This window comes from Streptomyces sp. NPDC051051 (assembly GCF_040682975.1).
Lineage (GTDB): Bacteria > Actinomycetota > Actinomycetes > Streptomycetales > Streptomycetaceae > Streptomyces.
Genome location: NZ_JBFBCB010000027.1, coordinates 55161 through 108609, shown reverse-complemented (window position 1 = coordinate 108609; position 53449 = coordinate 55161). Strand labels below are relative to the sequence as shown.

Sequence of the window (53449 nt, the reverse complement as noted above, 5' to 3'; positions counted from 1 at the left end):
AAACGCCCGGTCACATTCCGAACCCGGAAGCTAAGCCTCACAGCGCCGATGGTACTGCAGGGGGGACCCTGTGGGAGAGTAGGACGCCGCCGAACTCCTTTTACAGCTCCGGCTCCTGGGCATACCGCCCAGGAGCCGGAGCTTTTTTGCGTTGAGGTAGGGTCAGGGGGCATCGTTGGCTCGTTTTCTACTGGAGGCCCCCGGGTGGAGGTCCAGGAGACCCGTGTGCAGACCGACCGGGTCCTCACCATCCCCAACATCCTCAGCATGGCGCGTCTCCTCGGCGTACCGCTGTTCTTGTGGCTGATTCTCAGGCCCGAGTTCGGAGGGCCGCAGAGCGACGGCTGGGCCCTGCTCGTGCTGGCTCTGAGCGGAATCAGCGACTATCTGGACGGCAAGCTCGCCAGGCGCTGGAACCAGATCAGCAGCCTCGGCCGGCTGCTCGACCCGGCCGCGGACCGGCTCTACATTCTCTCGACCCTGATCGGCCTCACCTGGCGGGAGATTCTCCCCCTCTGGTTGACCGCTGCACTTCTGGCGCGAGAACTGATGCTGCTGGTGATGGTGGGCATCCTCAGGAGGCACGGCTATCCGCCGCCCCAGGTGAACTTCCTCGGGAAGGCGGCCACCTTCAACCTGATGTACGCCTTCCCGCTTCTCCTGCTCAGTGACGGAAGTGGATGGCCGGCGTCACTCGCTGCTATTTTCGGATGGGCGTTCGCAGGATGGGGTACAACGCTGTATTGGTGGGCAGGAGTCCTCTACGTGGTACAAGTCCGCCGCCTGGTCCGTGCGGACCCCATGGCCGACTGATCTCGCCGAAGCGATCGGCACTCAGCGCTGGCTCGATGGCCCGCTACGGAAAAGTGCGGGACAATCTGGACGGGTGAAGTCGGCTAGACCGTCGTCTCTTCAAGGAGGACGCTTCCGACATGAAGGCCGTCGTGATGGCCGGAGGCGAAGGCACACGCCTTCGTCCCATGACCTCGAGCATGCCCAAGCCGCTCCTGCCGGTGGCCAACCGGCCGATCATGGAGCACGTTCTGAGGCTGCTCAAAAGGCATGGGCTCAATGAGACCGTCGTCACCGTCCAGTTCCTGGCCTCACTGGTCAAGAACTACTTCGGTGACGGTGAAGAGCTCGGTATGGAGCTCAGTTATGCCAACGAGGAGAAGCCACTCGGTACCGCGGGAAGCGTGAAGAACGCGGAGGAGGCGCTGAAGGACGACGCCTTCCTCGTCATTTCCGGCGACGCGCTCACCGACTTCGACCTCACCGAGCTGATCAACTTCCACAAGGAAAAGGGCGCGCTAGTCACCGTCTGTCTGACGCGTGTGCCCAATCCTCTGGAATTCGGCATCACCATCGTCGACGAGGAGGGCAAGGTCGAGCGCTTCCTCGAGAAGCCGACCTGGGGCCAGGTCTTCTCCGACACGGTGAACACCGGCATCTACGTGATGGAACCCGAGGTCTTCGACTACGTCGAGGCCGACGTGCCCGTCGACTGGTCCGGCGACGTCTTCCCACAGCTGATGAAGGAAGGCAAGCCGATCTACGGCTACGTCGCCGAGGGCTACTGGGAGGACGTCGGCACGCACGAGAGCTACGTGAAGGCCCAGGCCGACGTGCTGGAGGGCAAGGTCGACGTCGAACTCGACGGTTTCGAGATCTCGCCGGGCGTATGGGTCGCCGAAGGCGCCGAAGTGCATCCGGACGCCGTGCTCCGCGGCCCCCTCTACATCGGGGACTACGCCAAGGTGGAGGCCGGCGCGGAAATCCGCGAGCACACGGTCATCGGATCCAACGTCGTCGTCAAGAGCGGGGCCTTCCTGCACAAGGCCGTCGTCCACGACAACGTCTACGTCGGACAGCACAGCAATCTGCGCGGCTGCGTCGTCGGCAAGAACACCGACATCATGCGGGCGGCCCGAATCGAGGACGGCGCCGTCATCGGCGACGAATGCCTGATCGGTGAAGAATCGATCGTGCAGGGCAACGTGCGGGTCTACCCGTTCAAGACCATCGAGGCCGGCGCCTTCGTCAACACCTCGGTGATCTGGGAGTCGCGGGGCCAGGCGCACCTCTTCGGCGCGCGGGGCGTCTCCGGCATCCTGAACGTCGAGATCACGCCGGAGCTGGCCGTACGCCTCGCAGGGGCCTACGCGACCACGCTCAAGAAGGGCTCCACCGTCACCACGGCCCGCGACCACTCCCGTGGTGCCCGTGCTCTGAAGCGAGCGGTGATCTCCGCGTTGCAGGCCAGCGCCATCGACGTACGGGATCTGGAGAACGTGCCGCTGCCCGTGGCGCGGCAGCAGACCGCGCGCGGCAGTGCCGGCGGGATCATGATCCGGACGTCGCCCGGAGTGCCCGATTCCGTGGACATCATGTTCTTCGACGGGCAGGGCGCCGACCTTTCGCAGGGCAGCCAGCGGAAGCTGGACCGGGTGTTCGCGCGGCAGGAGTACCGGCGGGCGTTCCCCGGAGAGATCGGGGACCTGCATTTCCCCGCCAGTGTCTTCGACTCGTACACCGGGTCGCTGCTGCGGAACGTGGACACGACCGGGATCGCCGAATCCGGGTTGAAGGTCGTGGTGGACGCCTCGAACGGCAGTGCCGGTCTCGTCCTGCCCAGCCTGCTCGGGAAGCTCGGGGTCGACTCGCTGACCGTCAATCCCGGTCTGAACGAGGCCCGGCCGACGGAGAGCAGTGACCAGAGGCGTTCCGGGCTCGTGCGGCTCGGGGAGATCGTGGCGTCGTCGCGGGCCGCGTTCGGCGTGCGGTTCGACCCGGTGGGCGAGCGGCTCTCTCTCGTCGACGAGAAGGGCCGGATCATCGAGGACGACCGTGCGCTGCTCGTGCTGCTCGACCTGGTCGCCGCCGAGCGGCGCAGCGGACGGGTGGCCCTGCCGGTGACCACGACGCGGATCGCCGAGCAGGTGGCGGCCTATCACGGCACCCAGGTGGAATGGACGACGACGTCGCCCGACGACCTGACCCGGGTGGGCCGCGACGAGTCGACCATCTTCGGCGGGGACGGCAAGGGCGGCTTCATCGTTCCCGAGTTCAGCAGCGTCTTCGACGGTACGGCGGCCTTCGTGCGGCTGATCGGGCTCGTGGCCCGGACGCAGCTCACGCTGAGCCAGATCGACGCGCGGATCCCGCGGGCGCACGTCCTGAAGCGGGATCTGGCCACCCCGTGGGCCGTCAAGGGTCTGGTGATGCGACGGGTCGTCGAGGCCGCCGGAGACCGCTCCGTGGACACCACGGACGGTGTCCGGGTGGTGGAGGCCGACGGACGCTGGGTGATGGTGCTGCCGGACCCGGCCGAGGCGGTCACGCACCTGTGGGCGGAAGGCCCCGACGACGCCTCCGCGCAGGCCCTGCTGGACGAGTGGTCGTCCGTCGTGGACAGCGCCGGGCGCTGACGCCTGCCACGCGCGCGTGCCGGACAAGTGTCCCCAAGGGGGCCTGTCCGGCACGTCGGTGGGGCCATTCGGAGGTAGTGGGCGCGGCGTGCGACGATGTGCGGCATGCCGCAGCAGCCCCCCGTTCGGAGTACGCCCGCGCGAGCGTCGCGCCCGGACGCGTCCATGTCGCTGCTCACCAACGTCATGGACCACAGTCTCGACGACGGATACGCCGAGGCGGCCGCCCGGAAGCGGGCCGAGGGCGTCGGCGGGCTGCCCAGGACGCTGCGCTCGAAGCTGGGCCTGGCCGCGGGCCTGGTGCTCGCGGCTCTCGTCGTGACCGTGGGAGCCGCCCAGGCGCGGATCGCCGCTCCGGTCGTGGCCAAGGAGCGCGAGGAACTGATCGACCGCATCGACAGCCAGACCGAGGCGGCGGACGAGCTCGAGGACACCGTCGACGAACTGCGCGACGACGTGAGCGCGCGGCAGCGGGAGGCGCTCCGGGAGAGCGGCGGTGGCGACCAGGCGGAACTGGTGGGCATCCTCGCGGGCGCCGTCGAGGTGCACGGACCCGGTGTGAAGCTGGTCGTGGACGACGCCGAGGAGGCCTCCGCCGGAGGCGACGGTGATCCGCGCGAGACCTCCGGATTTTCCGACACCGGGCGGGTCCGCGACCGTGACATGCAGCGTGTCGTCAACGGGCTGTGGGCGTCGGGTGCCGAGGCCGTCTCCGTCAACGGTCAGCGGCTGACGGCGCTCTCGGCGATCAGGGCCGCGGGCGAGGCCATACTGGTCGACAACAAGCCGCTGGTGCCGCCGTACACGGTGCTCGCGGTGGGGGACGGGAAGAACCTGAGCACCCGGTTCCAGGACAGCCCCGACGGGCTGTATCTGCACGCCCTCCAGGAGAACTTCGGCGTCCGGACCGCCATCTCGGTGGAGAAGGACGTCCGGGTGCCCGCGGCACCGAGTGTGATCGTACGTACAGCAGAGCCGAGAACTGAGAAGGGCACATCGTGATCGCCGTACTGGGCCTCGTCGTGGGAGTCGTGGCCGGCCTCTTGGTCCGGCCCGAGGTTCCGGCGGTCGTCGAGCCTTATCTGCCGATCGCCGTCGTGGCGGCGCTGGACGCCGTCTTCGGGGGTCTGCGGGCCATGCTCGACGGCATCTTCGACGACAAGGTGTTCGTCGTGTCGTTCCTGTCGAACGTGGTCGTGGCCGCCCTGATCGTGTTCCTCGGTGACAAGTTGGGCGTCGGCGCCCAGCTGTCCACGGGAGTGGTGGTCGTGCTCGGCATCCGGATCTTCTCCAACGCCGCGGCGATCCGCCGGCACGTCTTCCGGGCGTGAGGGCGATGAACGACCACGACGCGATCCAGCCCGACGGGACCCCCCGTGACGAGTCACCCCGCGACGAGTCGCCGCGGGTCGAGACGCCTCGGGACGAGACGCCCACGACCAGGCTGCGCAAGGAACTGCCCCAGGAGGTTCCCGCGGCCGTTGCGCGCGCGGAACGGCCCGAGGAGAGCGGGAAGCCCACGCTGACCGGCCGGCAGCGGCTGGTGCAGGGGCTGTGGCCGCCGCGGGTGAGCCGGGCCCAACTCATCGTCGCCCTGCTGCTGTTCGGCCTCGGTTTCGGACTGGCCGTGCAGGTGGCCTCCAACAGCGAGAGCGGCAACGCCCTGCGCGGGGCGCGCCAGGAAGATCTCGTGCGCATCCTCGATGAACTCGATGACCGCAGTCAGCGTCTTGAGGACGAGAAGCAGGGTCTCGAGAAGCAGCGGCAGGAGCTGGAGAACAGTTCCGACCAGGCCGAGGAGGCACGCAAGCAGACGGTCGAGAAGGAGAAGCAACTCGGCATCCTGGCGGGCACGGTGGCCGCTCAGGGGCCCGGCATCACCATGGTCATCGAGGACACGAAGGGGACGGTCGAGGCCGACATGCTGCTCGACGCGATCCAGGAGCTGCGCGCGGCGGGCGCCGAGGCGATCCAGGTGAACGGCGTGCGGGTCGTCGCCGGCACGTATCTGACGGAATCCGGCAAGAGCGTGAGCGTCGACGGGAACAAGATCAACGCTCCCTATCGTTTCAAGGTCATCGGCAAGCCGCAGGACCTCGAACCGGCGCTCAACATCCCTGGGGGCGTGGTGCAGACTCTCGAGAAGGAGCAGGCCACGGTGTCCGTGGAGCGATCCACCAAGATCGTCGTGGACGCCTTGCGAGCAGCGGAGCAGCCTGACTACGCTCGGTCGTCCTCGCAGTGAACCGGGGGTGCATGGGGGCCGTCCGGCAAGGGCATGAGGTTGCGGGGGGTCGGCGCACCGAACGGGTGGTGCGTGGTGGAAACTGTCTGGTGGATACGGACGTTGTGAAGATGTCCGGGTCGGCCGGTCTAATCATTCAGGGTTCGTCCTGCCCCACGGGCGGGTCTGTTTCGGTCAAGGGGAATCGCCCGTGAAGTTGTTTGCGAAGTTGTTCGGCAAGAGCGCGCGAGAGGGCAGCGGTGACAACGCGACCGCCCGTCACCGCGCACAGCCTGACGCGGAGGGCCAGCGGCCGCTGTTCCGGGACCAGGTGGCTGGTCCGGGCGGTGACATTTCCGGAGGCCAGGGCGGGGCGTCGGTTGACCCTGCGCAGTCCGGCGGCATAGGTTTCGGGCAACCGTCAACCTCAAGTACGGGTGGAGGGTTTTCCCCTATGTCGGCCCTGGTGTGTACGAGGTGCGGTAACCGCAACGCGGAGAACAGCCGCTTCTGCTCGAACTGTGGCGCGCCCCTGAGGCCGGGGCTGACGCCCGAGCGCCCGTCGGAGACGACGTCCACCATTTCCATCTCCGGTCTCGAGGCCTACGACTCCGAGGCCACCGGACAGACGCAGTTGCCGGCGCTCTCGCCCGAGGCCCAGGCCGCGGTCGACGCGCTGCCGCTGGGGTCCGCCCTGCTGGTCGTGCGGCGTGGCCCCAACTCGGGCAGTCGTTTCCTGCTGGACGGCGACCTGACGACGGCCGGGCGGCACCCGCAGAGCGACATCTTCCTGGACGACGTGACGGTCTCGCGCCGCCATGTGGAGTTCCGGCGCAGCCAGGACGGTTCGTTCACGGTGGCCGACGTCGGCAGCCTGAACGGCACGTACGTCAACCGGGAGCGGATCGACGAGATCCCGCTGTCGAACGGCGACGAGGTGCAGATCGGCAAGTACCGGCTGGTCTTCTACGCGAGCCAGCGAGGCTACTGACCCGCCCCCGGACCCGGTCCGGGGGAACCCCCAGGGAAGGCCCATGCTGCGAACACCGAGGGGCGGTACCGAACCCGGCGCCGCCGCAGTGGACGGTGGTGCGATGAGCATCGGCACGGTGCTGAACGTGCTGCGCGACGAGTTCCCCGAAGTCACCATCTCCAAGATCCGCTTCCTGGAGTCGGAGGGGCTCGTCGAGCCGCAACGGACCCCGTCGGGGTACCGCAAGTTCAGCGTGGAGGACGTCGAGCGCCTCGGTCACGTCCTGAGGATGCAGCGGGACCACTATCTGCCGCTCAAGGTGATCCGGGAGCATCTGGACGCGATGGAGCGCGGTGAGGCGGCACCGCTGCCGACCGTGGGCTGGCAGCGGGACGGGGAGGCGGTACCGGAGCGGCCCGACGCGCCCACCGCCGCCAGGATCGGGCGGTCCGGGCTGCTGGCGGCCGCCGGGATCGACGAGCGCGAACTCCAGGAGTGGGAGGCCTACGGGCTCGTCGCGCCCCTGGAGGACGGGGTCTACGACGCAGAGGTGGTCACGGTGGCCGCGCTCGTCTCCGAGCTGGGGCGGTTCGGGATCGAGCCCCGGCACCTGCGGGTGATGAAGGCCGCGGCCGACCGCGAGGCGGGGCTGGTGGACCAGGTGGTCGCACCGCTGCGGCGCCACCGCAATCCGCAGACGAGGTCGCATGCCGAGGCCCGCACGAAGGAACTGGCGGGGCTCACGGTCAGGCTGCACGCGGCGTTGGTGCAGACCGCGCTCGGAGTGCGCCTGCCCTGAGGCGGACGCTCCGGACCGCCCGGATCGGTCACCCGTTCCCGGCCCGACTACCCAAACGTCCCGAGCACGGCCTAGGGTTGCTGTGTGAACGAGCTCGATGTCGTAGGTGTCCGGGTCGAGATGCCCTCCAACCAACCGATCGTCCTGCTGCGTGAAGTGGGAGGCGACCGTTACCTCCCCATCTGGATCGGGCCGGGTGAGGCGACGGCGATCGCCTTCGCCCAGCAGGGCATGGCTCCGGCGCGGCCGCTGACCCACGACCTGTTCAAGGACGTGCTGGAGGCCGTGGGCCAGGAGCTCAGCGAAGTACGCATCACGGACCTGCGTGAAGGCGTCTTCTACGCCGAGCTGGTCTTCGCCAGCGGGGTGGAGGTGAGTGCGCGGCCGTCCGACGCCATAGCGCTGGCCCTGCGCACCGGGACGCCGATCTACGGCAGCGACACGGTGCTCGACGACGCGGGGATCGCCATCCCGGACGAGCAGGAGGACGAGGTGGAGAAGTTCCGCGAGTTCCTCGACCAGATCTCGCCCGAGGACTTCGGCAGCAGCAATCAGTAGCCGTCGGCGGACGCGGGTGGTCCGATGGGCGCAGCGGCTTCGGCCGCGGCAATTGCCGCCGGACCGTGAGAGCGTCTACGGCTTCCGCTCAGCACATTCGGCTAGCCTTTCCCCGCGGTGGAGCGGGGGAAACCACTCCTAGGGTGATTATCACTCGGCGTGCCGAGTGTGGCGATCGTTGACGCACCCCTGGTGACTGCCTACCGTCGAGAAGGCAGGTCAAGGACGGAGGTCGGCGTGAGAAGCAGCGGCGACGGTACGGTGGGGGGTGCCCCCGGACTCGGTGTCGGGGGGAGCGGTCCGTACCCTCCCTCAAGCTCTCGGCTCCGCGCGAGCGGGGGGTACCCCCATCACGGAGGCGTGGCCGACCATGCTCCGCAGCGACCGTCGGCCGTGCCGAGCAGCGGAGGGGCGACGTCCATGGCGTCCGAGGAGATCGGCTACCGGGGCCCGACGGCCTGTGCGGCCGCCGGCATCACCTATCGGCAACTGGACTACTGGGCGCGCACGGGACTGGTCGAGCCGAGCGTACGGCCCGCCCACGGGTCCGGTACGCAGCGCCTGTACAGCTTCCGGGACGTGGTGGTCCTGAAGATCGTCAAGCGTTTCCTCGACACCGGGGTCTCGCTCCAGAACATCCGCACCGCCGTCCAGCACCTGCGTGAGCGCGGTTTCAGCGACCTCGAGCGGATGACGCTGATGAGTGACGGCGCCACGGTCTACGAGTGCACCTCGCCGGACGAGGTCCACGCGCTGCTCCAGGGCGGTCAGGGCATCTTCGGGATCGCTGTCGGCGTGGTGTGGCGGGACGTCGAGAGCGCGCTGTCCCAGCTGCACGGGGAACGTGTCGACACCGGTGAGACACTCGTCGGGCCCAACCCGGCGGACGAGCTGGCCCGTCGGCGCAACCGGGCGGTCTGACGGCCCGGTGCCCTCGCGGGCGGCTGCACGGTCTCATTGTCAGTGGCGTGGTGCAGCATCGGAGACGTGAGAAACGCGCCCACCATCCTGCATCTCGACATGGATGCCTTCTTCGCCCAGGCGGAGCAGGCGTCCAAGCCGAGTCTGCGCGGGAAGGCTGTGGTCGTGGGGGGTCTCGGGCCGCGAGGGGTGGTGGCGACCGCCTCGTACGAGGCACGGGTCTTCGGGGTGCACTCGGCGATGCCGATGGCGCAGGCCCGCCGGCTCGCTCCGAACGCCGCCTACCTGGTGCCGCGGGGCGCGTTCTACCGCCAGATCAGCGACCAGGTCATGGCGCTGCTGCGGGCCCTGTCGCCGCTGGTGGAGCCGCTCAGCCTGGACGAGGCGTTCGTGGATCTGGAGGCCGGTGAGGCGGCCTGGGACAGCGAGTCGGCGCGGCTGGCCGGGGTGCGGCTGCGCGCCGACATCCGGGCGGTCACCGGGCTCACCGGTTCGGTGGGGCTGGCCGCCTCGAAGATGCTCGCCAAGATCGCCTCCGAGCAGGCGAAACCGGACGGCCTGGTGCTGATCGAGCCGGGCACCGAGCGGTCCCTGCTCGCGCCGATGCCGGTGCGGACGCTGCCGGGGGTCGGTCCGGCGACCGGCGACCACCTGAGGCGGGCCGGGATCACCACGGTCGGGGAGATGGTCGAGGCGGGGGAGGACGAGCTGGTGAGGCTGCTGGGCAAGGCGCACGGACACGCGCTGTACGCCATGGCGCTGGCCCGGGACGACCGGCCCGTGGTGGCCGAGCGGGAGACCAAGTCCGTGTCGGTGGAGGACACCTACGACGTGGACATCCACGACCGGGTGCGGGTGGAGCTGGAGGTGCAGCGACTCGCCGACCGGTGCGTGCGGCGGCTGCGGGGGGCCGGTCTGTCGGGGCGGACCATCGTGCTGAAGGTGCGGCGGTACGACTTCTCCACGCTCACCCGGTCGGAGACCCTGCGGGGGCCCACGGACGATCCGGCGGTCGTGCGGGAGGCGGCGGCGCGGCTGCTGGACGCGGTGGACACGACGGGCGGTGTGCGGCTGCTCGGGGTGGGGGTCAGCGGGCTGGCCGACTTCACGCAGGAGGACCTGTTCGCACAGGCGGCCGAGGTGCGGGCGGCCGAGGTGCGGGCCGAGGGGCCCGAGCACGAGACATCGGAGGAGCCCGCCGTGGCCGAGGTGGTGCCCGCGGAGCACCGGTGGCGGCCGGGCCTCGACGTGCGGCACGCCGAGTTCGGCCACGGGTGGGTGCAGGGCAGCGGGCTGGGGCGGGTGACCGTGCGGTTCGAGACACCCGAGTCGGAGGTGGGCCGGGTGCGGACGTTCCGGACCGACGACCCCGATCTGGAACCGGCGCAGCCGCTGCCGCTGGTGCGGCGAAGACCGGACGGGGCATCGGCCGTGGACACGGCCGGTCGGGTGCCGACGGTGGGGCCGCGGCCGGGGAACGGCCGGTGACGGGATCGAGCGAGGCGGTGTGCGGTGGCGGACGAGAGGGGACGGACGGGCCCTGCGGGGGTGTCGGCGGAGCGGCGTGAGGAGGTGCGTTCGGTGGTCCGGCGGGTCACCGAATGGGCCGCGGAGCGCGAGGACGTCGTCGGGGTGCTGCTCGTCGGGTCCTGGGCGCGGGGCGCCGGGCGAGCGGACTCGGATGTCGATCTCGTCGTGCTGACCGCCGAGCCGGGCCGGTACGCCGCCGAGGACGCCTGGGGGCGCGAGCCGGCCCTGGGAGAGCTGATCCGCAACCGGGCCTGGGGGTCCGTCACCGAATGGCGGTATGCCACCGCCTCCGGTCTGGAGGTCGAGGTCGGCATCGGCCCCGCCGACTGGGCGCGCACCGATCCCGTCGACGCGGGCACGCGACGCGTCGTCACCGACGGGGCGCGGCCGCTCCACGATCCGCAGGGGCTCCTCGGGGCGCTGGTCCGGGCGTGCGGCCGGTCCGCTCAGGTCTCCTCCGAGCCCGCCAGCCTGCCGAAGTCACGGTCCGGGAGGGGCGGAGGGCCGGCCACGTCGAGCCCGTAGTGGTGATAGAGCTGGAGTTCCTGGTCGGGAGAGAGGTGACGGCCCACGCCGAAGTCGGGGGCGTCCTTGATCAGGGCGCGGTCGAAGGGGACGTGCAGGGTGCCCTCGACCAGTTCGCTGGGCTCCAGGGGGACGAAGGCGTCCCTGCTGAACAGGCCGGTGCGTATGGCCGCCCACTCCGGCACGCCGGTCGCGTCGTCGAGATAGATCTCGTCGATGGTGCCGATCTTGGTGCCGTTGCGGTCGAACGCCTTGCGGCCGATCAGGTTGCGCGGGTCGATGTCGGTCTGCACGGGGCCCCTCCACTTCGTCGCAAACTCATCCCTCAGCACTACAAAAGAGCACATCGGGAGTCGCGGCCACTCGAAAGGAGGCCTCGTTGACCTCGCTGGTAGTCTGGCAATGGCCGCTGACCCCGTGCGGGAGAGTCCTCCGGAGATCACCGGAGGCGCCGAAGGAGCAAATCCTCCCCGGAATCTCTCAGGCTCACGTACCGCACGGACGAGGTCACTCTGGAAAGCAGGGCGGGTGCCGACGGCGTCGACGGCTTCCGCCCTCACCGACGGTGAAAGCCGGGTGCCCTCGGGCGGCCGGTGAAGCTCTCAGGTTGAGATGACAGAGGGGGAGGCCGTCCGGGTACCCGCCAGTGGTGCCCCTCGAAGGTCGTGTCTGACCAGGAGGCCTCCGCAATGACCGCCCATCGCATTCCGCTCTCCGACCTCGAACAGGGAATCCCCTTCGAGCAGCGCCACATCGGGCCCGACCAGGAGGCGCGAGCCAAGATGCTCGCGCAGGTCGGTTACGGCTCTCTGGACGAGCTGACCGCCGCCGCCGTCCCCGACGTGATCAAGAACGCCGACACGCTGGACCTGCCGGGGGCGCGCACCGAGGCCGAGGTGCTGGCCGAGCTGCGGTCGCTGGCCGACCGCAACCAGGTCATGGACTCCATGATCGGGCTCGGCTACTACGGCACCTTCACCCCGCCGGTCATCCTGCGCAACGTCATGGAGAACCCGGCCTGGTACACGGCCTACACGCCGTACCAGCCGGAGATCTCGCAGGGCCGGCTCGAGGCGCTGCTGAACTTCCAGACCATGGTTGCCGATCTGACCGGACTGCCGACCTCCGGCGCCTCGCTGCTCGACGAGGGCACGGCCGCGGCCGAGGCGATGGCGCTGTCCCGGCGCATGGGGAAGAACAAGAAGGGCCTCTTCCTGATCGACGCGGACGCGCTGCCGCAGACCATCGCGGTGATCGAGACGCGTGCCGAGCCGACCGGTGTCGAGGTCGTCGTCGCCGACCTCAGCGGGGGCATTCCGGCCGACATCGCCGCGCGGGAGATCAACGGCGTGCTGATCCAGTACCCGGGGGCCTCCGGCGCCGTACGCGACCTCAAGCCGGTCATCGACCAGGCGCACGAGCTGGGGGCGCTCGTCACCGTCGCCGCCGATCTGCTCGCACTGACGCTGCTGACCTCGCCCGGTGAGCTGGGCGCGGACATCGCCGTCGGGACGACGCAGCGGTTCGGGGTGCCGATGGGCTTCGGCGGGCCGCACGCCGGTTACATGGCCGTCCACGAGAAGTTCGCGCGCAGCCTGCCCGGCCGGCTCGTGGGCGTGTCCGTCGACGTGGACGGCAACCGGGCGTACCGGCTGGCGTTGCAGACCCGTGAGCAGCACATCCGCCGGGAGAAGGCGACCAGCAACATCTGTACGGCGCAGGTCCTGCTCGCCGTCATGGCCGGCATGTACGCCGTCTACCACGGCCCCGAGGGCCTCCGGGCGATCGCGTGGCGCACCCACCGCTACGCCTCGGTCCTGGCCGCCGGGCTCACCGCGGGCGGCGTCGAGGTGGTGCACGGTTCCTACTTCGACACGCTGACCGTGCGGGTGCCGGCGAAGGCCGCCGAAACCGTCGCCGCCGCGCGGGACAACGGCGTCAACCTGCACCTCGTCGACGCCGACCACGTGGCGATCTCCTGTGACGAGACCACCGGGCGGGCGCAGATCAGCGCCGTCTGGCGGGCCTTCGGGGTCGAGGGCGACATCGAGGCCCTCGACGCGGTCACGGAGGACACCCTCCCCGCCGGGCTGCTGCGCCGCGACGAGATCCTCACCCACCCCGTCTTCCACCAGCACCGCTCCGAGACCGCGATGCTGCGCTACCTGCGCAGGCTGGCCGACCGCGACTACGCGCTGGACCGGGGCATGATCCCGCTGGGCTCCTGCACGATGAAGCTGAACGCGACCACCGAGATGGAGCCGGTCACCTGGCCCGAGTTCGGGCAGCTGCACCCCTTCGCGCCCGCCGAGCAGGCGCGGGGCTACCTCACGCTCATCCACGAGCTGGAGGAGCGGCTCGCCGAGGTCACCGGGTACGACAAGGTGTCCCTCCAGCCGAACGCCGGGTCGCAGGGCGAGTTCGCCGGACTGCTCGCCGTACGCGGATACCACCGGGCCAACGGGGACGAGCAGCGGACCGTGTGCCTGATCCCCTCGTCGGCGCACGGCACGAACGCCGCGAGCGCCGTGATGGCCGGGATGAAGGTCGTCGTCGTGAACACCGCCGGGGACGGTGAGATCGACGTCGAGGACCTGCGAGCGAAGATCGAGAAGCACCGCGACGAGCTGGCGGTCCTGATGATCACCTACCCGTCGACGCACGGGGTGTTCGAGGAGCACGTCGCCGACATCTGCGCGCAGGTGCACGAGGCCGGCGGCCAGGTGTACGTGGACGGCGCCAACCTCAACGCGCTCGTCGGGCTCGCCAAGCCCGGGCACTTCGGCGGCGACGTCTCGCACCTCAACCTGCACAAGACGTTCTGCATCCCGCACGGCGGCGGCGGTCCGGGCGTCGGCCCCGTGGCCGTACGGTCGCACCTGGCGCCGTACCTGCCCAACCACCCGCTCCAGCCCGAGGCCGGGCCCGCGACGGGGGTGGGGCCGATCTCGGCCGCGCCGTGGGGTTCCGCGGGGATCCTGCCGATCTCGTGGGCCTACGTGCGGCTCATGGGCGGGGAAGGGCTGAAGCGGGCCACGCAGGTGGCCGTGCTGTCCGCCAACTACGTCGCCAAGCGGCTCGAACCGCACTACCCCGTGCTCTACACCGGCCCCGGCGGGCTGGTCGCGCACGAGTGCATCATCGACCTGCGTCCGCTGACGAAGGCGACCGGTGTCAGCGTGGACGACGTGGCCAAGCGGCTCATCGACTACGGCTTCCACGCGCCGACGATGTCGTTCCCCGTGGCCGGCACGCTGATGATCGAGCCGACCGAGTCGGAGGACCTGGCGGAGCTGGACCGGTTCTGCGAGGCGATGATCGCGATCCGCGGGGAGATCGAGAAGGTCGGGGCCGGTGAGTGGCCCGCCGAGGACAACCCGTTGCGGGGCGCTCCGCACACGGCGGCCGCGCTGGGCAGCGAGTGGGACCACGCCTACACGCGCGAGGAGGCCGTCTTCCCGGCCGGGGTGTCCGCCGCCGACAAGTACTGGCCGCCGGTGCGCCGGATCGACCAGGCGTTCGGCGACCGCAACCTGGTCTGCTCGTGCCCGCCGCTGGACGCGTACCAGGACTGATCCGACAGCCGTACGGCATGCCGGTCCCCGTCCGCGCAGGGCGGGGGCCGGCGGTGTGTCAGGGGGCGGTTCAGGCCGGATAGGCGTGCGTCTGGGTCGCCTTGACCGTGGCCCACACGGTGGCGCCGGGATGCAGGTCGAGTTCCGCGGCGGCGACCGTGGTGAGGTCGGCCGCCAGGGGGAGCTCACCGGTGAGGTCGGCGCGGATCTGGTCTCCGTGGGTCTCCAGGCCCGCGACCTCGCAGCGCCAGAGGTTGCGGGCGCTGGAGCCGGTGGGGCGGTCGCGGTGGAGGGTGACCGCGCCGGGCGGGAACGCGACGAAGACCGGTCCGGTGAGAACCTCCGTGGTGGTGAGCGCGGGGCCCGTGTCGAGGCGCACCGTGTGGCCGTCGGCCCGGCCGCGGTAGAGGTTCAGGCCGACGAGCTGGGCGATGTAGTCCGTGCGCGGGTGGCGGGCGATGTCGGAGGGGGCGCCTTCCTGGACGACCGTGCCGTCTTCGACGACGACCAGGCGGTCCGCGAGGACCATGGCGTCGAGCGGGTCGTGCGTGACGAGGACGGCGACCGCATCGAAGTCGGCCAGGTGACGGCGCAGTTGGGCGCGCACCTCCAGGCGGGTGCGGGCGTCCAGGGCGGCGAGGGGCTCGTCGAGCAGCAGCAGCCGGGGGCGGGTGGCGAGGGCGCGCGCCAGGGCGACCCGCTGGGCCTGGCCGCCGGAGAGACGGCGGGGTTTGGCGCCGGCGTGCTCGGCGAGGCCCATCCGCTCCAGCCACTTCGCCGCCAGGGCGCGTGCCTCGGCCTTGCTCGCGCCGTGGCAGCGCGGGCCGAAGGCCACGTTGTCCAGGGCGCTCAGGTGGGGGAACAGCAGGTAGTCCTGGAAGACCACGCCGACCGGGCGGGATTCCGGCGGCGTACGGTCCAGCACGCTGCCGTCCAGGCGGAGACGGCCGCCGGTGAGCGGGACGAGGCCGGCGAGGGCGCGCAGGGCCGTCGTCTTGCCGGCGCCGTTCGGGCCGAGCAGGGCGACGACGTCGCCGGGGGCGGCGCGCAGCGCGATGTCGAGGCGGAAGGCGCCCCGGTCGACGACGAGACGGGCGTCGAGACCCTCGGCGGTGGTGTCCGCCGCGGGGCGGGGCGGGACGGTGTCCGCCGGGGACCCGGGGGTGTCCTTCGCGCGGTCGGGGGTGCTCATGAGGCGGTCATCCAGCGGTCGCGCAGGCCTGCCAGCACGGCGATGGAGACGGCCAGCAGCACGAGGCTGAGGGCGATGGCGGCCTCCGGGTCGTTCTGCAGGGCGAGGTAGACGGCGAGCGGCATGGTCTGGGTACGGCCGGGGAAGTTGCCCGCGAAGGTGATCGTCGCGCCGAACTCGCCCAGCGCGCGTGCCCAGGCCAGCACGGCGCCCGCCGCGATGCCCGGCGCGATCAGGGGCAGCGTGACCCGGCGGAACGCGGTGAAGCGGGAGGCGCCCAGGGTGGTGGCCGCCTCCTCGTAGCGGGGGTCGGCGGCGCGCAGCGTGCCCTCGACGCTGATGACGAGGAACGGCATCGCCACGAACGTCTCCGCGAGCACGACGCCGGCCGTGGTGAACGGCAGGGTGATGCCGAACCAGGAGTCCAGCCACTGCCCGACCACGCCGTTGCGGCCCAGGGCGAGCAGCAGGGCCACGCCGCCCACGACCGGCGGCAGCACCAGGGGGAGCGTCACCAGGGCGCGCACGAGACCGCGGCCGGGGAAGTCGGTGCGGGCCAGCAGCCAGGCCAGCGGTACGCCGACGACGAGACTCAGGGCGGTCGCCGACGTGGCGCAGATCAGGGACAGCCGCAGGGCCTGCCACACCTCGGGGCTGGTCAGCTGCCCGGGGAGGCTGTGCCAGGGCGCCCGGATCAACAGGGCGGCCAGGGGCAGCAGCAGGAAGGCCAGGCCCAGAAGGGCGGGCAGCAGCAGGGCGAAGGGGACGCCGGTGCGGATCCGGCCCGGTCGCCGGTCGCCCTTGCGGAGGTCGGAGGCGAAGGGCGTCACGGCTTCAGGAACCCGGCCTCGGTCAGCGCCTCCTGGCCCCCCGCGGAGCGCACGAGGGCGACGAAGGCCTGGGCGGCCGCGGCGTTCCGGGAGTCCTTGAGCGGGACGATGGGGTAGTCGTTGACGGCGTCGGCCGACTCGGGGAAGTCCACGCCCTCCACCTTGTCACCGGCCGCCCGCACATCGGTCCTGTACACCACCGCGGCGTCGGCCTCCTTCAGCTCCACCTTCGTCAGGGCGCTCTTAACGTCCTGCTCGTAGGAGACCGGGGTGAGGTCGAGCCCGCTCGCGTCGAGGGCCTTGCGGGCGGCGGCGCCGCACGGGACGGCCTTGTCGCACAGGACGACCTTGAGGCCGGACTTCGTGAGGTCCTTCAGGGAGGCGACCTCGTCGGGGTTTCCCGGCAGGGTGGCGATCTCCAGTTGGTTGCGGGCGAAGGTGACCGGGGCGGAGGCGTTGTCCCCGGCGCCCGTCACGACCGCCATGGTCTTGGTGCTGGCGGCGGCGAACACGTCGGCAGGGGCGCCGCCGGTGATGCTCGCGGCCAGGGTGTCGCTGCCGCCGAAGTTGAAGACGACCTTCGTACCGGGGTACGTCCTCTCGAACTCCTCGCCCAGGGCGGTGAAGCTCTCCTGGAGGGAGGCCGCCGCGAAGACGGTCACCGTGCCGGACGGCTGCGCCGGGTCCGACGTGGCGGACCCGGCCCCGGAGGAGGTGTCGTCCGACGAGGAGCAGGCGCTCAGCACCAGCAGCGCGGCGGCCCCGGCGCCCGTCAGGCGCAGTGTCCGGCGGGCCCGGCGGGCGGTTCGGGTCATCACGGTGCGCTCCTCGGTGTCCTCGCGGTCCCTCGAACGGGCCCATGCCGAGATGATACTGCCGCAGATGCCAGGTGTAACTCGGCTGTCACTTCGCATGAGCGGCACCTAAACGGTCCAGAGGGCCGCATGTGCGAGACTCCGAGCTGCGCAGGGCTCGCGTCAGGTGCGGTCGATGTGGACGTTGGTCGACTTCACGCGGGCCGTGGCCTCCATGCCCACCTCCAGGCCGAGTTCCTCGACGGCCTCGCGGGTCAGGAGGGAGACGAGGCGGTGCGGGCCCGCCTGGATGTCGACCTGGGCGGCGACGTCTCCCAGCTTGATCGCGGTGACGATGCCGGGGAACGCGTTGCGGGCCGAGGTGTAGGAGGCGCCGCCCTCCTCGCCGCCGGATCCGGCGAGTTCGACCGAGAAGGCGGCGAGATCCTCGCCGTCGATGAGGCGTCGTCCGGTGTCGTCGCGGTGCGTCGGTACCCGGCCCGCGTCCGCCCAGCGGCGTGCGGTGTCGGGGCTCACGCCGAGCAGGCGCGCGGCCTGGCCGATGGTGTAGGACTGCATGCCGGTCACGATAGGTGCAGGCGGGGCCGGGGGAGGGGCCGGGCCGCCGGGTGACGCGGTGCGGGGGCGGCGGGGTGTACCGGTCATCGGCCGGTTCCGCCGGCGGAGGGCCGGGCGGCGTGAGCGGGGCCGACCGGCGAAAGGGGAGTCGGCGGGCGGCGGGCCGGCCGCGGGCCGGGGCGGCGGGGCCGGGCGCGGCGGAGTAGGGGAGCCGTCAACGGCGGTCGATTCCGGTCACGGCGGCTGTTTGTGGAGGAGTGCACCGAGGGCCGCACCCTCGGATTCCTCGGCGAGCCGCGCGTCGACGTCCTCGAACTCGACGCCGCGTTCAGGAGCCCGATCGACCACGGGTGAGGCGGTTCTCCCGCGCCGTCCGGGGAGCCGGCGCGCGGTCTTGTCGCTGCCCGGACGGCCTTCTACAGTCCCCTCCGTAATGTTCGTCGCGCGATTCGAATGTTTCGGAGGGTTCGATCTGTCACCTGTTGACGGACGTGCGGAAATTTCTCTGTGTTCAAGGGGTTGCCACCCGTCGAAGGCTGTCTCTAGGGTGCGGCAGCAGCGAAGCTTTCTGAATTACCACCGAAACTTTCGATACCGTGAACGGTCTGTCCGGCCGTTCCGTACCCAAGGAGCGCATGATGGGCGACCCGGGACTCTCCCGACGAGGCTTCCTGGCGGCCTCCGCCGCGGCCGGTCTTGGCATGACGGCACTGAGCGCCTGCGGCGGCGACTCGGACGGAGGATCGTCGGGGACGACCACCATCGAGTGGTGGAACATCTCCACCACGCAGCCGACCAAGGACGTCTGGGCCGCCCTGGCCAAGCAGTTCGAGGCCCAGAACCCCAAGGTGAAGGTCAAGATCGTCCAACTGGAGAACGACGCCTACAAGTCGAAGATGACCGCGCTGATCGCCTCCGGGAAGCTGCCGGACATCTTCCACACCTGGGGCGGCGGCGTCCTGAAGCAGCAGGTCGACGCCGGGCTCGTCGAGGACCTCACCGACCGCACCAAGGACTGGGCCGACGGCATGCTGCCGGTCGCCAAGGAGCCGTACCTGGTGGACGACAAGGTCTACGGCATACCGTTCGACATCGGCATGATCGGCTTCTGGTACAACAAGGCCCTCTTCAAGCAGGCCGGCGTCAGCGCGCCGCCCACTACCTGGAGCGGATTCCTCGACGCCGTAAGGAAGTTGAAGTCCGCCGGCATCACCCCGCTCGCCCTGGCCGGCAAGGAGAAGTGGCCCGGCATGTACTACTGGGCCTACCTCGCGATGCGCACCGCCGGGGTCGACGCCCTGCGGAAGGCCGACGACGACAAGGACTTCACCGGGGACGGCTTCGTCCAGGCGGGGCAGCACCTCCAGGACCTGGTCGACCTCCAGCCGTTCCAGAAGGGCTTCCTCGGCGCCGCCTACTCCAGCCCCACCGGACAGGCCGCCAGCGTCGGCAACGGCAAGGCCGCGATGGAACTCATGGGCCAGTGGGCCCCGGTGGTGCAGGCCGACGCCGGCAAGGGACTCGGCGCCGACCTCGGGTTCTTCCCGTTCCCCGAGGTCGACGGCGGGCAGGGCAAGCTCACCGAGGTGTTCGGCGGAGGCGGCGGACACGCCCTGCGCGCCGGCGCCCCGCAGGCGGCCGTCGACTTCCTGAAGTTCTTCGCCTCCGCAGCCACCGACACCGAACTGGTCAAGAAGACCGGTGTGCTCCCTGTGGTGCCGGCCGCCGAGAGCGCGCTGGCCGACCCCAACCTCAAGGCCGTGCAGACGCAGTTGAAGGCGGCCACCGGCTTCCAGCTCTACCTCGACCAGGCCTACGCGCCGGCCCTCGGCCAGGAGATCAACGACAGCGTCGCCGCCCTCATCGCCGGTTCCAAGTCGCCCGCGCAGGTCGCCCAGTCGATCACCAAGATCGCGAAGGAAGAGCAGTAGCCGGCGATGACCTCGACCTATCTCCCGGACAAGCGCAGCGGCCCGCCCGTCGGTCCCCCGCCCCCGGCCGCCGAAGCGGCCCGGGGGCGGGCCCGGCGGCGCGCACGCCACTGGCTCACCGCCGTGGTCTTCCAGGTGCCCGCCCTGGTGCTGTTCGGCGTGCTGGTGCTGCTGCCGATGCTGTTCGCGCTGTACGCCTCGTTCTTCCGCTGGGGCGGCTTCGGCATGCCCGAGGACTACATCGGCGTCGACAACTTCACCCGCCTCCTCGACGACCCGGTCTTCCTCGGCGACCTCTGGCGCTGCCTGCTCCTGGTCGTGCTCTCGCTCGTGGTCCAGCTGCCGTTCGCGCTCGCCCTCGCGGTCGCGCTCAACCAGCGCATCCGCGGGCGGGCCGTCTACCGGATGCTGTTCTTCGCGCCGTACATCCTCTCCGAGGCGATCACCGGCGTGCTGTTCGCCATGATCTTCGCGCCCGACCAGGGCCTCGCCGACCACGTGCTCGGCGCGGTCGGTCTGGACGGCCTGGGCGGGGAGTGGTTCGCCGACCCGTCCACAGTCATGGCCACCCTGTTCCTCGTCATGACGTGGAAGTACTTCGGCTTCCACATGATGCTCTACCTGGCCGGACTCCAGTCGATCCCGGCCGAGTTGACCGAGGCCGCGCTCATAGACGGTGCCGGCCCCTGGCAGCGCTTCCGCCACGTCACCCTGCCGCTGCTCGCGCCGACCCTGCGGATCAGCGTCTTCCTGTCCGTCATCGGCGCGGTCCAGCTGTTCGACCTGGTGTGGGTCACCACCGCGGGCGGCCCCGACCACCACTCCGAGACGATGGCCGTGACCCTGTTCCAGTACGGCTTCAAGCGCTACCAGGTCGGCTACGCCAGCGCGATCAGTGTGGCCATGTTCGTCATCAGCCTCGTCTTCGCCCTCGCCTACCAGAGGTTCGTGCTCCGCCGCGATCTGGAGGGGGCCACCACGACCCTGAGAGGAGGCGGCTCGTGAACGACCGCAGGACAGGCCGCACCTTCCCGCTGCACATCGTCCTCGTCGCCGTCGGCACGGCGATGGCCGTCCCCCTCGTCTACGCCGTCCTGTCCGGCTTCAAGTCGACCGACGAACTGTCCCGCAACCCCATCGGCCTGCCCGAGTCGTGGGTGACCTCCAACTACACCGACATCCTGGGCTCCGGCTCCTTCTGGCGACTGGTCGGCAGCAGCACCCTGATCGCGATCGGTACGACGGTGGTGGTGGTCGCGGTGTCCGCGCTCGCCGCGTTCTCCTTCGCCCGGTTCGCCTTCCGCGGCCGGGAGGCGCTGTTCACCCTGTTCACGCTGGGGCTGATGTTCCCCTTCGCGGTGGCCGCCCTGCCGCTGTTCCTGCTGCTGCGCCAGCTCGGCCTGCTGGACAACCCGCTCGGCGTGATCCTGCCGCAGGCCGCCTTCGGGCTGCCGATGACGATCGTCATCCTGCGCGGCTTCTTCCGGGAGATCCCCGCCGAGCTGGAGGAGGCGGCCACCCTCGACGGCTGCGGCCCTCTCGGCTTCTTCTGGCGGATCCTGCTGCCCATGGCCCGCCCCGCCCTCGGCACGGTCTCCGTGCTGGCGGTGGTGGGGAGTTGGAACAACTTCTTCCTGCCGCTGCTGGTGTTCACCGACTCCACCTGGTGGACGATCCCCATCGGCGTGCAGCAGTTCCAGGGCCAGTACTCGGCCGAGTACGCCCGCGTCTTCGCGTACCTCGTCCTCGCCATGGTCCCCGCCCTGGCCTTCTACTCCGTCGCCGAGCGCCAGCTCGTCGGCGGCCTCACCGCCGGCGCCACGAAGGGATGACGCGCGCCCCCGCGGCCGTACGACTCGACGACCTCACCGACCGCCCAGGAGTCGCCCCATGCCCCGCACCTCCCGTACCCGGCTCGGACTCGCCGCGGTGCTCGCCGCCGTCCTGGTCGGCGCCGGTGTCGCCACCGGCCCGGCCGCACAGGCGCACGACAAGCCCCGGACGCTCGCCGACCTCGCCGAGCGCCACGGCCGCTACTTCGGCAGCGCCACCGACAACCCCGAACTCACCGACGGCGCCTACACGGAGATCCTCGGCGACGAGTTCGACATGATCACTCCCGGCAACGGCATGAAGTGGTACGCCACCGAGCCCCGGCAAGGCGTCTTCGACTTCTCCGCCGGCGACGAGATCGTGAACCTCGCCCGCGCGAACCACCAGAGGGTCCGGGCCCACACCCTCGTCTGGCACAGCCAGCTGCCCGGCTGGCTCACCGACCGGGATTGGACGGCCCCCGAGCTGCGGGCCGTCCTCAAGAACCACATCCAGACCGAGGTGCGGCACTACCGCGGCAAGGTCTACTCCTGGGACGTCGTCAACGAGGCGTTCAACGAGGACGGAACCTACCGCGAGACGGTCTTCTACAAGACGCTCGGCCCCGGCTACATCGCCGACGCCCTGCGCTGGGCGCACCAGGCCGACCCCGAGGCCAGGCTCTACCTCAACGACTACAACGTCGAGGCCGTCGGCCCCAAGAGCGACGCCTACTACGCCCTCGCCAAGGAGCTGAAGGCGCAAGGGGTCCCGCTGCACGGCTTCGGCCTCCAGGCCCACCTCGCCCTCCAGTACGGCTATCCGGTGAGCCTGGAGGACAACCTCCGCCGCTTCGGCCGTCTCGGCCTGGACACCGCGCTCACCGAGGTCGACGTGCGGATGCAACTGCCCGCGACCGAGGAGAAGCTCGCCCAGCAGGCCGACTGGTACCGGGACCTGACCGAGGCGTGCCTCGCGGTACGGCGGTGCGCGGGGGTGACTCTCTGGGACTACACGGACAAGTACTCGTGGATTCCCGACTTCTTCCCGGGCGAGGGGGCGGCCCTGCCGTGGGACGAGCAGCTCGCGCCGAAGCCGGCGTACCACGCGATCCGGGAGGCGCTGAAGTAGGGCTGCGGCGCGGGCACGGCCCGGCGGGGGCGTACCGAGGGGCATGACGTCCGGGAGCCCTGCGGACCTCGCGTACCCCTGGGCGAAGAGGCGGGAGGGCGACCGCGGGGGTCCACGAGGGCGACCATGGGGTCACCGAGAGTGAGCGACCGCGGACGTGCTTCGGGGCCGGCGCGCGGCGGTGGCCGCGGTCCGGCCCCTCGGATCGGTGCACGGCACTCGACGGTGCCGTCCGGGTGGTGCCGAGGCGGTGCTGCTCAGGCCGCCGTCACGATGCGGCCGCCGGCCAGCGGGCGGTGCGGTGCGATGATCCGGCCGTCCGGCAGGATCTCGCCGGTGTCCTCGAAGAGCAGGACGCCGTTGCACAGCAGGCTCCAGCCCTGTTCCGGGTGATGCGCCACGAGGCGGGCGGATTCCCGGTCGGCGGAGTCGGCTGTCGGGCACGGTGGCTGGTGTTGGCACATGGAGGGGATCTCTCGCTCAGGCGTGGTGTGTGGAAGGTGCGTCGTGTCTGTCCCGCGGCGTGAAACGTCGTTCATGGCCGCCCCCCGTTGTGATAACTCGGTCGGAACCCAGTGTTGCCCCACGGGCGTCGATCCGCAGGGATTTCGCGGCACCGCTCCTCACAGGTTCAAGACGCGTCACCCGCGCGGGCGGTTCATTCCAACCGCACGGTCGGTTCGGGTGGTTCCGGCTGGCCGAATGGGGCTAGGGCTAGTCCGCATGGGCCGGCGTCCTCGGACCGGGCCGGAGAGCGCGCCGTGCCCCGCCACCGGGGCCGCGGTGACGGGGTACGGCGCACCGCGGGCGGACGGTCAGGCCGGCGATCCGAGCAGCGGCGGCCGGGTCACCCGGAGGCTGAGCACCGGCAGCAACTCGGCGACCCGGTGCGGGCGGTGCGCGGCGATGCCGGGCGGCGCCGGGGCCAGCGGCACCAGGATGTCGGTCGCCGCCGGATGCCCGGAGGTGCCGTCCGAGGCACAGTCGCCGTGCAGCCACAGGGTGAGCATGTACAGGCCGGGCAGGGACAGCAGGCGTGCCTGGTACGGCTGTGTCGTCGACTCGGCCTGGCGCAGGGCCAGTTCGGTGGAGGCGAGGTACGGGCCCTCGAAGAAGTGCGAGAAGGCCCAGCCGTCCGGGGTCAGCCGGGTCTCGGCCGCGGCCAGCGACCGGTCTCCGCAGCGGATCAGGAAGCGCCAGCCGGCCAGCCTGGTCGCGGACATGCCCTCGGGGGCGATCGGGTCCAGGACGTGCACGGGCAGCGGGAGTTCGGGGGTGACGGGTCCCTGGGCGGTGCGCAGGGAGGGAGTCCTCGCCTCGCGGACCGCGGTGGGAGAACCCAGTGCCGTGAGGACGGAGCGCAGGGCGGGCGCGGGAGCCGGGGGGACATGCAGCGGCATGGTGGGTCGCCTCTCATTGGACAGGCACGGTGGCACGAGGGCGTGGGTGGGGCGGACAGCGCTGTCAGCTCTCAGGGTGAGGTCAAAGAGGCAGGGGGCCGGGGTCTGGGAACGGAGGCTGTGCCTGCGGCCTGCCGTCCGTCTCGTAGACGACGACAGGCTCCTTCGACCGCGGGTGCCCACCTTCTCTGCCTTGTCCGCGGAGTTTATACGACACGTGTTCAGACTGTGTTTCGCCTAGCCGTTCCCGGGATAACCGTCAAGATTCCATTCGGACGGCGGTACGCGTGAATCATCCCGATTCGGAGCGGGGTGCGCCTCGATGACCTCAGGATATGCAGGCGCAGCGATCGGCTTATTTCCGTCGGATTTTTTCACGAGGTCCCGAGTTCGTGAATCGGCCCTTTGCCTCATGCCCCGTGAATGTGCCTCCGGTCACCTCCGGCGACTCCGGTCAGAGTAGCGGGTGTGATGCCGGGTAGGTGACGTTATCGATCGACGGGGTTGGGCATCATCCCACCTGACCCCGGCACACCGGCGGCCGGATCCTCGGACCGCCCACGCGAGGAGGGACGCCCGATGGGGGAGAAGGTCGTGGCGGGCGGGTTCGACCTGTCCGATCGCCAGCGCTACCGAGACAAGCTGCGCCAGTGCCTGTCGGTGCTGGAGCGACTGCTGGCCCAGCAGCGCTTCGACCGCCCCAAGAATCTCATGGGGCTGGAGATCGAACTGAATCTCGCCGGCGCGGACGGGCTGCCGAAAATGCTGAACGGGGAAGTGCTGGAGCGGATCGCCAGCCGAGACTTCCAAACAGAACTCGCCATGTTCAATCTGGAAGTGAACATAGCCCCACACCGCCTGGGCGGCAGGGTATTCGACCGGCTCGCGGAGGAACTCCGTACGTCACTGGCATATGCCCACCGAAAGGCCGGGGAGGTCGACGCGGGAATCGTGATGATCGGTATTCTCCCGACACTCGACCGTGACGACCTGGTCTCCTCCAACCTTTCCGACGTCGACCGCTACGCCCTCCTCAACGACCAGATCGTGGCCGCCCGCGGCGAGGACTTCACCCTCGACATCGACGGCGTCGAGCATCTGTCCTGCACCTCGAAGTCGATCGTCCCCGAGGCCGCCTGCACGTCCGTGCAGCTGCACCTCCAGGTCACGCCGGGCCGCTTCGCCGACGTGTGGAACGCCGCGCAGGCCGTCGCCGCGGCCCAGATCGCCATCGGCGCCAACTCTCCGTTCCTCTTCGGCCACGAACTGTGGCGCGAGTCCCGGCCGCCGCTGTTCCAGCAGGCCACCGACACCCGACCGCCGGAACTGCAGGCCCAGGGAGTGCGCCCGCGGACCTGGTTCGGCGAACGCTGGATCAGCTCCGCGTACGAGCTGTTCGAGGAGAATCTGCGCTACTTCCCCGCCCTGCTGCCCATCTGCGACGACGAGGACCCGGCTCAGGTCCTGGCGGCGGGCGGCACCCCCAAGCTCGCCGAGCTGGTCCTGCACAACGGCACCGTGTACCGCTGGAACCGCCCCGTCTACGACGTCGCCGACGGCGTCCCGCACCTGCGCGTCGAGAACCGCGTCCTGCCCGCCGGCCCGACCGTCACCGACGTCGTCGCCAACGCGGCCTTCTACTACGGCGTGGTCCGCGCCCTGGCCGAGGAGTCACGACCGGTGTGGACCCGGATGCCCTTCGAGACCGCCGCCGAGAACTTCGACGCGGCCTGCCGCTACGGCATCGACGCCCAGCTGCGCTGGCCCCGGCGCGGCCGGCTCGGCGGCGTCGCGGAGATCGACGCGGTGAGCCTCGTACGCGACGAGCTGCTGCCGCTGGCCGAGGCCGGACTGGACGCGTGGGGGGTGGAACCGGCCGACCGCGACCTCTACCTGGGAGTCATCGAGGAGCGGTGCCGGCTGCGGACCAACGGCGCGAGCTGGCAGGTGGCGACCTTCCGTGCCGCGCTGGAGGCGGGGCTGCCGAGGGACGCGGCCCTGGCGGCGACGACCCGGCGGTACGCGGAGCTGAGCCGTCGGGGAGAGCCCGCGCACACCTGGCCGGTGGGACTGCCGGAGCCCGTCCCCGCGGGGTGACGGTCCCGGGGCACCGCGGTGTGGCGCGGGGCCCCGGGTGTGCCGCCCCGGGACGCGGGGGCGCCGCCGGTCGCACCGTGGGGATCGGGCAAGCTGTGACCTCCGATGGTGGTGCGGCAGGTGTGAAGGTGGAGGCCCCGCAGGTGGCTGATTCTTTTCCGCAGGAGCGGTTCTCCCGGCGGATCCTCCGGGACGAGACGCTGCTCGTCCTGGGCGTCTCGCTGGGCGCGAGCGGGGTGTCCGCCCTGATCAGTTTCGTCGGATCGGTCACGAAGCCGGGCGGCCTCAAGGACCAGGCGGCCACCCTCAACGCCTCGGCCGCGCCGGGCCGTCCCTGGCTCGACCTCGCCTGGCAGCTGTTCGGGATCGCCAGTGCGCTCGTCCCCGTCGCGCTCGTCGCGCACCTGCTGCTGCGCGAGGGACAGGGCCTGCGCACCCTCGGCTTCGACCGCGCCCGCCCCTGGTCCGACCTCGGCCGCGGCGCCGCGATCGCCGCGGGCGTCGGCAGCTCCGGCATCGCCTTCTACCTCGCCGCCCGCGGCCTCGGCTTCAACCTCACGGTGGTTCCCGAGGCCCTGCCCGACGTGTGGTGGAAGTACCCGGTGCTGATCCTGTCGGCGCTGCAGAACGCGATCCTCGAAGAGGTCATCGTGGTCGGCTACCTGCTGCGCCGCCTCGGACAGCTGGGATGGACACCGGTCGGGGCGCTGGCGGCCAGCTCCGTGCTGCGCGGCTCGTACCACCTCTACCAGGGCATCGGCGGGTTCGTCGGCAACATGGTGATGGGCGTGGTGTTCGTGTACCTCTACCGGCGTTGGGGCCGGGTGGGGCCCCTGGTCGTCGCGCACTCCCTGCTCGACATCGGTGCCTTCGTCGGATACGCGCTGCTGGCGGGCAAGGTCGACTGGCTGCCCACGGCATGAGCGCGGGCCGCACCGCCCGTCCCCCGTCGGAGAGGCTAGGCGAGCAGGTCGCCCTCGATGACGGTCACCGCGCGGCCTCTGAGCAGGGTGCGCGGTCCGCGCAGTTCGGTGCGGACGTGACCGGAGCGCGGTGAGGCCTGCAGGCCGGTCAGCTCGGCACGCCCGAGGCGCTCCGACCAGAAGGGGGCCAGGGCCGTGTGGGCGCTGCCGGTGACCGGGTCCTCGTCGATGCCCACGTTGGGGAAGAAGCAGCGGGAGACGAAGTCGTGTCCCAGACCGGGGCGTTCGGCACGGGCGGTGGCGATGACGCCGCGCGCGGAGTGGGCGCGCAGGGCCCGGTGATCGGGGCGCAGGGCGCGGACGGTGTGTTCGTCGGCGAGTTCGACCAGCAGGTCGCCCACGTCCGGGCCGGTGTCGAAGGCCGTGAGCGGTTCGGCGCCCAGGGCTTCGGCGACCCCCTGCGGGACCTCCACGCGGGTGAGAGGGGCGGTCGGGAAGTCCAGGGTGAGGGAACCGTCCTCGGCGGGCGTCGCGACGAGCACCCCGCTGCGGGTCGCGAACCGCACCGGCCCCGCGTGGGCGCCCGTGCTGTGCAGGACGTGGGCGGTGGCCAGCGTGGCGTGACCGCACATCGCCACCTCGGTGACGGGGGTGAACCAGCGCAGCGCCCAGTCGGCCTCGCCGCCCGTCGGCAGCGGGTGCGCGAAGGCCGTCTCGGCGTGGTTGACCTCGAGGGCCACGTTCTGGAGCCGGTCGTCGCCGGGGAAGGCGTCGAGGAGCAGGACCCCGGCGGGGTTCCCGGTGAAGGGACGGTCGGTGAAGGCGTCGACGATACGAATCCGCATGCGGCGACGGTAGGCGCCGGGAGCGTCGGCGGGCCAAGGCCAATCGGCGAGTGCTGGACCGGTCGGGGAACCGGCCGCGCCGACCCGGACGTTGATCGCGGTGGGGCGGACGGCCCCGGCAGGCACGACGACCGGCGGAAGGACACTGCCCTGAACAACACCACGGCAAGGAGTGACGAGGGCCCCCTCGTGCTGACGGGGGCGACCGGCTTCATCGGGTCCCGCGTGCTCGGTGCGCTGCTGGACCGGGGAGCCCGTGTGCGTGCCCTGGTCCGCACGGTGCCCGGTGACGACGGGGAGGCCGGGGCCGTCGAGTGGGTGCGCGGCGATCTGACCGACCCGGACGCCGTGCGTGGTCTGTGCGAGGGTGCGCGGACGGTCGTCCACCTGGCCTCGTACGTGGGCGCGGACAAGCGGTTGTGCGAGGCGGTCAACGTCGGCGGGACCCGGGCGCTGATGGCGGAGGCCCGGCGGGCCGGCGCCCGCCGCGTGGTGCACCTGTCGACGGCCGCGGTGTACGGCGCCGGCCCGCACCGCGGCATCGCCGTGGACGAGACACCGGCCGAGCCGGTCTCCGCCGTGAGCCGGACCCGGCTGGCCGGGGAGGCACCCGCCCGAGAGGCCGGCGCCGTGGTCCTGCGGCCGGGGCTCGTGCTCGGGGCCGGGGACCGGTGGGTGGTGCCGGGCCTGCGGGAACTGGTCGAGCGGGTGCCGGCCGAGTGGGACGGCGGCCGTGCCCTGCTGTCGGTGATCGACGTCGGCGACCTCGCCCGCCTGATCGCCGCGGTCGCCGCCGGCCCCCGCCCGGTTCCGCCCGGCGTGTACCACGCGGGCCACCCCGGCCCCGTGCGCGTCGGCGACCTGCTGGCCGCGCTCGCGCGGTACGGCGTGCTGCCGCCCCGCCCCGACGCCGACTGGCCGTGGGCCACCTGCCTGGAGCGCCTGCGGGCCACCCCCGGTCGGGCCTCGGAACGCCAGTTCGCCCTGGTCGGCCGCGACCACTGGTACCGAGCCGACGAGCTCTGGGAACTGACGGCCGAGCCACCGGGCCCCGGCCCGCTGAGCCGCCTCCCGGACGCGGCCGAGTGGTACCGGGAGCGGCTGGGGCGGGGCGCCTGAGGCACCGCGGGGCACGGACCGGGGGCACGGGACGTGGCTCGCGGACCGGTACGGCGAGTCCGTCTCGCCCACGCCGGGAAGCTCTCGGCGGGTTGTCCCGGCCGGGGCCGCCCGCGGACGGTGTGTCCCGTGGGCGCCGTCCGAGCCCGGTGGCGTGCGGCACGGGGTGGTGCCCCGACGGCGGGAAGCCCTCCACCGCGCGGACTCACCGGCACGCTGGGATGCTGGGGGGAGTGTTGCCCAAGGCCCGACGAGGAGCGGCGGTGAACGCCGTGCCGGGCTCGAGGAGGGTGATCCGGGTCATCCCGTGTCACATCCGCCGCAGCGCGTGAGGAACCGGCCCCGACCGCCCTGCCCCCGGTCCTGTGGCTTCCGCCTCCTTCCCGGGCCGCTGACAATCCACGACATCCGAATCGAGGCGACGGTATGAGCGCGACGCACTCCTCGCACACCGGGACCGCAAAGCAGCAGTGGGCCGAGGGCCTGACGGTCTTCGCCGCCGTGACGCTCATGCTCGCGGGGATCCTGGACATCTTCCGCGGCATCATGGGCATCGCCGAGGACGACGTCTTCGTCACGACCCGCAGCTACGTCTTCGAGTTCGACCTCACCGGCTGGGGCTGGATCCACCTGGCGCTCGGCGTGGTGGCCGTCCTCGTCAGCATGGGACTCTTCCGGGGGTCGATGTGGGCACGCGTCTCCGGCGTGGCCATCGCGGGACTCATCATCATCGCCAACTTCCTGTCGCTGCCGTACTCCCCGGTCTGGTCCGTCGTGATGATCGCCTTCTCCGGGTTCGTCATCTGGGGTCTGTGCGTGTCGCGGTCGGACACCGCCTCGCTGCGCTAGCGATCCGCCCGCGCGCGGGGACGACGGCCGCCCGCGCGCGTCCGAACGGCCAGGAAGGCGGCGCGCGATGTGCCGATGGCTCGCCTACTCGGGTACGCCCGTCCTGCTCGAGACGATCCTCTACAAGCCGACGCACTCACTGATCGACCAGAGCCTGCACTCCCGGATGGGCGTCGAGACGACCAACGGCGACGGCTTCGGAGTGGGGTGGTACGGGCCGGACCTGAGCACCCCGGCGGTCGTCCGCGACATCGGCCCGGCCTGGAGCAACCGCAATCTGCGGGAGATCGCGGGCCACGTCCGCTCCTCCCTCTTCTTCGCCCACATCCGCGCCTCCACGGGGTCCGCGGTGCAGCAGACCAACTGCCATCCGTTCCGCCACGGCCGCTGGATGTGGATGCACAACGGCGCGATCGCCGAGTTCCACCGGACACGGCGGGACCTGGCGCTGGCCGTCGACCCGGCGCTGTTCCTCGACATGGAGGGCTCCACGGACTCCGAGATGATGTTCTATCTGGCGCTCACCCTCGGCCTGGAGCAGGACCCGCCGAGCGCCGTCGCGCGCATGGCGGGTCTGGTGGAGCGGACCGGCCACGAGCACGGGGTGGAGTTCCCGCTGCAGATGACGGTGGCCGTGACGGACGGGGAGCGGCTGTGGGCGTTCCGCTACTCCAGCCAGAAGGCCTCGCGCTCGCTGTTCTACAGCACCCGGGTGGACACCCTGCGCGCCCTCCACCCCGATGTGGAGTTCCTGCAGGAGGTCTCCGACACCACGCGCCTCATCGTGTCCGAGCCCCTCGGTGACCTTCCCGGCGCCTGGAACGCGGTTCCCGAGGGCACGGGCGGCGTGGTGCAGCCCGACGGTGACGAGATGTTCTCCTTCACCCCGCTGGAGCCGGCCCTGGCCTGATCCGGCACCGGACGGGGCAAGGTCCCGTCCGGCCGGGCCTTGGCACAGTGAAGCCCTGTCATGGCGGACGTTCTCGTGCAGAGCCTTGTCATGCGAACTGTTCCGATATATCGTTGACGCATCGCGATCGATCAACGAACCAATGGATGGAGTGATGGCGATGCGTACCCACGGATACGAGCGTGGACATGGACAGGACGGCTTCTCCCGGCGTGGCCGGGGCGGCTGGGATGGCTTCGACGGGCGTCGGGCGGCCTTCGGGCCCTTCGGTCCGGGATTCGGCCCCGGCGGTCCCGGCGGTGGCTTCGGGCCGGGACCCTGGGGCGGCCGAGGCCGCGGCGGACCCAGGGGGAGGGCGCGGCGCGGCGACGTGCGGGCCTCGATCCTGGCGCTGCTGAAGGACCGGCCCATGCACGGCTACGAGATGATCCAGGAGATCGCCGAGCGCAGCGGCGGCGCGTGGAAGCCGAGCCCCGGCTCGGTGTACCCCACCCTCCAGCTGCTGGAGGACGAGGGTCTGATCAGCAGTGCGTCGGAGGGCGGCAAGAAGTTGTTCTCGCTCACCGACGCGGGCCGTACGGCGGCCGAGGAGGGGCCCGACGCCCCCTGGGAGGAAGCCTCCCGCGGGGTCGACTGGGAGGCCCTCGGAGAGATCCGGCAGGCCGGTTTCGGTCTGATGGAGGCCTTCGGGCAGGTCTGGAAGACCGGCAGCAAGGAACAGCGCGAGAAGGCGCTCACGGTCATCAACGACGCCCGCAAGAAGTTGTACCTGATCCTCGCCGACGAGGACTGACGGCCGTTCCGTACGAGAGCGAAGGCGCCTGGCGGAGGACTCCGCCAGGCGCCTTCGCACTCTCCGAAGGCCGCCGTCGGAGACGTCGGTGGAGGCCACCGGGTGGCACCCGTTCCCCGTGAGGCGGGACGGCGCGCGCCGCTGGTGCGAAAACGGCCTGATCTCCTCCGTGAGGAGGAGATTCCGGCACCCGCTGTCGGCTCTGCGTGGGACGCGAAGATGGTTCCCTCCGTGGATGTTCCGGCCGGCCGGGACTGATGGGATGGAGGATGTGCAACCCCGTATCCCCCGGCAGCCGGTCCGCGACCACGCGTTCCGGGCCATGGAAGACGACGCCGGGCTCAGTGCCGAGCTGGCGGCGGCGGTCGGGGGCGCGCGCCGGCGTGCCGTCCGGGACGGCGACCGGCAGATCGACACCGCGCACCTGCTGCACTCCCTCCTGGAGAGCGACCCCGAGGTGCGCGCCGCCTTCGGCGGGGGTCCGCAGCTCGCCCGTCTCTTCGGCTATCTCGTCCAGCGCAGCATCGGCTACGGCCTGCGCTGGCAGGGCGGCGTCGAGGACTCCGGCGCCCTGCCCGTCGTCGCGGCCGTCGAGGGCTTCTCGCCCCTCGCCTCCGCCGCGCTGTGGCACGCGCGGGTCCGTGCCGCCGGGCGCTCCGGACTTCGCACCCCCGACACCGGCCTGCTCCCCTGCGCGCCCGGCATCGCCCGCGGGATCGACCTGCTCGCCGCGATCCTCGCCGACCCGCAGGCCCGCGCCGTCGATGTGCTGGGCCGGGCCGGCATCGAGCCACCGGCCGTGTGCGCCCGGATCGACGGTGGCCTCGACGAGTACGCCGGCGACGGCGACGCGCCCTGACCGGGCCCCTTGCCCGTCCAGCGACTGAGACAGGTGTCAACCGGGGTGACGGTCATGTCGTGGCCTGTCATCATGTGCCCGTGCGTACGTCTGTGAGCAGTCAGGTCAGTCGCGGAAAGGGCATCGGGCTCTCTCTGGCGGTCGGGTCGGCCATCGCCTTCGGCGGATCCGGAGTGGCGGCGAAGCCGCTGATCGAGGCGGGACTCGACCCGCTGCACGTGGTGTGGCTGCGAGTGACGGGCGCGGCCCTGGTCATGCTGCCCCTGGCGGTGCGCCACCGCGCACTGGCACGCCGCCGTCCCGCGCTGCTCGCCGGGTTCGGACTGCTCGGCGTGGCCGGCGTCCAGGCGTTCTACTTCGCCTCCATCTCCCGCATCCCCGTCGGCGTCGCCCTGCTGGTGGAGTACCTGGCGCCCGCCCTCGTGCTCGGCTGGGTGCGGTTCGTGCAGCGGCGGCCGGTGACGCGGGCCGCCGCGCTCGGCGTGGTCCTCGCGGTGGGAGGGCTCGCCTGTGTCGTCGAGGTCTGGTCGGGGCTCGGCTTCGACGCCCTCGGCCTGGTCCTGGCGCTGGCCGCCGCCTGCTGCCAGGTCGGCTACTTCGTCCTCTCCGACCAGGGCAGCGACTCCGGCGACGACGCCCCCGACCCGCTCGGCGTGATCGCCTACGGCCTCCTCGTCGGCGCCGTCGTCCTGACGGCGGTGGCCCGTCCGTGGGGCATGGACTGGTCGGTGCTCGCGGGCACCGCCGCCATGGACGGCACCGAGGTCCCGGCCTGGCTGCTGCTCGGCTGGATCGTACTGATCGCCACGGTCGTCGCGTACGTCACCGGCGTGGTCTCCGTGCGCCGGCTCTCCCCGCAGGTGGCGGGTGTCGTGGCCTGCCTGGAGGCGGTCATCGCCACCGTGCTGGCCTGGGTGCTGCTCGGCGAACACCTCTCGGCGCCGCAGATCGTCGGGGGCACGGTCGTCCTGCTCGGCGCGTTCATCGCCCAGTCGTCCGCTCCCGCCAAGGGCTCCCCGGACCCGGTGGCCGCCGGTGGTCCGGAGCGGGAGTTGTCCGCCCGCGGGACGGCGACCTGACAGGGGCCCGGGAGGGCCGGATGCGCGCCGGGCGGGCCATGCGGCCCCGGTGCGCCGGGAGAGGCGGCCCGGACGCGGCCCCGCCGCCCTGCGGTCACGTCCCGGGGCCGCGGCGCAGCAGGCGCTCGCGTGCCATCGCGTCCCCCGGACCGCCGCGCGCCGCGAGGCCCGCCGCGATGCGCTCCCGGGTCTCGGCGGGCCGGTGGTTCGCGTACTCGAACTTGGCCCGTACGTCCGTCACCTCGAGCCGGATCCCGCGGATCCCGCGGATCCAGGAGAGCAGACGGCCGTACGGCACCTAGCCCACCGCGACCCGCGCTGAGCCGCCTTCCGGCTGGAAGCGGCCCGTCTGCCGGTTCAGCAGGGCGGCCTTGGCCCGGGGTCGTCGACTCGTTGACTGCCGTGACGGGGGTTTTCGGCCGGGTGGGGGGGATGGGTGGGCGGGCTGCGGGAGGTGGCGGCGTCGTTCGTGGTGCCCGGTCCGGCGGGAGCGGCTGTTCGGGACCGGCTGCGGGTGGGCGAGTCGGACGCTGCGGTGCCGGCCGAGGTGGGGATCTCCCTGGGGTCGCCGGCCGCTGGGGATCTCGCGGAGCGCTCCCGGCAGGGCCTGGCGCACGATGCCGCCGCATGGGCGGTGCGCAAACGGTCGCTGACGGGGAGGTCGTCTGCGCGGTGGGCGGGCAGCATCACCGAGGCCACGCACGATCAGTGGGCGCCGGCGAGGCGCGGACAGGCCGCCCATCTGGGCCGGCTGCGTGGGCAGATCGCGTCCATCGAGGCTCGCCCGACCCGGCCGTCGGGTGCCAAGGCCGACAAGCGCGCGGGGCTGGTGCGCGGGTATGCCTCGCGAGGCGAGTGGCATGCCGAGTCCCGCCGCCTGCACGCCCTGAAGGACCGGCTCGCGGTGGTGGAAGCGGAGTGGGCGGCGGGCCGGGTCCATGGGGTGCGCGGCGGCAAAAGCCTCGCCCGCACCCGCCACCGCCTTCAGGCGGCCGGGCTGGGCGAGGGGGCCCGGCGGGAACGCCGGCGGGCGGAGCGGATGTTCCTCGCCGCCCACGGAGGGTCCGGCAAGCGCTTGGGCAACGAGACGATCCGCGTCACCGACACCGGACAGGTCTCCATCAAGCTCCCGGCCCCACTGGCCCACGCACCCCACGGCCGGTACCTGCTTGGGGCGACCGTACGCTTCCGGCATCGGGGGCAGGAGTGGCTGGACCGGATCACCGCGAACCGGGCGGTCGCCTACCGCATCCACCACGATGTTGCGCGTGGGCGCTGGTAGGTGACCACATCCTGACAAACGCTTCCGCTGTCTGCTCTCCCGCTTCCCCACCACGAGGCTCAAAGCCCGCCTCGTGTCGATGGGCGGGGAGCAGGACATCGCGATCGTCGCGGTCGACCCGGCCCACACCAGCAGGGGGGTCCAGCACTGGCAGAAACCCTTGACCACCCCCCGACGCAAGATGTCCCGGCACGATGCGGCAAGCATCGCGATCGGGCGACGCGCCCTCGGGTATCCGATCCGGCGACGGACGGCACCGCCCCCGCCTCACCAGAGTGATGGTGCGGGGCATCGGGCCGCCCAGGCCGGACCGGAGAACCGTGGGCGTGAGGAAACCCGCCCCCACAATTTCGGACCACGCCCACGATGCGCGCCGCCGGGCAGTGGAGCGAAAGCGGGCGACCAGGATGCCCAACACCGTTCGGGGCACCCGGCCGAGCACGGATCCTGGCAACAGGACTCACTCCCGCTCGGTTCGTGGGAACGGTGGATCGGCATCACAGGGCCCTGAGGTAGGCGGGCAGTTCGGTGCCGGGCGGCAGGTCGGCCTCCGGGACCGGGGTGCCGTAGCCCTTGCGGAGGGGGACCACGCCGGCCCAGTGCGGGAGGGCGAGGTCCTCGGGCTCGTCGTTCACGCCGCCGGTGCGGGTCTTGGCCGAGACCTCGTTCAGGTCGATGCGGATGACCGCGGTGGCGGCCAGTTCCTTCTTGTCGGCGGGCCGGGAGTCGGCGGCACGGCCGGGGACGACGTGGTTCACCAGGGCGTCCAGGGCCATGAGCTTCTCCTCGCGGTCGGTCACGTCGTGGGCGAGGCCGTGCACGACGACGGAGCGGTAGTTGACCGAGTGGTGGAAGGCCGAGCGGGCCAGGACCAGTCCGTCGACGTGCGTCACCGTCAGGCACACCGGCAGGCCCGGGTCGGCCTGTCCCGTCATCCGCAGCGGGCGCGAGCCCGTCGACCCGTGCACATAGAGCGTCTCGCCGACCCGGCTGTAGAGGGTGGGCAGCACCACCGGCGCGCCGTCGCGGACGAAGCCCAGGTGGCAGACGTAACCCTCGTCGAGTATCGCGTGCACCAGGTCCTTGTCGTAGGAGGCCCTCTCGGCGGACCGGGTGGGGACCGTGCGGTCGCTCGGGGCGTAGGCGGCGGGTGGCGTCGTCGACGGTGCGGTCCCCTGCGGCTGCGTGGTCCCCTGCATGGCGTCCTCCATTGCACTAGTGCATAATCGTGTTTGTGCTAGGAGAATATCCGATCAAAGGGCGGCGCGCAGCCGACATCTCCGCGAGCGTCGAGCGGGCGGTGGGCGCCGGTGAGCTGGAGCCGGGGCGACTTCTGCCCCCGATGCGGGAGTTGGCCGAGCGGCTCGGGGTGAACCCGAACACTGTCGCGGCCGCCTACCGCACCCTGCGCGAGCGCGGGGTGATCGAGACCGACGGCCGGCGGGGCAGCAGGGTGCGGTCCAAGCCGGCCACGACCGGCCGCGAGTTCATCCGGGTGGACGTGCCGGAGGGGGTGCGGGACGCGTCGGAGGGCAATCCGGACCCCGCGCTGCTGCCGCCGCTCGGGCCGGCGTTCGCCCGGGCCGCCGACCGGGGCGACCGGGAACCGGTCCTCTACGGAGACGAGCCGGTCGAGCCCGAACTGGCGCGGCTGGCCCGCGCCGAGCTGGACGCCGACGGGGTCCCGGCCGGGCCGGTGGCCGTCACCTCCGGCTCGCTCGACGCCATCGAGCGGGTGCTCGCCGCGCACCTCAGGCCCGGTGACACGGTGGCCGTCGAGGACCCCGGCTGGGGTTCGCTCCTCGACCTCGTCCCGGCACTCGGCCTGCGCACGGTCCCGGTCGGCGTCGACGACGACGGACCGCTCCCGGAGGACGTGGACCGTGCCCTGGAGGACGGCGCGCGCGCCCTGATCGTGACCGACCGGGCGCAGAACCCGACCGGCGCCACGCTCGGCGCCGCACGCGCACGTGCCCTGCGGGCCGTGCTGCGCAGGCGTCCGGGGACCCTGCTCATCGAGGACGACCACGGTCACCGGATCGTCGACCTGCCCCTGCACCCCCTCGCGGGCGTCACCCGGCACTGGGCCTTCGTCCGCTCCGTCGCCAAGGCCTACGGCCCCGATCTGCGGCTCGCCGTCCTCACCGGTGACGAGGTCACCCTCGACCGGGTCCGCGGGCGCCAGCGGCTCGGGCCCGGCTGGGTCAGCAGGATCACTCAGCGGGCCGTCGTACGGCTGTGGGCCGACGGCGCGGTGGACACCGCGGCGGTCGCGGGGGCGTACGGCAGGCGCCGGGACGCGCTGATCGGCGCGCTGGCCGAGCGGGGGGTCGCGGCCCGGGGCCGCAGCGGGATGAACGTGTGGATCCCGGTCCCCGACGAGACCGGGGCGGTGGCGCGGCTGCTGCACGCGGGGTGGGCGGTCGCGCCCGGCGCGCGGTTCCGGCTCGCGGCTCCGCCCGGCATCCGGATCACCGTGTCGACGCTGGAGGAGGGGGAGGTGGAGGCGCTGGCGGACGCGGTGGCCTCAGCGGTACGGGTGGGGAGCGGGCGGGGGGTCGTCTAGAGGGGGGCGGTGTTGCCGGGCGCGGAGCGGGGGAGTGGGCGGCCGCTTCACGTGCGTCGGCGCGGGAACGGGGGGCGCGGGCGGGCCGCACCATGTGCGGGGGCGGGCTGCCTCACCTGCGTGCGCCGGTGACGGCGTCGCCGGTCGCGCCGTTTCCCGCGCCCCCTTTCGTGCGCCCCTCCTCGGCGCCCCGCACCCCACTGCTACGCCTTGCCCCGCACCTGTGTCAGTGCCGCCCCCGCCAGGACGATGACCGCTCCCACCGGTGTCGACCAGGTCAGGGACTCGCCGAGCAGGGCCACGCCCGCCGCCGTCGCGATGACCGGGATGAAGTACGTGACCATCTGGGCGGTCGTCGGGCCGACCTCGGTGACCAGGCCGTACTGGATGAGGAGGGCCAGACCGGTGCCCAGGGCGCCCAGGGCGGCGACCGCCAGCAGCGGCAGCAGCGGGAAGCGCGCCGGGAACGTGGTGAACAGCGGGGTGACCACGGCGAGTTGCAGGGTGGCCAGGAACAGTTGGGCGCCGGTCATCGACAGGGCCGAGCTGCCGGTGCCGGCCAGGGTGCGGCGGACGTAGATCCATCCGATCGGGTAGCTCAGCGAGGCCAGCAGCGCCAGCGCCGTGCCGCGGGCGTCGAGCCCGCTGAAGCCCTGCCAGGCACCCAGGACCGTCAGCACGCCGAGGAAGCCGAGACCCAGGCCCGCCACCCTGACCCGGGTGGGCCGGTCCTCGGAGAGGGCCACCAGGGACAGGGCCATGCCCCACAGCGGCGAGGTCGCGTTGCAGATGCCCGCCAGGGTGGACGGGATGGTCAGTTCCGCGTAGGCGAACAGGGAGAACGGCAGCGCGTTCAGGAGCAGCGCGGCGACGGTCAGGTGAACCCAGGTGCGGGCACCTCGCGGCAGCCGGTCCCGCTTCACCGCGATGGCGACGGCCAGCACCGCCGTTCCGAACGCCAGCCGGCCGAGCGTGACCTGGAACGGCGCGTAGCTCCCCGTGCCCACCTTGATGAGCAGGAAGCTGAAGCCCCAGATCAGCGAGAGGAACCCGAAGCGCAGCCGCCAGTCCAGGGTGCGGCGGGGCTGGGCGGACGGCCGGACGTCCCCGGACGTGGAGGTGGCCGCGGACGTGGAGGTGGCCGCGGACGCGGGCGCGGACGGAGAACCCGTGGTGGTGGCGGTGGTCATGGTCCTCACCGTCCCCGACAACGACGTCGTAGCACAAGCGAGAATATGCGAGCAATATTTCGTAGCATCGCTTACATGTTGAATCTGGAGCGCCTGCGCACCCTCGACGCCCTCGCCCGGCACGGCTCGGTCAGCGGCGCCGCCGCGGGACTGCACATCACCACCTCGGCCGTCTCGCAGCAGATGGCCAAGCTGGAACGGGAGGTCGGCCAGCAGCTCCTCGCCAAGAACGGGCGGGGCGTCCGGCTCACGGACGCGGGCCGGCTGCTCGCCGACCACGCTGCCCGCATCCTGTCCCAGGTCGAGCTGGCCCAGTCGGACCTGGAGGCCCAGCGCGGCCAGGTGGTGGGGGAACTGAGGCTGTCGGCGTTCCCGACCGCCGCGCGCGGGCTGTTCCCCACCGCACTCGCCGGTCTGCGCGGGGAGCACCCCGGGCTCCGCGTGCGCTCCTGCGAGCTGGAGCCGGAGCGCGGCATCGCCGGGGTGATCCGCGGCGACCTCGATCTCGCCGTCGTCCTGGACTGGTACAACAAGCCGATGCCGGTGCCGGACGGGCTGGTCAAGGCGCCGATCCTGGACGACCCCGCCGACGTGGCGATGCCGGCCGGGCATCCGCTCGCGGGACGGGACGAGGTGGACCTCGCGGAGTTCGCCGGGGACGAGTGGATCACCTGGGGCGACGGCGAGTTCTGTCACGAGTGGCTGATGTTCACGCTCCGCTCGCGGGGCGTCGAGCCGATCGTCGGCCACCGGGCGGCCGAGACGCACACCCAACTCGGTCTGGTGGCCGCCGGTCTGGGGGTGTGCATCGCCCCGCTGCTCGGACGCCACCCGGTGCCGGAGGGAATCGTGATGGTCCCGCTCCGGCAGCGGCTGCGGCGGCACGTCTACGCCCTGTGGCGGGCGGACGCCGACCGCCGCCCGTCGATCAGGGCGGCGGTGCGGGCACTGAAGTCGGCCGCCGACAACCTCGGCTGACACCGGCCGGCCGCCGACGGCCCGGATCGGCACCGGCCGGCCGCCGGCCGACGCGATGGACGCCGGCTTCCGGCCCTGCCGGCCCTACAGGTCGGCCAGTTTGCGGAAGTCCCACGACACGATCTTCTCCGGGCGCAGCCGCGCCCACGCGTGCCGTCCGTCGTGCGGTATGGCGTCCAGACCGAAGTTCTTGCGGGCGAACAGCGTCTCCACGGAGTCGAGTTCGGCGCACAGTTCCCCGGTGCGCGGGATCTCGCCCACGAACTCCACGGTGCCGGACAGCTCCACGCCCCGCAGCGACTCGTACTCCTCGCCACTGTCGATCACGATCGCGACCCGTGGGTCCCGGCGCAGGTCCGCCCAGCGTCTGCTGCGCACCACGGAGTACAGCCACAGTGCGGAGCCGTCCCACAGGAACCACAGGGCGCTCACGTGCGGGGCGCCGTCGGCGGACACGGTGGCCACCCGGCAGGTGCGCTGGGTGGTGAGGAACGCGCTCACCTCGCCCGGCGACATCATGATCTTCCGGCCCCTGCGCTGGGCGACGGTCATCCATCCCTCTTCTCTCTCGGCTACTCTCACGCCACGCACGTCGTGCCGGAGGCATCTCTGGCGTCACGTCGGAAAAGGACGGTCCGCCCGCACAGGATGAGTTCTCCTCCCCGCTCGCGCAACGGTGGCCGTCCCCGCGCGCCGGGGCGGTCGCGTCAGGCCAGCGTGATCGAGTCGCCGCTCACGCTGATCGGCACCTCGGGCAGGGACTTCGTCGCCGGGCCGCTCTTGACGCTGCCGTCGGTGATGGAGAAGTTGCTGTTGTGGCAGGGGCAGTTGATGACCCCGTCGGCGATGCTCTTCACCGCGCAGCCCTGGTGCGTGCACACCGCCGAGTAGGCCTTGTACTCACCCGCCGTCGGCTGCACGACGACCACCTTCTGGTCGGCGAACACCTTCCCGCCGCCCTCGGGGATGTCCGCGGTCGTCGTCAGGGCCGCACCCGCCGCGGCCCCGCCGCCGGTGCTCGCGGACCCGGAACCGCCGGTGGCGCCGGCCGCTCCCGAGGAGTCCGCCGAAGCGGACGGGTCGTCGTCGGAGCCTCCGCACGCGGTCAGCGCGACGGCGAGCCCCGCGGCTCCGGCGGCCGCCACGACGGTGCGGCGGGCGGGTCCCGAGGCGGGGTGGAACGATGCGCTGGTCATGCTGGGGTTCCCTTCGGGCGGATTCGACGGTGTGCCGAGAGGTACGGGCCGCGGGTGCCGCCCGTTCAGCGGCGGTCGAGCCCGTTCGGGCGGTGTCGAGATCCTGACCCGTTCGGGATGAGCGGGGCGTGAGCCACAGCTGTCGCGGAGCTGTCGGCCGGGCCCCGCGGGCCCGCGCGACCCCGGTAGCCTGGGGCGATGCTGAAGGAAGTCATCGCGACCCGTTTCATCACGCCCCTGCGTGAGGGCGGCTCGCTGCCGGGCCTCGTCGAGGCCGACGACCTCGCCGCCTACGTCCTGAAGTTCACCGGCGCCGGACAGGGCCGCAAGACACTCGTCGCCGAGGTCGTCTGCGGAGAGCTCGCCCGCCGCCTGGGACTGAGGGTGCCGCGCCTGGTCACCGTGGAGCTGGACGCCGTGCTGGGGCTCGGCGAACCCGAACAGCAGGTGCAGGACCTCCTCCGGTCCAGCGGCGGCACCAACCTCGGCATGGACTTCCTGTCCGGAGCCCTCGGCTTCGACCCGCTCGCCTTCCCGGTCGACCCCGCCGAAGCCGGGCGGATCGTCTGGTTCGACGCGCTGGTCAACAACGTCGACCGCTCCTGGCGCAACCCCAACCTGCTGGTGCACCGCGGCGACCTGTGGCTCATCGACCACGGCGCCACCATGATCTGGCACCACAACTGGCCCTCCGCCGAGGCCTCCGCGGCCCGCCCCTACGACGCCACCGACCACGCCCTCGCCCGCTTCCGCCCGGACGTCGAGGCCGCCGCGACCGAGCTGGCCCCCCTGATCACCGCCGATCTCCTCACCGAGGTCACCGCCGAGATCCCCGACGTCTGGCTGACCGACGAGCCCGGCTTCGACACCCCGGACGCGCTCCGGCGTGCCTACGCGGCACCCCTCCTCGCGCGCGCCGCCGTCATCCACGAACGCATCGAGAGGGACCGGTGAACGAGCGCCACATCATCAGGGCCAGCGAGGCCAACGAGCGGGACGTCTACGAGTACGCCCTGCTGCGGGTCGTGCCCCGCGTCGAGCGCGGCGAGTGCATCAACGCCGGCGTGCTCGTCTACTGCCGGGCCCAGGGCTACGTCGGCGCCCGCACCCACCTCGACGAGGCCCGGCTGCTGGCGCTGGACCCGGACGCGGACGTGGCCGGGGTGCGCGCCGCGCTGCGCGCCGTGGAGAACGTGTGCGGCGGCGGCGAGGCGGCCGGACAGGCGGAGCACGACGACGCCGGGCGGCGGTTCCGCTGGCTGATCGCCCCCCGCTCGACGGTCGTCCAGCCGGGGCCCGTGCACACCGGGCTCACCACCGATCCCGCGGCCGAGACCGACCGCCTGCTGGACCTCCTGGTGAGGTGAGCGGCCGGGTGATGAATCACACCGCCCCCGTGTGGCGTTGACACCGGATGCCAAGGCTTCTAGCGTCACGTCTGCCGAAGGTACTAAGCGGTCGCTCACCGAGTCGACGGTGATCAGGACGGTCGCTCCCCACACGGACGTACATTCTCGAGGGCGAGGAGAAGCAGCAATGTCCACCACAGAGCAGCGGGTCGCAGTAGTCACGGGCGCGGCGCGCGGCATCGGTGCCGCCACCGCCGTACGGCTGGCCGCCGAGGGCCGCGCGGTCGCGGTGATCGACCTCGACGAGGCCGCCTGCAAGGACACCGTCGAGAAGATCACCGCGGCGGGCGGCCGGGCGATCGCGGTCGGTGCCGACGTCTCCGACGAGGCCCAGGTCGAGGCGGCCGTCGCGCGCGTCGTCGAGGAACTGGGCGCCCCGACGATCCTCGTCAACAACGCGGGTGTGCTCCGCGACAACCTGCTGTTCAAGATGAGCGCCGGCGACTGGGACACGGTGCTCAACGTGCACCTGCGCGGCTCGTTCCTGATGACCAAGGCGGTCCAGAAGCACATGGTCGACGCCGGCTTCGGCCGGATCGTCAACCTCTCCTCGTCCTCCGCGCTCGGCAACCGGGGCCAGGCCAACTACTCCGCCGCCAAGGCCGGTCTGCAGGGCTTCACCAAGACCCTCGCCATCGAGCTGGGCAAGTTCGGCATCACCGCCAACGCCGTCGCCCCGGGCTTCATCGCCACCGACATGACGGCCGCGACCGCCGCCCGCGTCGGCATGGGCTTCGAGGAGTTCAAGGCCGCCGCCGCCACCCAGATCCCGGTGGCGCGCGTCGGTGAGCCCGGCGACATCGCCAACGCGATCGCGTTCTTCACGGGCGAGGCCGCCGGTTTCGTCTCCGGCCAGGTGCTGTACGTCGCCGGCGGACCGCTCAACTAGACCACCAGGGATCACGGACATGACTGAACTGCCCGCACTCTCCGGCAAGGTCGCCCTCGTCACGGGCGCCAGCCGCGGCATCGGCTACGGCGTCGCCGAGGCGCTCGTCGCCCGCGGCGACCGGGTCTGCATCACCGGACGCAACGAGGACGCCCTCAAGGAGGCCGTCGACAAGCTCGGCGCCGACCGCGTCATCGGTGTCGCAGGCAAGGCCCACGACGAGGCGCACCAGGCGATCGCCGTCGAGCGCACGATGGAGGCCTTCGGCCGCGTCGACCACCTGATCAACAACGCCGGTACGAATCCGGTGTTCGGGCCGATCGCCGACCTCGACCTGAACGTGGCGCGCAAGGTGTTCGAGACCAACGTGATCTCGGCGCTCGGCTTCGCCCAGCGCACCTGGCACGCCTGGCAGAAGGACAACGGCGGCGCCATCGTCAACATCGCCTCCGTCGCGGGCCTCGCGCCCTCGCCCTTCATCGGGGCGTACGGCGTGAGCAAGGCCGCGATGATCAACCTGACGCAGCAGCTGGCGCACGAGTTCGCGCCGAAGGTGCGGGTCAACGCCATCGCCCCGGCCGTGGTGAAGACCAAGTTCGCGCAGGCCCTGTACGAGGGCCGGGAGGCCGAGGCGGCCGCCGCCTACCCGCTGGCCCGGCTCGGCGTGCCCTCCGACATCGGGGGCGCCGCCGCGTTCCTCACCTCGGAGCAGTCGGACTGGGTCACCGGTCAGACCCTCGTCGTCGACGGCGGCATGTTCCTCAACGCCGGCGTGGCCTGACGAGACCCCGCCGTACCCGCCGTACGGGCGCCGCCTCCGACACCGGAAGCGGCGCCCGTACGGCCGTGGAAACGTCGCACAGTGTCATGACAACGTCGTCATTCGCCGTGATCCATAACGTGATGTTTGGAGCGGGTTCAGCCGGCGTGGCGCTGCGGTATGGTCTGCCAACCCTTGGCATGGCAGATCGAGGAGCGTGCGCGTGTTCAACCGGAACCGATCCTTGCAGCAGGTCGCGGCGATCGTGTCCATATCCCTGGTGGCCGGATGCAGCCTCCTGGGAGAGGAAGGCTCCGACGACGCCGGGCCGATCGTCGTGGGCACCACGAGTGCCCCCAGCACGCTGGACCCCGCCGCCGCCTGGGACGGCTCCTGGGAGCTGTTCCGCAACGTCTACCAGACGCTGCTGTCGTACCCCAACGGAACGACGACGCCCCAGCCCGACGCCGCCACCTGCGAGTTCACCGACCGCACCAGCCGGACGTACCGCTGCGAACTGCGCGAGGGCCTCTCCTTCTCCAACGGGGACAAGCTCGACGCGCAGGCCGTGAAGTACACCTTCGACCGGATCCTCGCCATCAACGCGCCCACCGGCCCCGCGGGACTGCTCGGCAGCCTCGACCGGGTCGAGGCCGTCGGCGACCGCGAGGTCGTCTTCCGGCTGAACAAGCCCGACGCCACTTTCCCCTTCGTGCTCGCCACTCCCGGCATGTCCCTCGTCGCCCCGGACGACTACCCGGCCAAGGCGGTGCGCGAGGGCGACGGCATCGTCGGTTCCGGCCCGTACGACCTGAAGGCCTACAAGGAGGGCGACCGGGCGGAGCTCGTCCGCAACGACCGCTACAAGGGCGCCGCCGACCGCAAGAACGGCGCCGTGACCATCCGCTACTTCCAGGACTCCGCCGAGATGGTCAAGGCCCTGCGGGCCAAGCGGATCGACATCACCTACCAAGGGCTCGCCGCCGACGACATCGTCGCCCTGGAGAACAAGAGCGCCGAGAACGAGGGCCTCCAGCTCGTCGAGGGCGCCGCCACCAACATCAACTACCTGGTGTTCAACCCCAAGGACAAGTGGTCGGACAAGCTCGCCGTGCGCCGGGCCGTCGCCCAGGTCGTCGACCGGGCCGCGCTCGCCCACAAGGTCTACAAGGACACCGTCGACCCGCTGTACTCGATGGTCCCCAAGGGTCTGACCGGCCACACCACCGGCTTCTTCGACGACTTCGGCGACCCCGACCCGGACAAGGCCCGCTCGATCCTCGACGACGCCGGCATCACCGCCCCCGTGCCGCTCACCCTCTGGTACACCACCGACCGCTACGGCTCCGACACCGCCCTGGAGTTCAAGGAGATCAAGACCCAGCTGGAGGCCTCGGGCCTGTTCGAGGTCACCCTCAAGAGCCGCCCCTGGAAGACCTATGTGGTGGGCTACCAGAAGGGTGAGTACCCGGTGTTCGGGCGCGGCTGGGCCCCCGACTTCCCGGACGCCGACAACTTCATCGCCCCCTTCGTCGGCGAGCAGAACGCGCTCGGCACGCCCTACCCGGCGAAGGAGATCACCCAGGTGCTGCTGCCCCGCTCCCGCCAGGAGAGCGACCGCGCCAACGTGGTGAAGGACTTCCAGGAGGCCCAGCAGATCCTCGTCGACGACGCCCGGCTGCTGCCGCTGTGGCAGGGCAAGCAGTACATCGCCGCGAACGAGGACGTCTCCGGCGGGGAGCGGTCGCTGGACCCGTCGACGATCATGATGGTGTGGGAGCTGTCCCGCAAGACCAGCTGGTAGGCGTGCCGCGGACGCCGTTGTCAGTGGTCACCTGTAGGTTCTGTGCCCGGTAAGTGACCGCACGACGGAGGACGTTGACGTGACCGACATCGCCATGCTGCCCGAGACCTGGCGCGGGGTCCTGGGCGACGAGCTGGAGCAGCCCTACTTCAAGGAGCTGACGGAGTTCGTCGAGGAGGAGCGGGCGAAGGGTCCCGTCTACCCCCCGCGTGAGGAGGTTTTCGCCGCGCTCGACGCGACGCCGTACGACCGGGTGAAGGTCCTGATCCTCGGCCAGGACCCCTACCACGGCGAGGGCCAGGGACACGGCCTGTGCTTCTCGGTGCGGCCCGGGGTGAAGATCCCGCCGTCGCTGCGCAACATCTACAAGGAGATGCACGCCGAGCTGGGCACCCCCGTCCCGGACAACGGCTACCTGATGCCGTGGGCCCGGCAGGGCGTGCTGCTGCTCAACGCGGTCCTCACGGTGCGCGCCGGTGAGGCCAACTCGCACAAGGGCAAGGGCTGGGAGAGGTTCACCGACGCGGTGATCCGGGCCGTGGCCGAGCGGCCCGACCCGGCGGTCTTCGTCCTGTGGGGGAACTACGCGCAGAAGAAGCTGCCCCTGATCGACGAGACCCGGCACGTGGTGGTGAAGGGCGCGCACCCCTCACCGCTGTCGGCGAAGAAGTTCTTCGGCTCCCGTCCGTTCACGCAGATCAACGAGGCGGTGGCCCGGCAGGGCCACGAGCCGATCGACTGGACGGTGCCGAACCTGACCTGATCCCCACCGGGCCGGTCCCCCCGGCGGACCGGCCCGGTGCCGCCTGACCGGGATCTCCGGTGCCTGCGGTTAGCGTCTTCGCAACAACGCAAGGAGGGTTCGTGGCGGAGCATCGGCAGGAACAGGCGGCGCCGGACGCCGTGCTGACCCGGATCGGGCAGCTGGTGATGCTGCACCACGGGGGAGACCGGGAGGAGGCCAGGCGGCGCCTGCTGGAGCTGTGGGAGGAGCTGGGCGAGGAGGGCGACGCGCTGCACCGCTGCACGGTCGCCCACTACCTCGCCGACACCCAGGACGACCCCTTCGACGAACTGGCCTGGGACCTGAGAGCGCTGACCGCGGCCGAGGAGCACGAGCGGGCGCCCGCCGTGCGGGCGCTGTACCCCTCGCTCCACCTCAACCTCGCGGCGGACTACGTCAAACTCGGCCGTACGGAAGCCGCCCGCACCCATGTGCGCAAGGCCCGCAGAGCGGCCCGGGGACTCGGCGACGACACCTACGGCGACGGCGTGCGGGCGGCCATCAGCAGGATGGAGCTGCGGCTGGGGGAGGGCGGTCAGGACCACCTCCGGTCCGAGTAGGCGGGACGGCGGGGTCTCAACGCCCGTAGGTGCCCTCGCAGATCACGGACTCCGGGCTGCCCGGCCGCCAGCCCCCGTACTTCCGGCCGAGGTCGCACACATCGGCGTTCCCGCGCGCCCCCTCCTTCCCGTCGGGGACCTCGGCGCGCGGCTGCGCGGGGCGACGGCGTTCCGGCCGGGCCGGTCCCGGGCGCGCCGGGGCCGGCGGGCGGTGGCGGGCGGACGGAGGCTGCGCGGCGGGCGCCGCGGGCGCGGTCCGCCGTGGTGACGCCGGTGTGCTCGGCTCCCGCCCGGGCTCCGTCCCGACCATCTCCAGAGCCTCCCGGGCCGGTGCCTGCACCTCCTGTGTCCCGGTCCGTCCGTCGGGCCGTGGCAGGGACGGCTGGGCCGGGCCCGCGGGCGGGCGGGGTACGGGCGGGTACCGGACGGTCACGCATCCGGCGAGGGCCGTGACGGCCACGGTCACCAGAAGCGTTGCGGTAGTCGTCGTTCGCTGCACCCGCGTCACTCTGCTGGCTCCGGCGCGCCGAGGCACGGCGCACCGGCGGAGGATGCCCCACACGGGTGATCCCGTACCCCTCAGGGAGGACGCGCGGTGGCCGGGGGTGACGTGACGTCAGTCGCCGGTGACGCCGTCGATCCGCTCGCGCAGCAGATCGGCGTGGCCGTTGTGCCGCGCGTACTCCTCGATCATGTGCGTGTGGATCCAGCGCAGGCTGAACGGCTCCCCGGTGAACCGGCTCCTGCCGCGGGAGAGGTCGTCCAGCCCGAAGCCGGCCGCGTTGCGCCGGGCGATCGCGATCTCGGCCTGCCAGGAGGCGTACGCCTCCTGCCAGGTGTCCTGCTCGGTGAGGTGGAAGTCGCCGTCGCGGTCCTCGTCGCTGTAGTGGATCGGGCCGGCCTCGTCGCCCGTGAGGACCCTGCGGAACCAGCCGCGCTCCACGTCCGCCATGTGCCGCACCAGCCCCATCAGGGACAGTTCGGAGGGGGGCACGGACGCGGTGCGGAGCTGGGCGTCGGTGAGGCCCTCGCACTTCCACGCGAGGGTCCGCCGGTGGTAGTCCAGCCAGCCTTCCAGCATGGTGCGTTCGTCGGCGTTCTGGGCGGGTTCGGTGCGCTCGGTCGTCATGCCCGCATGGTCGCCCGGCCGGCCCCTTTGCCACCACACGTTTTCCGCCGGGCAGAGGTCGGCGGGCGAGGGGCCGGCGGTTCCCGCAGCCCGGACCGGTCTCTCCGGGCCGGGGACCCGGCGCCCGCGCGGCTCGGAGGGCTCGCGGCTCGGCCCGCCGGGCCGCTCCCCAGGCCCTCGGCAGACGCCGCCCGCCTCCCACCACGGCCGCCTCGGCGGCGCCGGCCGCACGATGCTCCCGCGGCTCGCCCGACCCGCGACCAGGCCGGCGTGTACGCCGTCGTCCCCGCCGGGCGTCACACCGGCCGCCCCGCCCGCCCGCCCGGCTGCCTCTCCGGGCGCATCCCGCGTCCGCCCGGCCCTCGTCGCCGTACGCAACGGCGACCCGGCGACCCGGCGACCCGCCGCCCCGGGCCCCTGCCGCGCGGGCCTCGGCGGGAGCGCCCGCCGGACGCCGCCGAGGGCCCCGTATGCTGCCGTGCAGGCAGGCGCGGACCAGCAGTGAAGGAGCCCCCGTGAAGGTCGGCTGCATCGGACTCGGCGACATCGCGCAGAAGGCGTATCTGCCGGTGCTCGGCGCGCTGCCCGGCATCGAACTCCATCTCCAGACGCGCACCCCGGCCACCCTCGACCGGATCGCCGACAGCCTGCGCCTGCCGGCCGGGCGACGCCACCGCGACCTCGACGCGCTGCTCGCCCAGGGCCTGGACGCCGCTTTCGTGCACGCCCCCACCGCCGTCCACCCCGAGATCGTCACACGGCTCCTGGAAGCGGGTGTCCCGACCTACGTCGACAAGCCGCTGGCGTACGACCTCGCCGACTCCGAGCGGCTCGTCGCGCTCGCGGAGGAGCGCGGGACCAGCCTGGCCGTGGGCTTCAACCGGCGGTTCGCCCCCGGGTACGCGCAGTGCGCCGACCACCCGCGCGAGCTGATCCTGATGCAGAAGAACCGCGTCGGCCTGCCCGAGGAGGCGCGGGCGATGGTCCTCGACGACTTCATCCACGTCGTCGACACCCTGCGCTTCCTCGCCCCGGGACCGGTCGAGGACGTGACCGTGCGGGCCCGCGCCGAGGCCGGGCTGCTGCACCACGTCGTCCTCCAGCTCTCCGGTGACGGCTTCACCGCGCTCGGGGTGATGAACCGGCTCAGCGGCTCCAACGAGGAGATCCTGGAGGTGTCCGGCCAGGACACCAAGCGCCAGGTGGTCAACCTCGCCGAGGTGATCGACCACAAGGGGCAGCCGACCGTGCGGCGGCGCGGCGACTGGGTGCCGGTGGCCCGCCAGCGCGGCATCGAGCAGGCGGTGCTGGCCTTCCTCGACGCCGTCCGCGCGGGAAGGACGCTCAGCGCCCGGGACGCGCTGGCGACTCACGAACTGTGCGAGCGGGTGGTCCGAGCGGTGCGGGAGCGTTCCGGCGCGGCCTGACCGCCCGCGCCCCCTCCACCAGGCCGAGTCCGAGGAGGACGAGCAGGGCGGCGTGGACCGGCCAGTCGCCGAAGCGGACGTACGGGGTGACACCGTCCGCGAGCGGCACCTCGTAGACGGCGGCGGTGCTCGCGTCCGTCCCCAGCCGCGGGCCGAGCCGCCCGCCGCTCGCGTCGTACACCGCCGAGACACCCGTCAGCGTCGCGTGCACGAAGGGGCGGCCGGTCTCCGCGGCCCGCAGGGCGCCCAGCGAGGCGTGCTGCGCGGGGGCCCAGCTGTTCTGGAACGTCGACGTCGACGACTCGCCCACCAGGACGCCCGTGCCGTCCTCGACGAGATGGCGGCTCATGTCGGGGAACGCCGTCTCGAAGCACACCAGCGGGCCGATGCGCAGGCCCGCCCCGGTGTTCATCACGACCTGCTCCGTGCCGCGCCGCCGGTCCTCGCCGGCCGCCTTGCCGACGGACGTGGCCCAGCCCAGCAGCGACCGGGCGGGGACGTACTCACCGAACGGCACCAGCCGCATCTTGTCGTACCGGTCGCCGGTCGGTCCGTCCGGTCCGACCAGGACCGAACTCTTGTAGATGCCGGGCCGGTCGGACCGGCGGGCGTCCACGTTGACCAGGATGTCGGCGCCGGTCGCGCGCGACAGCGCGGCCAGCCGGCGCGCCAGGTCGGGACGGTCGGCCAGGTCGTGGCCGACGCTGCTCTCGCCCCAGACGATCAGATCGACGTCCTGCCCGACGAGCCGCCGGGTCAGCTGCTCCTCCCGGTCGAAACGGTGCTCGGGCCCGTCGACGACACCGGCCTGTACGACGGCTATCCGCGCCTGTCCGTCGGTCTCCGGCCGCGGCGACCACACCCATGCGGCGGAGGTCGCGGCGGCCGTCGCCACCAGGCCGGCGACGGCCGGCACCCGGTGCGCCGGCACCGCGACGAGCAGGGCGAGGGCGACGTTCACCGCCACCACCAGGAAGCTCAGCAGCCACACCCCGCCGACGGACGCCAGCCGCAGCGCCGGCTCCACCTGCCACTGGCCGGCCCCGAGCACACCCCACGGCCCGCCCAGCCCCTGCCAGGAACGGACCAGCTCCACGGCCAGCCAGCCCGAGGGCAGCACCAGCAGCGCGGCTGCGGCCCGGCCCCGCGAGGGCACCCCGCCGAGGAACCGGCGCACCAGCCAGCCCCACGGCGCCCACAGCGCGCCCAACAGGGCGGCGAGGACCAGCGTGAAGACGTGCAGGCTCGGCAGCAGCCACACGTGCATGGACAGCATGAACCCGAACCCGCCGGCCCAGCCGTCGTACAGGGCCCGCCTCCCCGTGGGCGCCGAACGCGCCAGCAGGAGCCAGGGGACCAGCGCGGCGTACGCCCACCACCACAGGCCGGGCGCCGGGAAGGACGGGACGGGCAGCGCGCCTGCCAGGGCCACGAGGGCCGAGCGCCGCCACGGGGAGGAGAGCCAGTGACCGAACGTCTTCATACGGCACCTCCCTACCCCGTGGTCGCTCCAGTGTGCGCGTCCGGGGCGATCTCCGACCAGATGGTCTCCGGCGGACGGGGAGCCGTCCGGTCAGCCGGTGATGTCCCGGCCCGGCAGCCGGCGCCACTTCTCCCGCACCACCACCTCGCGCACCCGCCAGCCGTCCTCCGTCCGCAGCAGTTCGAAGGCGTACCGGCCGCCGCACACGAGGTCCGGCGGCCCGGCGGCCCCCTCCTCCCCGCCCGCCAGCCGCATCGGGTTCACGTAGTCGGCCTGGACCCGGGCGGTGTCGCCCAGGTCCTGTTCCAGGATCCCGAAGCGCAGCCGGCGGTTGACGATCAGATGCTGGCGCATCGAGAACATCCGCATGCTTTCCTCCAGCCAGGCGGCGACCTTCCCCACCTCTCCCTCGATGCCGCCGGCCGAGCGGTGGTCCACCCGCCCGTCGGAAGTGAACAAGGCCCGGTAGGCCGCCCAGTCGCCGTCGTCGACGGCGACCGCGTAGTCGGTGATCAGACCGTCGACGGCCAGGCGGTCCATCACGGCCGCGAGCTCCACACGCTGCGTCATGGCCCGAGTGTCGGGCCTGGCGGGCGCGGCGCCAAGGGCCGTGCGGGTACGTCCGCCCGATCGGCGCGGCGCGAAGCGCCGAAGTCCTTACGGCAGGAACCGGGCCGGGCGGGTCCGTGCCCCCGCGCAGCCCTGACCGGCGTATCCCCGAGCGGCGTACCCATAGGGTGAGTTCCATGTCTGACACGTTGAGTTCCACGAGGACCCGCGCCGCGCTCCGCGCGTCGGCGCGCATATCCGTCGAGTTGTTGCTGCTCCTCGTGGGGCTCGCGGTCGCACTGTGGCTGTTGGGACAGATGTGGTCGATCGTGTGGCCGCTCGTCGTCGGCCTGTTCCTGACCACCCTGACCTGGCCCCCGACGCGCTACCTGCGCCGGCGCGGCTGGCCGCCCGCCCTCGCCGCGTCGCTGGTGACCGTCCTGTTCCTGCTGGTCGCCGCGGGCATCGTGGCGCTGATCGCGATACCGGTGGCCTCCCAGTCCGGGGAGCTGACCGACGGGGTGGTCGAAGGCCTGCAGAGGGTGCGCGAATGGGCCGCCGGGCCGCCGCTGAACATCGGCGACGACCAGATCACCAAGGCCTTCGACACCGGAGTCGCCCGCGCCCAGGACGGCCTGGGGAGCATGGTCACCGCCGTCGTCACGGGAGTGAGCACGGTGATCGACGGTCTGGTCACCGCGGTCCTGGCGATCTTCCTGATGTTCTTCTTCCTCAAGGACGGCCCCCGGTTCCTGCCCTGGCTGGCCCGCCAGCTGCCCGGCCGGTTCGCCACGGACGTCCCGACGGTGGCCGCCCGCAGCTGGGACACGCTGGGCGCGTTCGTCCGGTCGCAGGCGGTCGTCGGTCTGCTCGACGCGGTGCTCATCGGCCTCGGGCTGTGGATCCTGGACGTGCCGCTGGTGCTTCCGCTGGCGGTGCTGACCTTCGTCTCCGCGTTCGTGCCGATCGTGGGCGCGCTGTTCGCCGGATTCGTCGCCGTCCTCATCGCGCTGGTCTCCAACGGTCTGACGGACGCGCTGATCGTGCTGGCCATCATCGTCGTGGTGCAGCAGCTGGAGGGCAACGTCTTCCAGCCGATGATCCAGAGCCGGGGGCTCGGCCTGCACGCGGCGGTGGTCCTGCTGGCGGTGACGCTCGGCGGCAGCCTCGCCGGGATCGTCGGCAGCCTGCTCTCGGTGCCGGTCGCGGCATTGCTCGCGGTGATCTGGAACTACGTGCGCGAGCAACTCGGCGACCCGGCCGAGGAGCCGGGGGCGGACGAGGCGCACGACGGGGCCGTGGTGCCGTCGTAGCGCCCTCGCCGGGGAAGGCGCCGGGAAGGGGGCGGCGCGGCGCACCGCCGACCCGGTCGGGGGAGCGCCCGGCCGGTCGGGCAGGGGTCAGGGCGAGGGCCCGGCCGGGAGACGCGCCGCGGCGGGGCCGGCCTCAGGCCGCCCTGACGACCTCTCCGCGGACGGCCGCGGCCCACTCGACCACCAACAGCTCGTACTCCGCCCGCTCCTGGGCCGACAGCGACCCGCCCGCGCGCAGCCACAGAGCCCGGATCTGCTCGTTCAACTCGGCGGCAGACCGCACGGAACCAGGGGCTAATGAACTCGGGGACATGCGCAACAGCCTAGGCGCAAGCACTGACACTGCGCTACCGGGTGGCTACGCAATCCCTATGGGCTTGGTCACGGGCCGCGTTCCCCGCGCGGGGGCGGTGTTTTCGGCCGGGGCGAAGGGGCGAAGGAACGGCGGCCTGCC

Annotated in this window: 52 protein-coding genes, 1 rRNA gene, 1 pseudogene and 1 riboswitch; of the genes and pseudogenes, 37 read left to right on the top strand and 17 right to left on the bottom strand. The window is 71.9% G+C overall.

What is annotated here, in order from left to right; genetic code table 11:
• The 12 genes from rrf to AB0N31_RS21365 all read left to right on the top strand — a co-directional run.
• A 5S ribosomal RNA gene (rrf, locus tag AB0N31_RS21420) occupies positions 1-95 on the top strand; the annotation flags it as partial.
• A 109-nt stretch (positions 96-204) separates the two neighbouring features.
• A complete protein-coding gene (locus AB0N31_RS21415; RefSeq protein WP_366059953.1) occupies positions 205-813 on the top strand; it encodes a CDP-alcohol phosphatidyltransferase family protein in 609 nt (202 codons plus the stop codon).
• A gap of 119 nt (positions 814-932) precedes the next feature.
• A complete protein-coding gene (locus tag AB0N31_RS21410; RefSeq protein WP_363092996.1) occupies positions 933-3428 on the top strand; it encodes a mannose-1-phosphate guanyltransferase in 2496 nt (831 codons plus the stop codon).
• Positions 3429-3524: 96 nt separating this feature from the next.
• Positions 3525-4430 (top strand): DUF881 domain-containing protein, encoded by a 906-nt coding sequence (locus tag AB0N31_RS21405; RefSeq protein WP_366059952.1) that lies wholly within the window; start codon positions 3525-3527, stop codon positions 4428-4430.
• Entirely contained in the window at positions 4427-4759 is a 333-nt protein-coding gene (locus AB0N31_RS21400; protein ID WP_003988855.1) for a small basic family protein, read from the top strand. Before AB0N31_RS21405 ends, AB0N31_RS21400 begins: the two co-directional genes overlap by 4 nt.
• A 5-nt stretch (positions 4760-4764) precedes the next feature.
• Positions 4765-5673, top strand: coding sequence for a DUF881 domain-containing protein (locus AB0N31_RS21395; RefSeq protein ID WP_366059951.1), 909 nt, complete (start codon positions 4765-4767; stop codon positions 5671-5673).
• 82 nt (positions 5674-5755) lie between these two features.
• Positions 5756-6643 carry an FHA domain-containing protein gene (locus AB0N31_RS21390; protein WP_366059966.1) on the top strand — a complete coding sequence of 296 codons (888 nt, stop codon included), beginning with the start codon at positions 5756-5758 and terminating at the stop codon, positions 6641-6643.
• 43 nt (positions 6644-6686) lie between these two features.
• Entirely contained in the window at positions 6687-7424 is a 738-nt protein-coding gene (locus tag AB0N31_RS21385; protein ID WP_366059950.1) for a MerR family transcriptional regulator, read from the top strand.
• 84 nt (positions 7425-7508) lie between these two features.
• Positions 7509-7982, top strand: coding sequence for a bifunctional nuclease family protein (locus AB0N31_RS21380; RefSeq protein ID WP_073494403.1), 474 nt, complete (start codon positions 7509-7511; stop codon positions 7980-7982).
• Between the two features lie 237 nt (positions 7983-8219).
• Positions 8220-8903: a MerR family transcriptional regulator gene (locus AB0N31_RS21375; RefSeq protein ID WP_366059949.1), complete on the top strand. Its 684-nt coding sequence runs from the start codon at positions 8220-8222 to the stop codon at positions 8901-8903.
• 66 nt (positions 8904-8969) lie between these two features.
• Positions 8970-10391 (top strand): DNA polymerase IV, encoded by a 1422-nt coding sequence (locus tag AB0N31_RS21370; protein ID WP_366059948.1) that lies wholly within the window; start codon positions 8970-8972, stop codon positions 10389-10391.
• 24 nt (positions 10392-10415) lie between these two features.
• Entirely contained in the window at positions 10416-10958 is a 543-nt protein-coding gene (locus tag AB0N31_RS21365; RefSeq protein ID WP_366059947.1) for a nucleotidyltransferase domain-containing protein, read from the top strand.
• Here AB0N31_RS21365 and AB0N31_RS21360 read toward each other — a convergent pair.
• On the bottom strand, positions 10880-11251 hold the full coding sequence (locus tag AB0N31_RS21360) for a PRC-barrel domain-containing protein (protein WP_366059946.1): 372 nt from the start codon (positions 11249-11251) through the stop codon (positions 10880-10882). The two genes, AB0N31_RS21365 and AB0N31_RS21360, sit on opposite strands and share 79 nt — an antisense overlap.
• Positions 11252-11368: 117 nt before the next feature.
• Positions 11369-11464: riboswitch (glycine riboswitch) on the top strand.
• Positions 11465-11647: 183 nt separating this feature from the next.
• On the opposite strand from AB0N31_RS21360, the gene gcvP reads away from it, so the two are divergent.
• Complete coding sequence (gene gcvP / locus AB0N31_RS21355; RefSeq protein WP_366059945.1) at positions 11648-14533, top strand: aminomethyl-transferring glycine dehydrogenase; 2886 nt, start codon at positions 11648-11650, stop codon at positions 14531-14533.
• Positions 14534-14603: 70 nt separating this feature from the next.
• On the opposite strand, the gene AB0N31_RS21350 is transcribed toward gcvP, so the two are convergent.
• The 4 genes from AB0N31_RS21350 to AB0N31_RS21335 form a co-directional block, all read right to left on the bottom strand.
• Positions 14604-15725 carry an ABC transporter ATP-binding protein gene (locus AB0N31_RS21350; protein ID WP_366059944.1) on the bottom strand — a complete coding sequence of 374 codons (1122 nt, stop codon included), beginning with the start codon at positions 15723-15725 and terminating at the stop codon, positions 14604-14606.
• The gene (gene modB, locus AB0N31_RS21345) at positions 15722-16555 is read right to left on the bottom strand and encodes a molybdate ABC transporter permease subunit (protein WP_366059943.1); all 834 of its coding nucleotides are present in this window, start codon (positions 16553-16555) and stop codon (positions 15722-15724) included. Before modB ends, AB0N31_RS21350 begins: the two co-directional genes overlap by 4 nt.
• Positions 16552-17370 carry a molybdate ABC transporter substrate-binding protein gene (gene modA, locus AB0N31_RS21340; protein WP_366059965.1) on the bottom strand — a complete coding sequence of 273 codons (819 nt, stop codon included), beginning with the start codon at positions 17368-17370 and terminating at the stop codon, positions 16552-16554. Before modA ends, modB begins: the two co-directional genes overlap by 4 nt.
• A 162-nt stretch (positions 17371-17532) precedes the next feature.
• Positions 17533-17928, bottom strand: a complete 396-nt coding sequence (locus AB0N31_RS21335; protein ID WP_366059942.1) for a helix-turn-helix transcriptional regulator — start codon at positions 17926-17928, stop codon at positions 17533-17535.
• Positions 17929-18566: 638 nt separating this feature from the next.
• Here AB0N31_RS21335 and AB0N31_RS21330 point away from each other — a divergent pair.
• From AB0N31_RS21330 to AB0N31_RS21315, 4 genes are all read left to right on the top strand, one after another.
• Positions 18567-19859: an extracellular solute-binding protein gene (locus tag AB0N31_RS21330; protein WP_366059964.1), complete on the top strand. Its 1293-nt coding sequence runs from the start codon at positions 18567-18569 to the stop codon at positions 19857-19859.
• Between the two features lie 6 nt (positions 19860-19865).
• The gene (locus AB0N31_RS21325; protein WP_366059941.1) at positions 19866-20864 is read left to right on the top strand and encodes a sugar ABC transporter permease; all 999 of its coding nucleotides are present in this window, start codon (positions 19866-19868) and stop codon (positions 20862-20864) included.
• 62 nt (positions 20865-20926) lie between these two features.
• The gene (locus AB0N31_RS21320; protein WP_366059963.1) at positions 20927-21691 is read left to right on the top strand and encodes a carbohydrate ABC transporter permease; all 765 of its coding nucleotides are present in this window, start codon (positions 20927-20929) and stop codon (positions 21689-21691) included.
• 58 nt (positions 21692-21749) lie between these two features.
• Complete coding sequence (locus AB0N31_RS21315; RefSeq protein ID WP_366059940.1) at positions 21750-22802, top strand: endo-1,4-beta-xylanase; 1053 nt, start codon at positions 21750-21752, stop codon at positions 22800-22802.
• Between the two features lie 257 nt (positions 22803-23059).
• On the opposite strand, the gene AB0N31_RS21310 is transcribed toward AB0N31_RS21315, so the two are convergent.
• Both AB0N31_RS21310 and AB0N31_RS21305 read right to left on the bottom strand, forming a co-directional pair.
• A complete protein-coding gene (locus AB0N31_RS21310; protein WP_356562720.1) occupies positions 23060-23266 on the bottom strand; it encodes a DUF5999 family protein in 207 nt (68 codons plus the stop codon).
• A 351-nt stretch (positions 23267-23617) separates the two neighbouring features.
• Positions 23618-24202, bottom strand: coding sequence for a hypothetical protein (locus AB0N31_RS21305; protein WP_366059939.1), 585 nt, complete (start codon positions 24200-24202; stop codon positions 23618-23620).
• 579 nt (positions 24203-24781) lie between these two features.
• Here AB0N31_RS21305 and AB0N31_RS21300 point away from each other — a divergent pair.
• The gene (locus tag AB0N31_RS21300; protein ID WP_366059938.1) at positions 24782-26299 is read left to right on the top strand and encodes a glutamate--cysteine ligase; all 1518 of its coding nucleotides are present in this window, start codon (positions 24782-24784) and stop codon (positions 26297-26299) included.
• Positions 26300-26421: 122 nt separating this feature from the next.
• A complete protein-coding gene (locus AB0N31_RS21295) occupies positions 26422-27222 on the top strand; it encodes a type II CAAX endopeptidase family protein (RefSeq protein ID WP_366059962.1) in 801 nt (266 codons plus the stop codon).
• A 35-nt stretch (positions 27223-27257) separates the two neighbouring features.
• On the opposite strand, the gene AB0N31_RS21290 is transcribed toward AB0N31_RS21295, so the two are convergent.
• Positions 27258-28067, bottom strand: a complete 810-nt coding sequence (locus AB0N31_RS21290; protein WP_366059937.1) for a PhzF family phenazine biosynthesis protein — start codon at positions 28065-28067, stop codon at positions 27258-27260.
• Positions 28068-28256: 189 nt separating this feature from the next.
• On the opposite strand from AB0N31_RS21290, the gene AB0N31_RS21285 reads away from it, so the two are divergent.
• The 6 genes from AB0N31_RS21285 to AB0N31_RS21260 all read left to right on the top strand — a co-directional run bounded on the left by AB0N31_RS21285 (position 28257) and on the right by AB0N31_RS21260 (position 33676).
• The gene (locus AB0N31_RS21285) at positions 28257-29186 is read left to right on the top strand and encodes an NAD(P)-dependent oxidoreductase (RefSeq protein ID WP_366059936.1); all 930 of its coding nucleotides are present in this window, start codon (positions 28257-28259) and stop codon (positions 29184-29186) included.
• 426 nt (positions 29187-29612) lie between these two features.
• Positions 29613-30035 (top strand): hypothetical protein, encoded by a 423-nt coding sequence (locus AB0N31_RS21280; RefSeq protein ID WP_366059935.1) that lies wholly within the window; start codon positions 29613-29615, stop codon positions 30033-30035.
• Between the two features lie 67 nt (positions 30036-30102).
• Positions 30103-30945, top strand: coding sequence for a class II glutamine amidotransferase (locus tag AB0N31_RS21275; RefSeq protein WP_366059934.1), 843 nt, complete (start codon positions 30103-30105; stop codon positions 30943-30945).
• A gap of 160 nt (positions 30946-31105) precedes the next feature.
• The gene (locus AB0N31_RS21270; RefSeq protein ID WP_366059933.1) at positions 31106-31738 is read left to right on the top strand and encodes a PadR family transcriptional regulator; all 633 of its coding nucleotides are present in this window, start codon (positions 31106-31108) and stop codon (positions 31736-31738) included.
• Between the two features lie 262 nt (positions 31739-32000).
• The gene (locus AB0N31_RS21265; protein WP_366059932.1) at positions 32001-32597 is read left to right on the top strand and encodes a Clp protease N-terminal domain-containing protein; all 597 of its coding nucleotides are present in this window, start codon (positions 32001-32003) and stop codon (positions 32595-32597) included.
• 74 nt (positions 32598-32671) lie between these two features.
• Entirely contained in the window at positions 32672-33676 is a 1005-nt protein-coding gene (locus AB0N31_RS21260; RefSeq protein ID WP_366059960.1) for an EamA family transporter, read from the top strand.
• Between the two features lie 94 nt (positions 33677-33770).
• Here the strand turns inward: AB0N31_RS21260 and AB0N31_RS21255 are convergent.
• Positions 33771-34049 (bottom strand): annotated as a pseudogene (locus AB0N31_RS21255) (FMN-binding negative transcriptional regulator); the annotation flags it as partial.
• A gap of 63 nt (positions 34050-34112) precedes the next feature.
• Between AB0N31_RS21255 and AB0N31_RS21250 the strand changes: the two are divergent.
• Positions 34113-34958, top strand: coding sequence for a hypothetical protein (locus tag AB0N31_RS21250; protein ID WP_366059967.1), 846 nt, complete (start codon positions 34113-34115; stop codon positions 34956-34958).
• 497 nt (positions 34959-35455) lie between these two features.
• On the opposite strand, the gene AB0N31_RS21245 is transcribed toward AB0N31_RS21250, so the two are convergent.
• Positions 35456-36157: a pyridoxamine 5'-phosphate oxidase family protein gene (locus AB0N31_RS21245; protein WP_366059931.1), complete on the bottom strand. Its 702-nt coding sequence runs from the start codon at positions 36155-36157 to the stop codon at positions 35456-35458.
• 35 nt (positions 36158-36192) lie between these two features.
• Here AB0N31_RS21245 and AB0N31_RS21240 point away from each other — a divergent pair, with 35 nt between their 5' ends.
• Positions 36193-37524, top strand: a complete 1332-nt coding sequence (locus AB0N31_RS21240) for an aminotransferase class I/II-fold pyridoxal phosphate-dependent enzyme (RefSeq protein ID WP_366059930.1) — start codon at positions 36193-36195, stop codon at positions 37522-37524.
• Between the two features lie 203 nt (positions 37525-37727).
• Here AB0N31_RS21240 and AB0N31_RS21235 read toward each other — a convergent pair whose 3' ends face one another.
• A complete protein-coding gene (locus tag AB0N31_RS21235) occupies positions 37728-38714 on the bottom strand; it encodes a DMT family transporter (RefSeq protein WP_366059929.1) in 987 nt (328 codons plus the stop codon).
• 75 nt (positions 38715-38789) lie between these two features.
• Here AB0N31_RS21235 and AB0N31_RS21230 point away from each other — a divergent pair, with 75 nt between their 5' ends.
• Positions 38790-39692 (top strand): LysR family transcriptional regulator, encoded by a 903-nt coding sequence (locus AB0N31_RS21230; RefSeq protein WP_366059928.1) that lies wholly within the window; start codon positions 38790-38792, stop codon positions 39690-39692.
• 84 nt (positions 39693-39776) lie between these two features.
• Here the strand turns inward: AB0N31_RS21230 and AB0N31_RS21225 are convergent, their stop codons facing one another.
• Together AB0N31_RS21225 and AB0N31_RS21220 are read right to left on the bottom strand one after the other, a co-directional pair.
• Entirely contained in the window at positions 39777-40244 is a 468-nt protein-coding gene (locus tag AB0N31_RS21225) for a pyridoxamine 5'-phosphate oxidase family protein (protein ID WP_366059927.1), read from the bottom strand.
• 155 nt (positions 40245-40399) lie between these two features.
• Positions 40400-40888 carry a Rieske (2Fe-2S) protein gene (locus AB0N31_RS21220; RefSeq protein ID WP_366059926.1) on the bottom strand — a complete coding sequence of 163 codons (489 nt, stop codon included), beginning with the start codon at positions 40886-40888 and terminating at the stop codon, positions 40400-40402.
• 198 nt (positions 40889-41086) lie between these two features.
• Here AB0N31_RS21220 and AB0N31_RS21215 point away from each other — a divergent pair, with 198 nt between their 5' ends.
• From AB0N31_RS21215 to AB0N31_RS21185, 7 genes are all read left to right on the top strand, one after another.
• A complete protein-coding gene (locus tag AB0N31_RS21215; RefSeq protein WP_366059925.1) occupies positions 41087-41842 on the top strand; it encodes a HipA family kinase in 756 nt (251 codons plus the stop codon).
• Complete coding sequence (locus AB0N31_RS21210) at positions 41839-42255, top strand: DUF3037 domain-containing protein (RefSeq protein ID WP_366059924.1); 417 nt, start codon at positions 41839-41841, stop codon at positions 42253-42255. Before AB0N31_RS21215 ends, AB0N31_RS21210 begins: the two co-directional genes overlap by 4 nt.
• 169 nt (positions 42256-42424) lie before the next feature.
• Positions 42425-43186 (top strand): 3-oxoacyl-ACP reductase FabG, encoded by a 762-nt coding sequence (fabG, locus tag AB0N31_RS21205; protein ID WP_366059923.1) that lies wholly within the window; start codon positions 42425-42427, stop codon positions 43184-43186.
• Between the two features lie 19 nt (positions 43187-43205).
• Positions 43206-43967, top strand: coding sequence for an SDR family oxidoreductase (locus tag AB0N31_RS21200; protein ID WP_366059922.1), 762 nt, complete (start codon positions 43206-43208; stop codon positions 43965-43967).
• 202 nt (positions 43968-44169) lie between these two features.
• The gene (locus AB0N31_RS21195) at positions 44170-45750 is read left to right on the top strand and encodes an ABC transporter substrate-binding protein (RefSeq protein WP_366059921.1); all 1581 of its coding nucleotides are present in this window, start codon (positions 44170-44172) and stop codon (positions 45748-45750) included.
• Between the two features lie 79 nt (positions 45751-45829).
• Entirely contained in the window at positions 45830-46513 is a 684-nt protein-coding gene (gene ung, locus AB0N31_RS21190; protein ID WP_366059920.1) for a uracil-DNA glycosylase, read from the top strand.
• A 101-nt stretch (positions 46514-46614) separates the two neighbouring features.
• Positions 46615-47094, top strand: a complete 480-nt coding sequence (locus AB0N31_RS21185; RefSeq protein ID WP_366059919.1) for a hypothetical protein — start codon at positions 46615-46617, stop codon at positions 47092-47094.
• A 616-nt stretch (positions 47095-47710) separates the two neighbouring features.
• Here AB0N31_RS21185 and AB0N31_RS21180 read toward each other — a convergent pair.
• Positions 47711-48223, bottom strand: a complete 513-nt coding sequence (locus tag AB0N31_RS21180; protein WP_366059918.1) for a DinB family protein — start codon at positions 48221-48223, stop codon at positions 47711-47713.
• Between the two features lie 515 nt (positions 48224-48738).
• Here AB0N31_RS21180 and AB0N31_RS21175 point away from each other — a divergent pair.
• Positions 48739-49650 (top strand): Gfo/Idh/MocA family oxidoreductase, encoded by a 912-nt coding sequence (locus AB0N31_RS21175; protein ID WP_366059917.1) that lies wholly within the window; start codon positions 48739-48741, stop codon positions 49648-49650.
• Here the strand turns inward: AB0N31_RS21175 and lnt are convergent.
• On the bottom strand, positions 49568-51133 hold the full coding sequence (gene lnt, locus AB0N31_RS21170; protein ID WP_366059916.1) for an apolipoprotein N-acyltransferase: 1566 nt from the start codon (positions 51131-51133) through the stop codon (positions 49568-49570). The two genes, AB0N31_RS21175 and lnt, sit on opposite strands and share 83 nt — an antisense overlap.
• 90 nt (positions 51134-51223) lie before the next feature.
• Positions 51224-51703: a nuclear transport factor 2 family protein gene (locus AB0N31_RS21165; RefSeq protein WP_366059915.1), complete on the bottom strand. Its 480-nt coding sequence runs from the start codon at positions 51701-51703 to the stop codon at positions 51224-51226.
• A gap of 176 nt (positions 51704-51879) precedes the next feature.
• On the opposite strand from AB0N31_RS21165, the gene AB0N31_RS21160 reads away from it, so the two are divergent.
• On the top strand, positions 51880-52995 hold the full coding sequence (locus tag AB0N31_RS21160) for an AI-2E family transporter (RefSeq protein WP_366059914.1): 1116 nt from the start codon (positions 51880-51882) through the stop codon (positions 52993-52995).
• A gap of 133 nt (positions 52996-53128) precedes the next feature.
• Here the strand turns inward: AB0N31_RS21160 and AB0N31_RS21155 are convergent, their stop codons facing one another.
• Positions 53129-53308, bottom strand: coding sequence for a hypothetical protein (locus AB0N31_RS21155; RefSeq protein WP_366059913.1), 180 nt, complete (start codon positions 53306-53308; stop codon positions 53129-53131).
• Between the last annotated feature and the right edge of the window lie 141 nt (positions 53309-53449).

Excerpts from the sequence above, each read along its gene's own strand:
- AB0N31_RS21410 (WP_363092996.1), top strand. The coding sequence starts at position 933 with ATGAAGGCCGTCGTGATGGCCGGAGGCGAAGGCACACGCCTTCGTCCC.
- AB0N31_RS21405 (WP_366059952.1), top strand. The coding sequence starts at position 3,525 with ATGTGCGGCATGCCGCAGCAGCCCCCCGTTCGGAGTACGCCCGCGCGA.
- AB0N31_RS21395 (WP_366059951.1), top strand. The coding sequence starts at position 4,765 with ATGAACGACCACGACGCGATCCAGCCCGACGGGACCCCCCGTGACGAG.
- AB0N31_RS21385 (WP_366059950.1), top strand. The coding sequence starts at position 6,687 with ATGCTGCGAACACCGAGGGGCGGTACCGAACCCGGCGCCGCCGCAGTG.
- gcvP (WP_366059945.1), top strand. The coding sequence starts at position 11,648 with ATGACCGCCCATCGCATTCCGCTCTCCGACCTCGAACAGGGAATCCCC.
- AB0N31_RS21350 (WP_366059944.1), bottom strand. The coding sequence starts at position 15,725 with ATGAGCACCCCCGACCGCGCGAAGGACACCCCCGGGTCCCCGGCGGAC.
- modA (WP_366059965.1), bottom strand. The coding sequence starts at position 17,370 with ATGACCCGAACCGCCCGCCGGGCCCGCCGGACACTGCGCCTGACGGGC.
- AB0N31_RS21335 (WP_366059942.1), bottom strand. The coding sequence starts at position 17,928 with ATGCAGTCCTACACCATCGGCCAGGCCGCGCGCCTGCTCGGCGTGAGC.
- AB0N31_RS21330 (WP_366059964.1), top strand. The coding sequence starts at position 18,567 with ATGGGCGACCCGGGACTCTCCCGACGAGGCTTCCTGGCGGCCTCCGCC.
- AB0N31_RS21325 (WP_366059941.1), top strand. The coding sequence starts at position 19,866 with ATGACCTCGACCTATCTCCCGGACAAGCGCAGCGGCCCGCCCGTCGGT.
- AB0N31_RS21320 (WP_366059963.1), top strand. The coding sequence starts at position 20,927 with ATGGCCGTCCCCCTCGTCTACGCCGTCCTGTCCGGCTTCAAGTCGACC.
- AB0N31_RS21315 (WP_366059940.1), top strand. The coding sequence starts at position 21,750 with ATGCCCCGCACCTCCCGTACCCGGCTCGGACTCGCCGCGGTGCTCGCC.
- AB0N31_RS21310 (WP_356562720.1), bottom strand. The coding sequence starts at position 23,266 with ATGTGCCAACACCAGCCACCGTGCCCGACAGCCGACTCCGCCGACCGG.
- AB0N31_RS21305 (WP_366059939.1), bottom strand. The coding sequence starts at position 24,202 with ATGCCGCTGCATGTCCCCCCGGCTCCCGCGCCCGCCCTGCGCTCCGTC.
- AB0N31_RS21300 (WP_366059938.1), top strand. The coding sequence starts at position 24,782 with ATGGGGGAGAAGGTCGTGGCGGGCGGGTTCGACCTGTCCGATCGCCAG.
- AB0N31_RS21290 (WP_366059937.1), bottom strand. The coding sequence starts at position 28,067 with ATGCGGATTCGTATCGTCGACGCCTTCACCGACCGTCCCTTCACCGGG.
- AB0N31_RS21280 (WP_366059935.1), top strand. The coding sequence starts at position 29,613 with ATGAGCGCGACGCACTCCTCGCACACCGGGACCGCAAAGCAGCAGTGG.
- AB0N31_RS21275 (WP_366059934.1), top strand. The coding sequence starts at position 30,103 with ATGTGCCGATGGCTCGCCTACTCGGGTACGCCCGTCCTGCTCGAGACG.
- AB0N31_RS21270 (WP_366059933.1), top strand. The coding sequence starts at position 31,106 with ATGCGTACCCACGGATACGAGCGTGGACATGGACAGGACGGCTTCTCC.
- AB0N31_RS21265 (WP_366059932.1), top strand. The coding sequence starts at position 32,001 with ATGGAGGATGTGCAACCCCGTATCCCCCGGCAGCCGGTCCGCGACCAC.
- AB0N31_RS21245 (WP_366059931.1), bottom strand. The coding sequence starts at position 36,157 with ATGCAGGGGACCACGCAGCCGCAGGGGACCGCACCGTCGACGACGCCA.
- AB0N31_RS21235 (WP_366059929.1), bottom strand. The coding sequence starts at position 38,714 with ATGACCACCGCCACCACCACGGGTTCTCCGTCCGCGCCCGCGTCCGCG.
- AB0N31_RS21230 (WP_366059928.1), top strand. The coding sequence starts at position 38,790 with ATGTTGAATCTGGAGCGCCTGCGCACCCTCGACGCCCTCGCCCGGCAC.
- AB0N31_RS21225 (WP_366059927.1), bottom strand. The coding sequence starts at position 40,244 with ATGACCGTCGCCCAGCGCAGGGGCCGGAAGATCATGATGTCGCCGGGC.
- AB0N31_RS21220 (WP_366059926.1), bottom strand. The coding sequence starts at position 40,888 with ATGACCAGCGCATCGTTCCACCCCGCCTCGGGACCCGCCCGCCGCACC.
- AB0N31_RS21215 (WP_366059925.1), top strand. The coding sequence starts at position 41,087 with ATGCTGAAGGAAGTCATCGCGACCCGTTTCATCACGCCCCTGCGTGAG.
- fabG (WP_366059923.1), top strand. The coding sequence starts at position 42,425 with ATGTCCACCACAGAGCAGCGGGTCGCAGTAGTCACGGGCGCGGCGCGC.
- AB0N31_RS21200 (WP_366059922.1), top strand. The coding sequence starts at position 43,206 with ATGACTGAACTGCCCGCACTCTCCGGCAAGGTCGCCCTCGTCACGGGC.
- AB0N31_RS21180 (WP_366059918.1), bottom strand. The coding sequence starts at position 48,223 with ATGACGACCGAGCGCACCGAACCCGCCCAGAACGCCGACGAACGCACC.
- lnt (WP_366059916.1), bottom strand. The coding sequence starts at position 51,133 with ATGAAGACGTTCGGTCACTGGCTCTCCTCCCCGTGGCGGCGCTCGGCC.
- AB0N31_RS21165 (WP_366059915.1), bottom strand. The coding sequence starts at position 51,703 with ATGACGCAGCGTGTGGAGCTCGCGGCCGTGATGGACCGCCTGGCCGTC.
- AB0N31_RS21160 (WP_366059914.1), top strand. The coding sequence starts at position 51,880 with ATGTCTGACACGTTGAGTTCCACGAGGACCCGCGCCGCGCTCCGCGCG.
- AB0N31_RS21155 (WP_366059913.1), bottom strand. The coding sequence starts at position 53,308 with ATGTCCCCGAGTTCATTAGCCCCTGGTTCCGTGCGGTCTGCCGCCGAG.